Raw genomic sequence first — 57671 nt, forward strand, 5'->3', positions numbered from 1 at the left:
TACAGCACCCGGATGCGCTGGGGCGCGCGCCTCGGGGACGCCGCGTTCCATGACCGGCTCGATCGCGGCCGAGTGAACTCGCAACCCGTCAGCCGCTACGGGGTCATGGCGGGCGGCGCCGCGGAGACGGCCGAGAACCTCGCCCGCGACTACGGGATCACGCGCGCCGAAAGCGATCGCTATGCGGCGCGCAGCCATCAGCTCGCCAGCGAGGCATGGAAGAGTGGCCGCTTCGCTGCCGAGGTCGTGCCCGTTCCGGTGCCGCAACGCAAGGGCGAAACGACGCTGTTCGCTCGCGACGAAGGCATCCGCGAGGACGCGAGCCTCGACGCGATGGCGAAGCTGCCCGCGCTGCTGCGCGACGGCACGGTGACGGCTGGCAACGCGTGCCAGCAGAACGACGCGGCGTCGGGTTGCCTCGTCGTGTCCGAGAAGTGGCTCGCGAGGCATGGCGCAGAGCCGATGGGACGCTTCGTCGGCTGGGCCGCTGCCGGCTGCGATCCGCTGCGCATGGGCATCGGTCCGGTGCCCGCCGTCGCGCGTCTGCTGCCGCGCATCGGCCTGTCGCTCGCGGACATGGACCTGATCGAAATCAACGAAGCGTTCGCCGTGCAGGTGCTGAGCGCGCTGCGCGAATGGCGCATCGAAGGCGATCCGCGCGTCAACGTCAATGGCTCGGGCATTTCGCTGGGGCATCCGATCGGCGCGACGGGCGTGCGCATCCTGACCACGATGCTGCACGAACTGGCGCGGCGCGACGCGCGCTATGGCCTCGAAACGATGTGCATCGGCGGCGGCCAGGGCCTCGCTGCCGTGTTCGAGCGGATCTGATCAAACTGGAATCGAAAGCAATTCAACAAGGAACAGGGATGAAACCTCTCGTCGATGATGCCCGCTCGAACGCGGGTAGCCGCCCGTGGCGTGTCGAGGACGGCCGCGTCGTGTTGCTGGCGTACCGGCATCGCAACCGCGATGCGCTTTATTTCCCGCCATTGCCGGCCACGTCGCCACAACTCGGCAATACGGAGACGGTCGGCCTGTCCGGCACGCCGACGCTTTACAGCTACACGGTCATGGTGCCGAGCCCGAAAACGGGCAAGCCACCGATGCCGCTCGGCTTCGCGGACTTTCCCGAAGGCGTGCGCGTGTTCGGGCGGCTGCTGTATCCGGAAGGCCGCCGTCCCGCGATCGGCGATGCGCTGCAGACACGTCTGATCGAAACCGATGACGGCGAGATCTACGCATTCGAGTTGCTCGACAGCGAGCGAGGCAACCCGCAGGGAAATGAGCAACGAAATGAGCCGGATAAGGAATGCGTGCGATGAAAACACCGATCTACTTTGCCGGCGTCGCGATGACGCCGTTCGGCCGCTATGACGGCTCGATGCAGGATCTCGCGCAACGCGCGGTCGAAGAAGCGGTCGCGGATGCCGACGTCGCGCTCGACGAAGTTCAGGCGTACTACGCGGCGAACGTGTTTGGCGGCATGGTGCTGGGCCAGGTGCTGTTGCGCGACATCGGCGTGACGGGTCCGCCGGTCTACAACGTCGAGAACGCCTGCGCAAGCGGTGCGACGGGCGTGCATCTGGCCTGCCATGCGCTTGAAGCGGGCCGCTACGAGACCGTCGTCGTGTTCGGTGTCGAGCAACTGACATCGCTCGGTGGCGGCGCCCTGCCCCTGCAGCGCAACGACTACATGACCGCGATGTATGCACACGCGGGGCTCACGCTGCCGTCGGTCTATGCGATGCGCGCGACGCGCTATCTACACGAGTTCGGCGTGAAGCCGGAAGCGCTCGCCGAGGTCGCGGTCAAGAATCGCCGCCATGGCGCACTGAATCCGTACGCGCAAACGCGCACGCCCGTTTCCGTCGACGACGTCATGAACTCACGCATGGTGTTCGATCCGCTGACGCTGCTGCAGTGCTGCCCGTCCGCGGTCGATGGCGCCGCCGCGCTGGTGCTGACGACACGCAAGCCGGCACAGCGCGGCAAGCCGGTTCGCGTGCTGGCTTCGGTGGTGCAGTCGGGCCGTCAGGAGACGGGCACAGAAGACATCCTCGCCGCCGAAATCACCGCGCGTGCGGCGCAACTCGCCTATCGCGAAGCGGACGTCACGCCCGCCGATATCGACATGGTCGAACTGCACGATGCGTTCACGATCGCCGAGCTGATCTACTACCAGGCGCTCGGTCTGTGCGAACGCGGCGAAGCGCACGACCTGCTGCGCTCGGGCGCGACGTCGCTCGGCGGACGCGTGCCCGTCAATCCGAGTGGCGGCCTGCTTGCGAAAGGCCACCCGCTGGGCGCAACGGGCGTCGCGCAGATGGTCGAAGCCGTGTGGCAACTCGAAGGACGTGCGGGCGAACGGCAGATTTCCGATGTCTCGCTCGCGCTCACCCAATGCACAGGCGGCGGTATCGCCGGTGTCGATCACGCGGCGTCGGCCGTTCACATCCTCGGACACTGAAGCGTCTTGAAGCGCACCGAAGGACACCGAAGCAAAGGAACAGAAACATGGACAAACAGATTGCCATCGTCACCGGCGGCGCGCAGGGCATTGGCCTCGGCATCACCGAGGCCTTGCTCGATGCGGGTCATGCGGTCGCGGTCTTCGACCTCAACCAGGCCGCGCTCGACACACTGGCATCCCGCGCGGGCGACGCCTCGGGCCGCCTGATGGCGATGCGCGTCGATGTGACGTCGGGCGACCAGGTGCGGGGAGCCGTCGCCGACATCACCGCGCGCTGGAAAACGCCGGACATCCTCGTCAACAACGCCGGCGTCACGCGTGACAAGCGCTTCGTCAAGATGAGCGAGGACGACTGGGACTTCGTGATCGACGTGAATCTGAAGTCGCAGTTCCTGTGCGCGAGCGCGGTGGTGCCCGGCATGATCGAGCAGCGCTACGGGCGCATCGTCAACATCTCGTCGCGCGCGTGGCTCGGCGGCTTCGGCCAGTCGAACTATTCGGCGGCAAAAGGCGGCGTCGTGAGTCTCACCCGTTCGCTCGCGATCGAGCTGGCACGCAGTGGCATCACGGTCAACGCGATTGCGCCGGGCATCGTCGATACGCCGCTGATGGCGTCCTACACCCACGAGCAACGCGACCGGCTGAAGGCCACCGTCCCCGTCGGACGGATCGGCCAGCCTGATGACATCGCGCATGCGGTCAAGCTATTCGCGAGCCGCGAGGCGTCCTACATCACGGGCCAGACGCTGTACGTGTGCGGCGGACGCTCGCTGTCGAGCCCGAGCGTATGAGGAGCGAGCCATGACGATTCACTACCGGCTCAGCGGCCACATCGCGGTACTGACGCTCGACGCGCCCGAATCGCTGAACGCGCTGAGCGTCGATGAACTGAACGACCTGCGCACGCGGCTCGCCGCCTGCCAGGACGACGACGCGGTACGCGCGATCGTCATCACCGGTGCGGGCGAGCGCGCGTTCTGCACCGGCGCGAATCTGAAGGCGACCTTGCCGCCCGCAACAGGCTTTGCCGCGGGCGCATTCAGGAGCCGGCACGCCGAAGCGCAGCAAGGCGGCTATACACGCCTGCTCGATTTCAGCGATCTGGAGATCTGGAAGCCGATGATCGCTGCCGTCAACGGCTATTGCCTCGGCGGCGGCCTGGAACTGGCGCTGCAATGCGACCTGCGCATCGCGGCGGAAACAGCGAGCTTCGGGCTGCCCGAAGTCAAGGTGGCGAGTGTGCCCGCGTGCGGCGGCGTGCAATACCTGATGCGGGCGATTCCCGCCGCGCATGCGCTGAAGCTGGCTCTGACCGGAGAACGCATCGATGCGGCCGAGGCGCTGCGCGTGGGTCTCGTCAGCGATGTCGTGCCGGCCGCCTCGCTGCTGGATCTCGCGATGACACTCGCGAGCCGCATCGCCGCCAATGGACCGCTCGCCGTGCAGGCCGTCAAGCAGCTCGCGGTGCAGACCTCACATCTCGAGCCGCGCGATTTCGTCGCACAGGCCAACCGGCAGTGGGGACTGTTGCGCGACAGCGATGACCGTATCGAAGGGCGCAAGGCCTTCGCTGAAAAACGTGCACCCGTCTATCGGGGCACATAAACAACCCTGATTCGAACGGAGCGCCTGGCGATGAACTTTACGCTGACAGAAGAACAGGAACTGATGGTCTCGGCCGCGAAGCGGATGGTCGAGACGCGCATCGAACCTGTATTGCTCGGCCACCCAGCCGACCAACCTTTGCCGAAGGCGGCGATGCTGGACATCTTCAGCGCCTTCGCCGAGCTCGGCATTACCGCGCCGCGTCTGCCCGTCGAAGCGGGCGGCGGTGGTCTGAAGATGCTCGACTATGGGCTCATTCTCGAACAGTTGCCGCCCGTCGTCGCGCTTTCGCTTGCCTCGCATGAAGGCACGATCCTACGCATTCATCTCGGTTGCCCCGATCACATCCGCGAGCGCTATCTGCCCGACCTGATCGCCGGCCGCAAGATCGCGTGCACGGCGAACACCGAAGCCGATGCGGGCTCGGACTCGGGCGCGATCCGCACGAAGCTCGAAATCGACGGCGACAGCGCGTATCTGACGGGCCGCAAGATGTGGATCACGAATGCGTCGATTTGCGACGTGGTCAATGTGTCGTGCACGAGCGGTCTTACCGACAACGGCAGGCCCGTCACGCGCCGCGCGCTAGTGGACCGTGGCGAAGTCGCGTTCGAGATTCGGGAGACGGCGATCACCGGGCTGCGCCAGGGGCATCTGAGCGAACTGGTATTCGAACGCACGCGCGTGCCGGCAAGCCACATCATGGGCGACGCGGGCGATGCCGCGAAGACGCTGACGATGGCATGGAACGGCAATCGTCCGCTGCTCGGCCTGATGACCGTGCACCTCGCGCAGAAGGCGTTCGACCTGGCGCGCGACTACGCGCTGTCGCGCCAGCAGTTCGGCAAGCCGCTCGCGAGCCATCAACTGGTCCAGAAGGACCTCGCCGACATCGAAACGGCGATCGTGTCATCGCGCCTGATGTGCTACTACGCGCTCGACTGCATCGACCGCGGTCTGCGCGCGAATGGCACGTCGGCGATGGCCAAGCGCTTTGCGACGCAGGCTTGCGAGCGGGCCATTCATCTCGCGATGCAGGTGCATGGCGCCATGGGCATCAGCGAAGAACTCGGCATCGAGCAGTTGTGGCGCGACGCGCGTGTGTTCCAGGTGCCCGATGGCATGAACGGCATTCTCGAACTGATTCAGGGCCGCGAAATCACCGGTACGGCGGCGTTCCGCTAGCGCATGCCGGCGCATCGACAACCCAATGACTGAACATTGACGAAGGAGACAAGGACATGAGCGAAAAGATGATGGAAGGCAAAGTCGTGGTCGTGACGGGCGCGGGACGCGGCATCGGTCGCGAGATCGCGTTGCAGATGGCGCAGCACGGCGCAAAAGTCGTCGTCAACGACGTCGGCGTGAGCGTGAACGGCGCGGCCAGCCAGGAGGACCCGGCCCAGGAAGCGGTGGAACTGATCCGTGCGGCGGGCGGCGAAGCGATCGTCAACCGCGACAGCGTGGCCGATACCGACGGCGCGAACCGCATCGTCGAAACCGCCGTCGAACAGTTCGGCCGGATCGACAGCGTCGTGAACAACGCGGGCATTCTGCGCGACCGCATCTTCCACCAGATGACGCCCGAGGAATTCGATGCGGTGCTGCGCGTGCATCTGTATGGCGCATTCAACGTGAGCCGCGCGGCCGCCGCGCATTTTCGCGCGCAGAAGAGCGGCAGCTTCGTGCACATGACGTCGACGTCGGGTCTGATCGGCAATGTCGGCCAGGCCAACTACGCGGCGGCGAAGCTCGGCATCGCCGGCCTCTCGAAGTCGCTCGCGCTCGACATGGCGCGCTACAACGTGCGCTCGAACTGCATTTCGCCGTTCGCGTGGAGCCGCATGGCCGGCTCGATTCCCGACACGCCCGACCAGGCGGAACGTCTCGCCAAGGCGCGCTCGATGTCGCCCGTCGACATCGCACCGCTCGCCGTGTTCCTCGCGAGCGATGCGGCCGCGGACGTCAATGCGCAGATCTTCACCGTGCGCCGCAACGAGATCTTCCTGATGAGCCAGCCGCGCCCGATTCGCGCGATGCAGCGCGCCGAAGGCTGGACGCCCGCGACGCTCGCCTCGCATCTGCGTCCGGCCATGGCGCCATCGTTCGTTCCGCTGGATGTGTCGAGCGATGTCTTCAGCTGGGACCCGGTCTGAGCCGGAGCGTCACGACACGGGCAGTGCCGCGCAGCGGCATTGCCCGGATTGCACATCGAAGAAGCAAGCGACGAAGGCGGGTCATCCGCCGCAGCAAAGGGTGTTATGGAAACGAATTTCGACTATATCGTCGTCGGCGCCGGATCGGCCGGCTGCGCGGTCGCTGGACGCCTCGCCGAGGCAGGCAACTACAGCGTCGCGATACTGGAAGCCGGGCCGCACGATCACAGCGCGTGGGTCACCACACCGCTCGGCCTCGCGTTGACGGCCGGCAAAGAAGGACCGCGCAATTACGGCTATCGCACGCAGCGCCAGCCGCTCCTCGCCGAGCGGCGCGGCAGACAGCCGCGCGGGCGCGGACTGGGCGGCAGTTCGTCGATCAACGGCATGGTGTATATCCGCGGCGTGCCGCGCGACTACGATCGCTGGGCCGAGGCCGGCTGCGACGGTTGGGGATGGCGCGAGGTGCTGCCCTACTTCAAGCGCGCGCAGTGCAACGAACGCGTGGGCGGACGCGATGACGAATTGCATGGCGGCACGGGCCCGCTGTTCGTCACGGATCAGCGCACACCGAGCCCGTTCTCGCGCCACTTCGTCGAAGCCGCGCAAGCGGCGGGCTATCGCTACAACCACGACTTCAACGGCATCACCCAGGAAGGCGTCGGCTACTACCAGGTGACGCAGCGCGACGGCGAACGCTGGAACGCGGCGCGCGCGTATCTGCATCGCGGCGACAGCGGCCGCTTGAGCCGCTGGCCGAACCTGCACGTGCTCACCGACACGCAGGCGGTGCGGATCGTCTTCCACGGCAAGCAGGCGGTCGGCGTCGAGGTGCGGCGCGGCAACGAAACGACGACGCTCAGGGCGCGGCGCGAAGTGATCGTCAGCAGCGGCGCGTTCGGCTCGCCGCAACTGCTGATGGCCTCGGGCATCGGTCCGGCCGACCATCTGCGCGAACTCGGCGTGCCGGTCGTCGCGGCATCGTCGGACGTCGGGCGCAACCTGCAGGAGCACGTCGACGTGCTGCTGTATCAGCTCAAGGTGCCGACGACGGATCTGCTCGGCGTGTCGATCGGTGGCGCATGGCGCCTGCTGCGGGAATGGCGTCGCTATCGACGCGAGCGCACGGGCATGCTGACCGGCAATATCGCCGAGGCAGGCGGTTTCTTCAGGAGCCGGCCCGAACTCGACGATCCCGACTTACAGGCGCATTTCATGACCGCGGCCGTCACGCGGCCGATGCGCTACGGACATGGCTACTCGTGCCACATGTGTGTGCTGCGGCCACATAGCCGCGGGCAGTTGCGGCTTGCGTCGGCGGATACGCGCGAGGCGCCGCTGATCGAACTGAACATGCTGTCGGACTCGCGCGACATGGAGACGCTGGTTGCCGGCGTGCGCATTCTGAAGCGCATCTTCGAGCAGCCCGCGCTCGCGCGTTTCGGCGGAGCATTCGGCGATCCGCACTTGCGCGCGGACGGCAGCGATGACGACGCGATCCGCGAGATCATCGCGCAGCGCGCCGACACGGCGTTCCATCCGGTCGGCACCTGCCGCATGGGCAGCGACGAATTCTCGGTCGTCGACCCGCAACTGCGCGTGCGTGGAGTGAACGGCTTGCGCGTGGTGGACGCCTCGATCATGCCGACGATCGTCGGCGGCAATACGAATGCGCCTGCCATCATGATCGGGGAAAAGGCCGCCGATCTGATCCTCGGACGGCAGGCCGCGACGTCATCGGCTGTGGCCGAAACTGCCTGAAGCAAAGGCGCGGCGGGAATACCATTCTCAGCCGCGCGCTCCGACTCGTGTATCGCACGCCGTCACCGGATCGGTGCGGGCGTGCCTCCCCTCTTCTCCTTCCTCTTGCGCCGACCCGCCGCGAGCCTCTCCCACCAGAGGCCCGCGGTGCTTCATCAAGGCTCGACGACGTTGAACATCGGGTCGAACTCATCGAGCATGCCGAGCAAGCGGATCACGCTCGCCGTGTCGCCTTCCGTCTTGATCTCGCCCTCTTCGACGAGGCGTGCAAAAACATCGGCAAGGCTGCCATCGCCCATCTGCAACGCCACGAGCCCGGCGCGCGTCAGCATCACCCTCGCCGTCGGCGTCTCACGTGCGGCACCCGGCAGATAGGTCATCGTCGCATTTTCCAGACGCATCGTCAGGCACTCGCCCGTCTCGGGATTCGACCATTCGATTTGCATCTGTTCGCCTTCGGCCTTGCCGCCATCGAGGCGCACGGCGAAGTAATCGAGCAGCAGCTCGAGCGGCAACGACGCGACGAGATCGCGGCTCACATGACGCCGGCGCAGCTTCGGCGCCCCCTTGCGCAACTCCTGCGCGCCGAGCAGATATGCATTGCGCCACGTCGACGATTCCGCCGCGAAACCGAGCTGTTCGAGCGCATCCGCGCACAGGGCGCGTGCCGCCTGGTTGGCGGGATCGGCGAACACGAGATGATTCGTGACCTCCGCGACCCAGCGATACTCGCCGCGCGCGAAATCCTCGCGCGCCCTCGCGAGCAGGCCATCCGCCCCGCCCATATAGGCCACATAGCGCGGTCCCGCCTGCTCGGGCGGCAGCGTATGCAGATGAGACGGATTGCCGTCGTACCAGCCCAGATAGCGCTGCACGATCGCTTTTACGTTGTGCGACAGCGTGCCGTAGAAACCACGATTGGCCCACGTCGAGGCAAGCGATTCAGGCAGCTTCAATACCTCGGCAACCTCGATGGCCGTCAGTCCGTGATTCATCAGGCGCACGGTCTGGTCGTGCAGATACTTGTACAGGTCGCGCTGCTGGCGCAGGTACGTGCGGATGCGTTCGTTGCCCCACGTCGGCCAGTTGTGCTGTGCGAACACGACGTCGGCGCTCGGGGCATAGTGCTCGAGCGCCTCATCGAGATAGCGCGACCACTGGCGTGCATCACGCACTTCGGCACCGCGCAGCGGGCAAAGATTGTGCATCGTCTGCACGCCGATCTCGGCGGTGTTCAGCGCACGCAGTTCGGGGAAGTGCATGAACATTTCCGACGGCGCTTCGCTTTCCAGCGCCAGATGGAAGATGATCTTCACGCCGTCGATGACGTGCGTCTCCACTTCGTGCTCGATGGTCATCGTGGGCGGGATCAACGTGCCCGTGCCCATCGGAATCGCCTTGCCGATACCGCAGTCGACCTGGCCGCACACATGCTTCGGCAAGCTGAGGCCCGACTGGAACATGCCACGGCGCATCATCGCGTTGCCCGCGATCACGTTCTCCGAGACCGTGTGCCACATGAAGCCGCGCGGCGCGATGATCGGCACGTGGCGCGCGATCGCATCGGCCTCGTCGAGCGCGCCGCGCGCGCCGCCGTAGTGGTCGGCATGGCTGTGCGTGTAGATCATCGCCGTCACGGGGCGATCGCCGCGATGCTTGCGGTAGAGCGCGATCGCAGCCTGCGCGGTTTCGGCCACGGTCAGCGGATCGATCACGATGACGCCCGTGTCGCCTTCGATAAAGCTCACGTTCGCGACGTCGAAACCGCGCACCTGATAGATGCGGTCGGTCACCTTGAACAGGCCGTGATGCGTGTTCAGACGCGCCTGGCGCCACAGGTGTGGATTGACGCTCGGCGCGGGCTCGGGGTCGTCGAGGAACGCGTAATCGCGCAGGCTCCAGACGGGGCGGCCTTTGCCGTCGAGTATCTCGGCATCGGGAATGGTGCCGATAAAGCCACGCCGGGCGTTTTCGAAATCGATGTCGTCGTCCAGCGCGGGCAGAACGGTCTCCAGGCTATTCATGTGGGGTCCTCAAGAGTAACGGGTGACGTCAGAGCGTCCAATGGTTCGATCGGCGAACCCCGTCAGGGTCCGTGTACCGACTTTCGCAGCCATACAACGGTATGCGCGCAGCCACAACGGAACCCCACCGTCGTTGGGGGGTGCCATTGGCACGACCATCGGGTTATCCCACCCCCACTATTCCGGTAGGTATTGCGCACGAAAAACTCAGCAAACTCGCCTGACAGTCTGCCGATAAAGAAAGCCATGGCAGGCCCCGCTTTTTGGTCATCCGCATCGATTGAATGCGGCAAACATAAGCAGAGGAGACTTGCATGAGGTTTGTCAGTCGCAGTATTTGCGGCGCCGCGATGTTATGCGCCGCGGGCGGTGCAGCAGCACAGTCGAGCGTGACGCTGTATGGCGTCGTCGACGTGTTCGGGCAATACCTGAACAACGGCGGAACATCGTCCTTTTCGATGCGAAGCGGCGGCAACACGGGATCGATGTTCGGCCTGAAAGGCGCAGAGGACCTGGGCGATGGACTGAAGACGGTGTTCACCCTCGAGAACGGCTTCAACGTCAACAACGGCTCGTTCTTCGCGGATACCACGGCGATGTTCTATCGCCAGTCGTGGGTGGGCCTCACGCACGACAAGTACGGCTCGCTGACATTCGGACGCCAGTATCAGCCGAGCTTCTGGATCGTCTACCCGGCCGATCCGTTCCGTGCCGTCGAGTCGCTTGCGCTGGCCGCATCGGCGGTGCTCACGCCCGACCGGAATACGCTCTCGACGCAGAACATGACCGGCCGGACCAGCAACTCGATCTTCTATCAGTCGCCGGTGCTCGGCGGATTCAAGCTGTACGCGATGTACGCCTTGTCCGCAACGGTGACCCAACCGGTGCCGCAAACGACCGGCAACCTGCTCGACGTCGCGTTGTCGTACACGGGCTATGGTTTCTATGCGGGCGTGGGCTATCAGAACATGCGCCCCGGGACGGCGAACATCGCGACGCTTCCGGCCGCGCTGAATCTCGTCGCCACCGAGCACTTCACGGGCGCGCTCGCGTACCGCATCGGCATCGTGAACCTGCAGGCGCTGTATCTGTACAACAAGCCGCAGGACCCTTCGGCCGGATCGCTCGCCGCGCGTCTGGGCACCGCGCACCCCTACAGCCTGGCCTCGATCGGCGCGACGATCCAGGCCACCCCGGCCGATACGTTCGAAATCGCGCTGCAGGAGCGCAACGCGCGCGGCGTGCACGACAACACGCCCGCGATCCAGGTGGGTTATGACCACAGCCTGTCAAAGCGGACCACGGTCTATGCGCGCGCGGGCTACATGAAGAACCACGGCAGCGCGACGATGAGCTGGTCGGGCGTCCAGGTGACGCAGCCCGGCACGTCGCAGACGCTGGGCGTGATCGGCATGACGCATCGCTTCTGATCGGGCATCGAACCACACGACTTCGTGCATTTGAAAACAAGGGAGCAACACAATGAATCGTAATCTCAGGGGCCGGCTGGCCGCCGGGGCGCTCGTCGCGCTCGCGTCGCTCGGTGCGCAGGCCCAGAGCTCGGGACCGGCGGCTGCCGCCTCGTCCACGGCCAGTTCGACGATGAGCGCCAAAGAGGCGAAAGCCGCCAACCGCAAACTCCAGAAGGACGTCATTCGCGTGCTGGCGCGTACCAAAGGGCTCAGCGTGACGCACATCACCGTGCGCGCGAACAACGGCGCCGTGACGCTGGAAGGCGCCGTGCCGGAGCAGGCGCAGATCGATCTGGCGACGAGTGCGGCGAAAGGCGTGCCGGGCGTGTTGTCGGTGAGAAATACGCTGACCCTGTCGACGTTCTAGACACCGCGAGGCGATCAACCACGTTGATCGCCTCCGGTTCAACGTACCGGATCGCCGAATGCAAACGGGAGGCAGTTGCCTGATGGCATCTGCCTCCCGTTTCGTGCTGGAGCGGCTGTATTCAGGGGCGTACGCCGACCGCCCCGCTGACTCAGAACATCAGATCGCCATCGAGCAACCTGCGCGCGATGGTGCGCCGCTGGATCTCGGAGGTGCCGTCCGGAATGCGCACCGTGCGCGCATAACGATAGGCGGCCTCGAGACGCAGCTCGTTGGTCAGCCCCATCGCGCCATGAACCTGAATTGCGCGGTCGAGCACGCGACCCACCATCTCCGTCGCCGAGGCCTTGACGATCGACACTTCCTTCGTCGCGCGCCGCCCTTCGTCGATGAGCCACGCACAGTGACGCAGCATCGACTTGCACGCGTAGATGTCCATCGCGCAGTCCGCGAGCATGAACTGGACCGCCTGATGATCGGCGATCGGTTGACCGAACGTCTTGCGTACCTTCGCATACTCGACGGCCTGCGCGAGCGCCCATTGCGCGAGTCCGAGGCAGCTTGCCGCCATGCTCAGGCGTCCCGCGTTCACGCCGTCGAGCGCCACCGATAGACCCTCGTCGACCGGCCCGAGGCGGTGGCTGTCCGGCACGCGCACATTGTCGAGCGAGACGATGCCGATTTCGGAGCCGTGATGTCCCATCACGGGAATGACGCTCGGCACCGAGAAGCCGGGCGTGCTGGTCGGCAGGAAGAATCCCGTCACACCGCCGCGATGCGCGCGCGCTTTCTCTTCGTCCGTGATCGCGAAGATCATCGCGTAGTCGGCATAGGGCGCGTTGGTGATCCACTGCTTGGTGCCGTTGATGATCCAGTGATCGCCATCGCGGACCGCGCGGGTGCGCATGCCGAATACGTCGGAACCGGCGTCCGGTTCCGAGAGGCCGAAGCACATCGTCTTGTCGCCGCTCGCGAGCGCCGTGTGACAGGTGTCGAGCACGGCGGGATCGAGATGACGCAACACCGGCGACAGCCCGTTCGTAAACGGCGACGGCAACACGACCGTATGCACCAGATGCCGCGACGGTCCGCAGTGCGCATTGAGGCGCTCCTGGATATAGACGGCCGCCTGCGCGCCGAGTCCGCCACCGCCGAGCGATTCGTCGCTCAACGCCGTATAGAAACCCAGTTCGGCCGAACGCATGCGGACCTGGCGACGCAATGCCAGCACCTCGGGCCGATAGCGGCCATCCTCAGTGTAGGCACGCTGTTCGCTCGCGAGCAGCGCGCGATGCTCGTGTTCGAGCGGCGCGACTTCACGATCGATGAAACGGATGAGGGCATCGCCGAAGTCCACCCATTCGGCTGGGATGTCGAAGTTCATTGCAGTTTTCCTGTGTTGCCGATGATCGTCGCCAGGCACGCGCGTTCAACGCATGACCGACTTGTATTCGAGGTATTCGCCGAAGCCTTCCTCGCCGTATTCGCGTCCATTGCCCGAGGTCTTGTAGCCTCCGAACGGCAGCGAGAAATCGGGCGCCGCACCGTTGATGCGGACCATGCCGGCGCGCAGCCTGTCGGCGACCCGGCGCAGCCGCTCGGGGTCGCTTCCGTAGACGTACGCGGCGAGGCCGTACGGCGTATCGTTCGCGATATCGATGGCGTCCGCTTCGTCGTCGTACGCGATGATCGACAGCACCGGCCCGAAGATTTCCTCGCGGGCAATCGTCATGTCGTTGGTGACGTCGGCGAAGATCGTCGGTCGCACATAAAAGCCTCGGTCGTGACCTTGCGGCCGGCCGGGTCCGCCCGCCACGACGCGCGCGCCCTCTTCGATGCCGATGCCGATCAGGCGCTGCACCTTCTCGTATTGCGCACGGTTCGATACCGGGCCCATCCGCGTCGCCGGATCAGCGGGATCGCCGAGCGTGAGCCGGTTGGCGGTGGCCGCCGCGGCGGCCGCCGCTTCGTCGCAGCGCTCGCGCGGCACCAGCACGCGCGTCGGCGCGACGCAGGTCTGCCCCGAGTTGGTCATGCACTGGATCACCGCACCCGCCACCGCGGCGGGCAGATCGGCATCGTCGAGGATCACGAGCGGCGACTTGCCGCCCAGCTCCTGCGTCACGCGCTTGACCGTCGGCGCCGCACTTAGCGCCACTTCGACACCAGCACGCGTCGAACCCGTGATCGACACCATGTCCACATGCGGATGCGCGCTGAGCGCCGCGCCGACGACGCGCCCTTCACCGAAGAGCATGTTGAAGACACCGGGCGGCGTACCCGCCTCGTCCATGATTTCGGCGAACAGCATCGCGTCGAGCGGCGCGATCTCAGATGGCTTCAGCACGACGGTGCAGCCCGCCGCGAGTGCCGGCGCGACTTTGGCCGCGATCTGGTTGAGCGGCCAGTTCCACGGCGTGATCAGCGCCGCGACGCCGATCGGTTCGCGGCGCACGTAGTGGCGTCCGCGAGCGGATTCGAATTCGAACGCACGCAGCGTCTCCAGCGCCGCTTCCAGTTGTGTGAGGCCGACTGGGGCATGCAGTCCCTTGCACAGCGAGATCGGCGCGCCGATCTCGACTCGCACCGCATCAGCGATGTCGTCGAGCCGTGCACGGTAGCACTCGATGATGCGCGCGAGCAGCGTGGCACGCTCTTCGCGCGAGGTGGCCGACCACGCTGGAAAGGCAGCACGCGCGGCGGCGACGGCGCGGTCGACATCTTGCGCCGTGCCCATCGCGAGCGTGCCGGTCAGCGATTCATCGGCGGGATTGACGATCTCGGCGATCGCGCCGCCGCTGCTCGGCGCAACCCATTGTCCGTTGATGTAGAAACGGTTCAGCGTCTTCATGATGTGGTCCTCTGGTGGTTTCGATGCATCCGGCGCAACGCTTCACGGACCGTGCCGGTGCGGTCCGCGTCGTGCGCCAGTCGCAGGCGCTTGCGATCAGATTGCGCTCGATTGGGGGTGAGGCGCCGGTGCATCGAGCACGTGGCGCGAGCGTTCGGGGTGTAGCCAGCGCAGCGCCAGCAGCGCAGCGAGGACGGCAAGGATCGCGTTGGTTGCGAAGCCCATCTCGCAGGCGCTGGCCACTTGCGCGCCACGGGCCTGCACGATCGCGCCCATCAGCACCGGCGCGATCGCCGCGCCCAGGCTCGCGATCGCGGTATGGATCGCGAGGATCGCGCCGCGCTGAGACTCGGGCACGACTTCGGCAAGCAACGCGGGGCCGACCGCGAAGCAGACGGTCGGCAGCGCCGCGCCGACCGCGAGGATCAGCACCTTGTGCGAACCGGACAGGTCCAGCGCGAGCGGCGCGACATAGACACAGGCGCTCGCGATCAGCGCGATGCCGATCAGCTTGACGCGCGCCACACGGGACGACACGCCGCGTTCGAGCATGAATTGCGACAGCCAGCACAGGCAGACATTGACAGGCGTCCCCGTGACGATTACGACCGCGAACCAGCGGCCCGCTTCGACGTTCGAATAGCCGAGCCCTTTCTCCAGATACGTCGGCAGCCACGTGAAGATCTGACTCAGTGACCAGTACGCGGCGAAGCCGAGGAAGAACACACACAGCACGGATGGATCGACGAGTGTCTTGCGTAGCGAGCGTTGCGCCCTTCCGGATTTCCCGAGCGGCAGGTTCAAGCTGCCGTTGCCATGTGCATGCCCTCCTGCCACAGTCGTGTCGAGGTTGCCCTCGCGCCCGAGGCAAAGCCAGAGCACGCTCCACAACGCGCCGATGACACCGAGCAGCACGAAATTCATGCGCCAGCCCCAGCGGGCCGTGATATGGGGGATCAGCAGACCGGCCAGCAACATGCCGAGCCCAGCGCCCTGGCTGACGATCGCCACGGGCAGATTGCGTTTGCGGTCCGGAAACCACTTGTAGAGCGCATGCACGGTGGTCGGCATGAAGGGGCCTTCGGCCATGCCCAGCAACACGCGGCACACGAGAATCCACAGCGCGCTCGTGCCGAGCGCTTGGGGCACCTGAAGCATGGCCCAAAGCACGCCCATCGCGAGCAGCAACCAGCGCGTCTGCACGCGATTGGAGAGCAGGCCGACCGCGATCGTCGAGAGCGAAAACAGCCAGAAGAAGCCGCCGGCAATCAGGCCGAATTGCGCCGGGCTCAGATGCAGTTCGTTCGTCATCGGCACGGCGACCACGCCGATCACGACCTTGTCGAGGAAGTTGATAAGAGCAAGCCCCGTCAGCAGGACGGTCATTGCCCATGCGGAACGGGGCTGGAAATCAGACGAGGCAGTCATGGCAATTCTCGTTGGCCCGCTTCGCGGGGTCGCGCGCCGTGTTGCCGGCCGACACCTGATGCGGTAGGCCGGCCGGCTGACGGATGGAGTTGAGGTTGCCCGCGAGGCTTGCGATGCTTGCGAAGCGCCGGGCCCGTCTTACTGCGGCGAGCCCGCTACGGCGACGATCTGGCCGGTGATGTAATTCGACTCGGGCAAGCAGAACAGATACACGGCACCCGCGGCTTCCTCGGGCGTGCCGCCACGGCCGAGCGGGCAACGTTGCGCGTGCGTCTTCAGCAATTCCGGATTGATCCCCACGCGGATATCCCGCCCTTCGATCTTGACCGTCGCGCCTTCCTTCGCGTCCGCATCTGTCATCCGCGTATGGATCAGGCCGAATGCCACCGCGTTGACATTGACCTTCATGCGCCCCCACTCTCGGCTCAACGCGCGCGTCATGCCGATCACACCCGCCTTCGCGGACGAGTAGTTCATTTGTCCGGCGTTGCCGTTCAATGCCGAGGTGGACGAGACATTCACGACCTTGCGGAACACTTCCCTGCCCTCGGCCGCCTCAGCCTGGTATTGCGCCTTGATATGCGGATAGGCTGCGCGCAGGATGCGAAAAGGCGCCGTGAGATGGCAGTCGAGGATCGCGTACCACTGTTCGTCGGTCATGCGCTGGATCACGTCGTCCCACGTGTAGCCGGCGTTGTTGACGATGATGTCGATGCCGCCGAACGCATTGATCGCCGTGCCTACATAGCGGTCCGCGAAATCGGGCGCCGCGACGCTGCCGACGCAGGCAACCGCCTCAGCCCCCGCCTCGCGAAGCAGTTCCACCGTCTGTTGCGCCGGGTCCGCGTCGAGATCGTTGACGACGATGCGCGCGCCTTCGCTCGCCAGCTTCAATGCGATGGCCTGGCCGATGCCGCGCCCCGAGCCCGTCACGAGTGCGACTTTTCCGTCTAGTTTTCCCATGTCTGTTCCTTTGATTCCGTTGTGCTCAGTGATGCTCAAATTGCGACGACCGCAACGCCTACGACCTTCGCTTCGCCATACTGATTTGCCGTCTGAATCTCGACGCGCACGCGCTGCTCGCCCGCGCTTTCGAATTTGTCGACGACCTTGCCCGTGCAGGTGATCTGGTGGCCGAGATGCGTGATCCCGACGAAGCGCACGCCGAACTCGCGCAACTGGCGCTGATCGACCCACTGCGTCAGCAGCCGGCCGAGCCAGGCCATCGAGAGCATGCCGTGCGCGAACACGTCGGGCATACCGGCCTTGCGTGCATAGTCGAGGTCGATGTGGATCGCGTTGTGATCGTTCGACGCGCCCGCGAACAGCGCGAGCGTCGTGCGGTCGACGGGCGGCAGCGTGAGCGGCGGCAGCGTGTCGCCGACGGCCAGCGTATTGAAGTTCGTGGAAGTCATGGCCTGGTCCCGGTTAGCCGTTGCGGTGTACGAGCACGCTGCGCAGATCGGCAACGTGTTCGCCACGCGTGTTGGTGACGCGCGTTTCGCGCACGAGGAAGCTCAACGCGCCGCCTTTCTTGTCGTAGATGTCCGCGATGCGGCTCTCGAACAGCAGCCTGTCGCCCGCGTACGCCGTGCGGTGATAGGTGAACGATTCCTCGCCGTGCAGGATCCGCGCGGGTTGGATGCCGATTTCTTCGCGCCAGCCGCCGCTCGGCTGCGTGAGCTCGAGCGAGAACAGGAACGTGGGCGGCAGCGGCAGGCCGGAATGGCCGGCGTCGCGGGCGGCGGCTTCGTCGAGATAGACCGGGTTGGTCTCGCCGACCGCCTTCGCGAACAGGCGCAGCTGGCCCGCTTCAGCGGTGGCGTAAAAGGACGGCAAGGACTTGCCGATATGGGCTTTGTCGAGCATGTGAGTGATCCGCTAGATGAGGAAATGGCGCACGCGTGCCTCAGGCCGCCTTCTTGTACGCCGTGACGACGCACGCGCCGCCGAGCCCTAGGTTGTGCTGCAGCGCGACCTTCGCGCCCTGCACCTGACGCTCGCCCGCCGTGCCGCGCAGTTGATGGACGAGTTCGTAGCACTGCGCGAGTCCCGTTGCGCCGAGCGGATGCCCCTTCGACAGCAGGCCCCCCGACGGATTGACGACCCAGCGTCCGCCGTACGTGTTGTCCCCATCTTCGACCAGCTTTGCTCCTTCACCCTGCTTGCACAGGCCAAGCCCTTCATAGGTCAGCAGCTCGTTTTGCGCGAAGCAGTCGTGCAGTTCGATCACGTCGATATCGTCGGGGCCAATGCCGGCCTGTTCGTAGACGCGTTGCGACGCTGATTGCGTCATGCCGAAGCCGACGAGGTCGATCATCGTCGGCTTGTCGAACAGGCCCGGACCGTCGGTGGTCAACGCCTGACCGGCGATCAGCACATCGGTGCGCAGACCATGCCTGCGCGCGAAGGCTTCCGAAACGACGATCGCGGCAGCGGCACCGCAGGTCGGCGGGCAGGCCATCAGCCGGGTCAGCACGCCTTCCCACACGACGGGTGCGGCAAGCACGTCTTCTGGCGTCACGACCTTGCGGAAAATCGCCAGCGGATTGCGCGCGGCATGCTGGCTCGCCTTGGCGCGAATCTTCGCGAACGTTTCGAGCGTCGTACCGTACATCTTCATGTGCGCCTGACCCGCGCCCGCGAACATGCGGATCGCGCCGGGCTGGCCGGCATCGGGGATCAGGTCATCGGCGATCGCAATGAATTTCTCCATCGCGCGCGGCCGGTCGTCCCAGTTGCTCTTCAGCGCGCCGGGCTGCATTTCCTCGAAGCCGAACGCAAGCGCGCAATCGACCATGCCGCTCTTCACCGCCTGATGCGCGAGAAAGAGCGCCGACGAACCGGTCGCGCAATTGTTGTTCACGTTGACGACGGGAATGCCCGTCATGCCGACGCGGTAGAGCGCCGTCTGGCCGCAGGTCGAATCGCCGTAGACGTAGCCGGCATACGCCTGCTGCACGTCGCCGAAGGCGACGCCGGCATCTTCGAGCGCCGCGCTGATGGCCTTTGCACCCATCTCGTCGTAGTGGGCGCTCGCGCCAGGCTTGGCGAACGGAATCATGCCGACGCCGGCGACATAGACGTTTTGTGTCATGCGTATCTCCTCCTGTGAATGAATGGGTTCAGAGCGAACGCGAAATGAGTTCGCGCATGACCTCGCTGGTACCGCCGTAGATGCGATTCACGCGCGAATCGACGAAGGCGCGGGCCACCGGGTACTCCAGCATGTAGCCGTAGCCGCCATGCAGCTGCACCATTTCGTCGAGCGCCTTGCCGAGGGTTTCAGTCGCGAAGAGCTTCGCTACGGCCGATTCCTCGAGCGTCAGGCGGCGCCGCATGTGTTCGCCGAGGTAGTGGTCGATCATCAGACGTACGGCGACGGCTTGCGCCTGGATGTCGGCGAGCTTGAAGCGCGTGTTCTGGAAGTCCCACACGGTCTGGCCGAACGCCTTGCGGTCCTTCACGTACGCGACCGTATGGGCGAGCGTCGTTTCGAGGCGCGCGGCGGCGGCGAGCGCAATCGAGAAACGTTCCTGCGGCAATTCGGCCATCAGGTACTGAAAGCCCTTGCCGGCTTCGCCGAGCAGATTGCCGACGGGCACGCGCACGTTGTCGAAGAAGAGTTCGGCCGTGTCCTGCGCATGCAGCCCGACCTTGTCGAGCTTGCGGCCGCGCCGGAAGCCCTCGCGGTCCGCTTCGACGACGATCAGGCTGATACCCTTCGCCCCCGCAGTCGGATCGGTCTTGCACACCACCACGAACAGGTCGCCCGTGATGCCGTTGCTGATGAAGGTCTTGCTGCCGTTGATGACGTATTCGTCACCGTCGCGGACCGCCGTCGTTCGCACGGCCTTCAGGTCGCTGCCGGTGCCCGGTTCCGTCATTGCGATACCGAGGATGATCTCGCCCGAGCAGGCGCCCGGCAGCCACTTCGCTTTCTGCTCGTCGTTGCCGATGCGAGCGATATACGGCGCGATGATGTCCGAATGCATGTTGAACGTGACGCCGGAGAGCCCGCAGCGCGCCACTTCCTCCGCCATCACCGCGCTATGGCCGTAATCGCCGCCGCCCCCGCCGTACTCGGTCGGCAGCGTGACGCACAGCAGGCCTTCGCGGCCCGCCTTACGCCACGCCTCGCGTTCGACCATGCCGGTCTCGCTCCAGGCAGCCTGGCGCGGCAGGCATTCGCGCTCGAAGAACCGGCGCACCGTGGTGCGGAACATTTCATGGTCTTCGCGAAAGACGTTTCGTTGGATCTGCATATCGGATTCCTTTTTCCGGCGCACTCGATGATGTGAGGCGTTCCGGCTGACAGCGCAACGGCGCCGGATCGTGTAAAGCCGATGGTCGGCCGACATCGATTGCCGGAGCCCACCGCGATTGGGGGGGCTGGGCCGCGCCGGTCAAGACCGGTGAAAACCCGCAGCGCGGAGCGCCCCCCCACAAGCGGTGGTTTTCGCCGCACGTGCCGCACGTACGCTCGATGGCGATGGAAATACGGCGGCCCGCCCGGAACGGAGCGCGAGGCCGCGACTCGCATCGCAATTTGCCCGTTGGGGAGACATAGATGGACTTGCGCTTTACCGCAGCGGAAGAGCGTTTTCGGGAAGAGGTTCGAGCGTTCGTGCGAGACCATCTTCCGGACGACATCCGCGAAAAAGTCGAGCATCACCGGCGCCTCGGCAAGGACGACTTTGTGCGCTGGCATCGCATCCTGCATGCGCGCGGCTGGGGCGCACCCTCCTGGCCCAGGCAGTTCGGCGGCACCGGATGGACCATGCTGGAAAAGCTCATCTTCGAGATCGAGACGATCGGCGCAGGCGCGCCGCGGCTGATTCCATTCGGACTGTCGATGATCGCCCCCGTGCTGATGAAATACGCGAGCCCGCAGATGCAGGCGCGCTTTCTTCCGCGCATTCCTTCGATGGAAGACTTCTGGTGTCAGGGTTATTCGGAGCCCGGCGCGGGCTCGGACCTGGCATCGCTGAAAACACGCGCGGTTAGACAAGGCGACCGCTATATCGTCAACGGACAGAAGACCTGGACGTCGTATGCGCAGTACGCCGACTGGATCTTCTGTCTGGTGCGAACCGATCCGGACGCCAAACCGCAGGACGGTATCTCGATGCTGCTCATCGACATGAAAAGCAAAGGCGTGACCGTGCGGCCGATCACGACGCTCGACGGCGGCCGGGACATCAACGAAACGTGGTTCGAGGATGTCGAGGTGCCCGTCGAGAATCTCGTCGGGGACGAGAATCGCGGCTGGACCTACGCGAAATATCTGCTCGGCCACGAGCGCACCGGGATAGCCGGGATCGGCCAATGCCACCGTGAAATCCGCCTGCTCAAGCGCTATGCGCGCGAAGCCGCCGACGGCAAAGGCGGCGCCCTGATCGACGACGTGCGCATGCGCGACAAGATCGCGCGCATCGAGATGGACCTGATGGCGCTCGAAATGCTGTTGCTGCGCGTGGCCACCCAGGCCCATGGGCAACCGGGACCCGAGGCGTCGATCATCAAGATTCGCGGTTCGGAAATCCAGCAGGACATCGCGATGCTGCAGATGGAAGTGGCCGGTCCGCACGGATGGCCATTCGCGCCGGAGTGGCTCGAACCCGGCGCGCTGCAACCTGCCAGCGGGCCCCAATGGGCATCCGCCGCTGCCGCCGGCTACTTCGACATGCGCAAGACGTCGATTTACGGCGGCGCAAACGAAGTGCAGAAAGGCATCATCGCCAAACTGATTCTGAACGCCTGAACCGGGTAGAGCCGATATGGACTTTGAATACAGTGAAGAACAGCAGATGCTGGCCGACAGCCTGCGTCGCTTCGTCAAGCTGGACTATTCGTTTGCAAAGCGCCGCAACATCGCGCGCAGCGGGAACGCCTTCGATCACAGCGTCTGGTCGCATCTCGCGGACATGGGCGTGCCTGGCCTCACGATTCCGTCCGAATACGGCGGGTTCGGCGAAGGGCCGTCGAGTCAGCTCGTCGTGCAACGCGAACTGGGCCGTGGCCTCGTGCTCGAGCCCGTGATTCCCTGCGCGATCGCCGCTGCAGTACTGGCACGTTACGGCACCGCCGCACAACGGGCGACATGGCTGCCCGCGCTTGCAGCTGGCCAGCGCACCCTGGCCATCGCCTGGCTCGAAACGGCGTCGCGCTATCGTCCGGAATCGGTGCAGTGCGCGGCCGTGCGTGACGGCAATGTCTACGTGCTTGATGGCTCAAAGTGTCTGGTATCGCATGGGCACTGTGCCGACGGATGGCTCGTGAGCGCGCGTCTGGATGGATGCGTCGCGCTCTTTCTGGTGCCGCACGAAACGGCGGGCGTCACGGTAACGCCCTACCAGGCAACGGACGGCCTGCATGGCGCGGACCTTCGCTTCGTGCAGGCGAAGGTTCCAGTGACGGCACTGATCGGCGATGCGGCCTGCGGGATTGTCGCGCTCGAACATGGCCTCGATCATGGCATTGCGGCGCAATGCGCGGCCGCTGCGGGCGCGATGGAACGGCTGATCGAACTCACGCGCGACTATCTGAACACGAGGCGGCAGTTCGGCCAGCCGTTGGCCGCTTTCCAGGCGCTGCAACACCGGATCGCGGACATGCTGGTCCAGAAGGAATGCGCGCTGTCGATGGCTTACGTTGCGGTCCGTGCGCTCGAAGAACCTGATTTGTCGGCGCGGCGGCGCATGCTGTCCGGGGCGAAGGTGGTGGTCGCGAAGGCGGCGCGTTTTGTCGGGCAGCAGGCCGTGCAGCTGCACGGCGGCATGGGTATGACCGACGAACTTGAAGTCGGCGACTATTTCAAGCATCTCGCGATGGTGGACGTGCTGCTGGGCGACACGGACTATCATCAGGAGCGCTACTGCGCTGCGATGGACGCATGAAGACGATCGCCGGCCACGCACGCGGCGCGGCCGGCATCGATGAAAAATTATCTGCAACAAGGTTGCATGGGAGACGAAGTTGAATCTTACGAACACCCTTCATCGCTGCCTGCAGCAGACACCGGACAAGATCGTCACGATATTTCGCGGCCGTCGGCGCCGCTATGACGAATTCTGCAATCGCGTTGCCCGGCTCGCAGGTGCGTTGCAGGCCAGTGGCATGAAGACGGACGAACGCGTCGGCGTGCTCGCGCTCAATTCGGACCGCTACCTCGAAACCTGCATGGCCGTCTGGTGGGGAGGCGGCGTGCTGAACCCCGTGAACATCCGCTGGAGCGTCGCGGAAGTCGTGTATTCGCTCGACGATTGCGATACCGGCATCCTGTTCATCGACGATCAGTTCCTGCACATGGCGGCCGGCATTGCGAAGACGGCCCGGCGCCCCCCCGTGTTCATCTACACGGGCGAGCGCGAAGCGCCGGACGGCATGCTGTCGTACGAGACGCTGATTGCAGGACACGCGCCCGTCGAGGATGCGCGGCGCGGCTACGAGGACCTCGCGATGATCATGTACACGGGCGGCACCACCGGCTTCCCGAAGGGTGTGATACAGAGCCATCGCAACATCTGGGCGGGATGCATCCAGCGTATCGCCGAAACACCGCCGATCAAAGGCGGGAAGACGCTGCATGCCGCGCCGCTGTTTCACATGGCCGCCCTGTCGAGAGCGATCAACCAGTTCATTGCGGGTGAAACGCACGTCATCATTCCTGCCTTCAATGCGCGGGAAGTGCTCGATACCATCGAACGCGAAGGCATCACCGAACTGGGGCTTGTGCCGACGATGATTCAGGCGCTGATCGATCATCCCGATTTCGGCACGCGCGATCTGAGCAGCGTGAAGCGTCTGGTGTATGGCGCTTCACCGATCATCGCATCGGTGCTCGAACGCACGATGGATCTCTTCCCTGGCGTCGAGTTCTACCAGTCGTATGGGCTGACGGAAGCGATGGTCGTGACGACGAATCCGCCTGAAAGTCATGCCGAGGCGGGACGCAGAAGCGGTCGGTCATTGTCGGTAGGACGAGGGTTGTACGGCACCGAATTGAAGATCGTCGATGAAAAAAATGATGAAGTCCCGCGCGGAATAGTCGGGGAAATCGTCATATGCGGCCCCAGCGTCACGCGCGGCTACTGGAACAAGCCGAAAGAGAGCGCAGACGCATTGCGCAACGGCTGGCTGCATACCGGCGACGGCGCCTATATGGACAAGGACGGTTATATCTTCATCGTCGACCGGATGAAGGACATGATCGTCACCGGTGGAGAAAACGTCTATTCGGCGGAAGTGGAAAACGCCATTGGACGGCACCCGGCCGTGATGATGTGTGCCGTGATCGGAATTCCGAGCGATGCATGGGGCGAGGCGGTTCATGCGATCGTCGTGACGAAGGGGGATGCGCAGGTGACGGAAGAGGAAATCCGCCAGCATTGTCATCAGTTGATTGCCGGATACAAGTGCCCGAAGAGTGTCGAGTTCCGCCCCGAGATGCCGCTCTCAGGGGCAGGCAAGATACTCAAGCGCGATCTGCGTGCGCCTTATTGGGAAGGACAAGCGAAGAAAGTGAACTGATACGCCTGGCAAGCATGCAGGGTTTGAACACGCCAGGCATATCGACAAGACGAGGGGCGCTTTTAGCGCCCCGTTTTTTTTGCGGCCGTTTCCCGTCGCCAAGCCGATTAGTCGACCACCGCGGTCGGACCCACCAATCGCGGGTGGGGTCTTGGTCGTCTCGGGTTTCTAGTATCTACATATAGGTCGGTGGCTGGGTTTGAAATTCCCCTGGCCATAGCGCCAGAAACTATCGGATAAGGACGTTCCGATCGGCCAGTGCGGACATGGTTCGGCGTCTTGCCGCTCAAGAGGAACGATGGACGTCCGTTCGACACCATGTTTGAACTGCGTTGGAGTCCGACTCATTTTGGTATTGATGGCGCAGGTTACGTCGTCTGGGAATCTGGGGAGAAGTGGATGGGCAATCGGGACAGATCTTTGCGGGCTTTAGTCGACAAGTGGCTCGGTACAGGGGCTGTCAGACATACCCGCGTGAAGCGCTTCGGCAAATCGTTGCATCACCCGTGGCGTTGCGTATGTATCGAAGCGGCGCTCGCGTCCGGCAGTTTTTCAATCCTGTTCTTCCGCCACGACGACGGTTCCTGGTGCGTGTTTCCACCGCGGGTGACGCGTCCGGCGATGAACCTCGCGTAGCGTGCGGGTTCTTCGATGCCGCGACGGGTTCCTACATTCACGCTTTCTGGCTGTCCATGTAGTAGATTCGCCGTCTTTGACACCCCTCACTTCTCATGCAGTCTTCGGTGCAATGCATCGACCAGTTGAAACCGAGGTAGAGCCTACGTCGGGCCCACGCCAGTCGAGCGGTCGGAGAGCCGACAGCGTTGACTGGCCGCCTTGCCCGGATGACGACAGGCGGCGCGAGCGTCCCGCGTGCACGGATTGGGCGCGGACAACGCTCCGCAACGCGCTCTACCGGTGGCAGCCGTGCCGGAGATGGCGACGTTAGGCGTCACGTTTGCGCCACCACACCCGTTGAGGCCGAAGCAGGCGTTTGCGCCGCACGCGGCGAGCGTTGGGCTCGTCGGCTTGCCGGTAGGCGAAGATCGCCCCGAAGAAGCCGTTCAAAGAGTCACGTTGCCGCGTTCCCGCTTGCCGGCATGGTGCTTGACGGTCTGCCGGTGCGCACCGGACGTCGTCGACCCTGTCCGGTACGATGCGAACTCCACCTTGGCGCGATGCGAACGCGCGAGCATCGAATGGTGATGACGCAGCCGGGCGCTTGCGTAATAGGGCGGCTCGACGACCGGCGTTTCGTCGCCGTTCAGCCATCGATGTATCGTGACGAGATCGGCGGAGCGCCCCCACGATGTTTTCGAGCCGAGCAGCGCAATCATCACCTGGCCATTCGGCATGTTCGCATCGACCACGATGCAGCGTCCCGCCTCGCGGATATAGCCGGTCTTTGCGACCAGAACGTCCCAATCGCCTGCTCGGACTACCGGATCGGTGTTGTGATAGAACCGCGTCCTCGTGCCGATCGCCTCTTCGTAACGCGGCAGTGTGGTGTATTCGCTGATCACCGGATAGTGCGCCGCGGCTTGCGCCATCTTCACGACGTCGCGTGCCGTCGAGAGATTGTCCGGCGAGAGCCCGGTTGGATCGTCGAAGTGCGTATTGGCCAAATGCAGCGCGCGCGCCTTTTCGTTCATCTTCCGGATGAATGCAGGCTGGCCGCCCGGGAACGCCCGCGATAGTGCGGACGCCGCGCGATTTTCGGACGACATGAGCGCCAGGCGCAGCATCTCTCCCCGTTCGAGTGACGCACCGATCGGGATGCGGGAACCTGAGTGCTTGCGCCGATCTATGTCGTCATCGTTGACGGTCACCGTGTCTCTCAACGACTGGGCGCTGTCCAGCACGACCATCGCCGTCATCAGTTTGGTGAGCGACGCGATCGGCTGGACGTCGTCGGCGTTTTTTTGCAGCAGGACTTCGCCGCGCCCGGCGTCGTACACGATTGCGCTACGTGAATAGAGGAATGGCGTTTCGGCCCAGGCGACGAACGGCGCAGAGGCGAGCACTAGCGCGCTGAGGAAGTTCTTCATGGCGTTCACACCTTGGGACAGCAATCAGGCAACGGCGGGTCCAACGTGCAGGACTGTCCCCACCACTAAACTGTAGTTGCTCATCGCAGGAATGAGTATGTGAAAGTGATCATTCGGATCACCGTCGAAGGGCCCGACTCGACGACAGGTCCACGGACCGGACGTGGGCACGGGTTGCTGCCCGACAAGCCGATCTTGCGACGGCGGGCTGCAGGCAACCGGCATCGGCCTCTCAGGCTGTCTGGACATCAATCGCTGCTTCCAGGACGACCTCCAGGACGACCATCTGTCTATCAGGTACCTCTGCCAGGGCGGCCTGGATTGAGGTAATCCCGGAGGTCCACGAGGCTTGCACCGACATAACTTCAGGTCATGGACAGTCCAACAATTCCGGCATTGCTGCCGCGAAATTGACTCAATATATTCACTTCAAACACGCGCCTTTCCCATTTGCGCAGTAGCGGGAAGCGCGCCACCTGCAAGACGTCCACCGCTTCACCCCTGTCGAGGAAATGCCGTGATGAAGATTGCAAGGTTCCGCTGCTCGAGTTTTCCGCTGCGCCCGCTGGCCATGACATTGCTGTTCACCATCGCGGGCGCCGCGCCCGCCTTCGCAGCGGGCAAGATCACCTTCGTATCGCAGGGGGGCGCCTATCAGGAAGCCCAGACCAAAGCGATTCTCGACCCCGCCGCGAAGCAGCTCGGCATCACCATCAACCAGGACAGCATTCCCGATGCGTGGCCACAGATCAAGGCACAGGGCGAAACCGCCAAGCCGGTCTGGGACGTAGTCGATACCCCAACCGCCAACTGTCTGCGCGGCGGCCGCGCGGGCCTGCTGGAAAAGCTCGACTTCTCGAAGCTTCCCAACGCGGCAAGCGTGCCCGAAAAGTACCGCACGCCCTATTCCGTCGCGTACGAGTTCTATTCGACGGTCATCGGCTACAACACGAAAACGCTGAAGAAAGTGCCGCAAAGCTGGAAGGACTTCTGGGACGTGAAGAACTTCCCCGGCACGCGCGCGCTGCGCAATGATCCCGTGACCGTGCTCGAAGCCGCCCTGCTCGCGGACGGTGTGCCGCGCGATAAGCTGTATCCGCTGGACGTTGATCGCGCGTTCAGGAAGCTCGAGCAGATCAAGCCGGACATTACCGTGTGGTGGACCTCGGGCGGCCAGTCCGCGCAATTGCTGCATGACGGCGAAGTCGACATGGCGATGATCTGGAACGGGCGCGCGAGCGCCGTGATGAAGGACGATCCGGACATCGGCTTCACGTATAACGACGGCATTCTGCAAAACACGCAATTGTGCGTGCTCAAGAACGCGCCGAATCTGAACGATGCCATGCGCTTCATCAATGCGGCGCTGTCGCCCGATTTGCAGGCCAATCTGCCGCTGTTTATCGATTACGGTCCAGGCAATCCGGCTGCGTTCAAGACCGGCAAGATCTCCGAGAAGCGCGCGGCCGAACTGCCGAGCTCGCCGGCCAACGCGGCAAAGCAGGCACTGATGGCGGAAGAATGGTGGGCATCGGAGCCGGGCATTCAGGCGAAGGCGCGCTGGCTCAAGTTCATGCAGTAACCCCGGGCTCTTTTCACATCGTTCCTGACGAGCCGCGCATCGTGTGACATGTGCGGCCCATTCAATCCAGACGTGTTCGACTATCTGATTCTGGGCGGCGGCTCAGCGGGCTGCGTGCTGGCCGCGCGTTTGTCCGAAGATGCGGGCGTGAAGGTTTGCCTCGTGGAAGCAGGCCGTGATATCTCCGCGCATACGATGCCCGACGCGATCCGCAGCCGCTATCCGGGACGCGCGTATCTGGATACGCGCAACATCTGGCGGCAGTTGAAGGCGCGCATGAGCGCGAGCGCCGCCATGCGCCGTTATGAGCAGGCGCGTCTGCTGGGCGGCGGCTCCGCCGTCAACGCGCTGATGGCCAATCGCGGCGCGCCGGCCGATTACGACGAATGGGAGGCGCTCGGTGCGTCGGGCTGGAACTGGGAGTCGTGTCTGCCCTACTTTCGCAAGCTCGAAACCGACTGCGATTTCCGCGGCCCGCGTCACGGCGGCGACGGGCCTGTACGCATCCAGCGTACGAAGTGGCCGCGTATCTCGCCATTCGTGCGCGCTGTCCTGGAGACGCTCGCCAAGAACGGCTACGCGCTTCATGACGACCAGAACGGCCCGTGGGAAGACGGTACGTTCATCGGGTCGATCGCGGTAAGCGCGCAAGGCGAGCGCATTCCGACTTCCGTTTGCTATCTCGACGATGCCACGCGTGCCCGCCCCAATCTTTCGATACGCACCGGCGAAGTCGTCGAACGCATCCTGTTCGACGGCCGCATAGCGATCGGCGCGCGCATCGTGCGTGCTGACGGTACACGTGAGGACGTGAAGGCGCGGCGCGTGATCGTGTCGTCCGGCGCGATTCATAGCCCCGCGTTGCTGATGCGCAGCGGCATTGGTCCGGCCGTTGAACTCGCGGCCCATGACATCGACGTCATCGCGGATTGCGAGGGTGTGGGGCGCAATCTGATGGAGCATCCATCGATCGCGGTGTCCGCGTTTCTGCCGCGCGGCGCACGCACGCCGTTTCCCGACGAGCATCATGAGCAGGCGATCGTGCGTTTCTCGTCGGCGCTCCAGGGCACCGTGCCCGGCGACATGCACGGCGCGATTCTGTCGCGCTCGGGATGGCACTCGGTGGGCCGTCGGCTCGGGACCCTCTTCTTCTGGGTCAACAAGTCGTATTCGCGCGGCCGCGTGACGCTTGCTTCGTCCAGCGTATTCGACGAACCGAAAGTCGATTTCGCCATGCTGTCCGATGTGCGCGACCTCGAACGGCTCAAGCTCGCGCTGCGCTTTGGCGCGGCGACGCTGGCCTCGCCTGCGATGGCGGGGCGTCGCGATGTGATCTTCCCGTCGAGCTATTCGCCGCGGGTGGCGGCGGTGGCCGTGCCTGGCATGTGGAACGCGGTGCAGCGCGGCTTGCTGAGCGGCTTGCTCGATGTTGCCGGGCCTTTGCGGGGCCGGTTGATCAAAGGTGTCGTGACGCAAGGTGTGACGCTCGCCGCGCTGCTGGACGATGATCGTGCGATGACGGATTTCGTCAGACGTTCGGTCGGCGGGACATGGCATCCGTCGGGAACGTGCCGCATGGGTTCGGCCAGTGATCCGTTCGCGGTGACGGATTCAGATGGCGCGGTTCATGGCGTGGAAGGCCTGTATGTGTGCGATGCCTCGCTGATGCCGTCCATTCCGTGCGCGAACACGAATGTACCGACGATCATGATGGCGGAACGGGTAGCGGATCTACTGCGTCGCCACGCATGAAGCCGTGGCGCTCCCCGCGCGTCACTCGCCGTAACCGACGATCCCCTTGACCTCCAGAAACGCCTCCAGGCCCCACTCGCCGTATTCGCGTCCGTTGCCGGACTGCTTATATCCGCCAAATGGCGATGCCGGGTCCCACGCCGGGTAGTTCACATACACGCTTCCCGCGCGCATCTGCAGGGCCACGCGCCGCGCCCGCTCCTGATCCTTCGATTGCACGTAGGCAGCCAGCCCGAACGGCGTATCGTTCGCGATCGCCACGGCTTGCGCTTCGTCGCGATACGGCATGATCGCCAGCACCGGCCCGAAGATTTCCTCTCGCGCGATGGTCATCGAAGGACTCACGTTGGAGAACACGGTTGGCCTGACGAAGTAGCCGCACTCGAGTCCATCGGGCCTTCCAGGGCCGCCCGCGACCAGCGTAGCGCCCTCCTCGATACCAATTCCGATCAGCCGCTGCACGCGCCCGAACTGTAGCTCGCTGACGACGGGGCCCATCGTCGTGTCGGCGCCGTCACAAGGTCCCACGCGCTGGGAACGGGCAACCCGCGCGGCAATCTGCGCCGCTTCATCGTGACGCGAGGCCGGCACCAGCATGCGCGTTGGCGCATTGCACGACTGGCCGCTGTTGCTGAAGCACGAAAGCACGCCCGATGTGACCGCCGCTTCGAGATCGACATCGTCGAGCAGGATGTTGGCCGACTTGCCGCCGAGCTCCTGATGCACGCGCTTGATCGTCGGCGCCGCGAGCCTGGCAATCTCGATACCCGCACGCGTGGAACCCGTAAAGGACACCATATCGACATCGGGATGCGCCGCGAGCGCCGCGCCGACCGTCGGGCCATCGCCGTTCACGAGATTGAAGACGCCTTTGGGCACGCCGGCTGCATCGATGATTTCGGCGAACAGCACCGCGTTCATCGGCGACACTTCGCTCGGCTTGAGCACCATCGTGCAGCCCGCCGCGAGCGCGGGCGCAACCTTGCAGACGATCTGGTTGATCGGCCAGTTCCAGGGCGTGATGAGCGCGGCTACGCCCACCGGTTCATGATTGACGAGCGTCGTACCCTTGAGACGTTGCCAGCGAAACTGCGCGCAGGCACGCAGGGTTTCCTCGAGATGGCGCTTGCCTAGCGCCGCCTGCCACGCGCGCGACAACTGCGCCGGCGCGCCGATTTCGCGCGAGATGATCGCAGCCATCTCGTCATAACGTTGCAGATAGATCGAGAGGATCCGTTCGAGCAACGCAACGCGCTCCTGCACGCCCGTTTGCGAGAACCCGATGAATGCGCGCCGCGCCGCCGCGACTGCGCGATCGACGTCGCGCGCGTCGCCAAGCGCGACCTCGCCCAGCGATTCCTCCGTGCAGGGATCGATCACGGCCAGCCGCCCGGTGCCCGACGGCTCGACCCACTCGCCATCTATATAGAACTGCTGCAGATGTTGCATAAATGCTCGCTCCAGGAGGGTCAGGCGCGTGCCGCCGAAGAAGAGCGCCGGCTCACGACGACGATCAGCACGAGGCACAGCGTAATGGCCGTGAGCATCGTGCTGATCGCGGCGATGGTCGGGTCGATCTCGTCGCGCAAGGTGACGAACATGCGCCGCGTGAGCGTCTGATTGCTGCCGCCCGAGACGAACAGCGCGACGACGGTTTCATCGAGCGCCTGAATGAAAACAAAGACCATGGCCGCGATGACGCTCGCCTTGATCTGCGGCAGCGTCACCGTCATGAAGGCCCGCAAGCGGTTCATGCCGAGGCTGCGCGCGACCATTTCCTGCGTGCGGTCGAAGGTGCGTAGATCGGCGCCAACGGAAATCAGCACGTAAGGCAGGCCGAGCATCGTGTCCGCGACGATCAGGCCGCTGAGCGTGTTCACATAGCCCGCCTGCGTGTAGACGAAGAACACGCCCACCGCGACGATGATGATCGGCACCATCAGCGGCAGCATCAGCAGCGTGCGCAGGTAGCGCATCGACCAATGCGAGCCGTTCTGGATGCCGTAAGCCGCCATGATGCCGAGCGGCGTTGCGAGCAGCGCGGCACACGTCGACGCGACGAAGGTCGTCCTGGCGGCGTCGATCCACTCGGGGTTGTCGAAGAACGCGTGATACCAGCGCAACGAATAGCCCGGCGGCGGGAACGTCAGAAAGCGCGCATCGGAGAACGACAGCGGCACGACGATGATGACCGGCACCATCAGAAACGCGAGGATCAGCATCACCGACGCGCCCAGCGTCACGCGTCCGAACGAAAGTTGGTTACTCGTCTGCATCAATTCGCCCCCAGCGTCTTTTCGAGCGGAATCACACGGCTCACCGCATAGAAGATCGCGAACACGCAGATCAGCAACGCTACGCTCACCGCGCTCGCTGCGCCCCAGCTGTTGTAGATCTCGACGTTGCGGCTGACGATCATCGACACCATCATCGACTTGCCGCCGCCCATGAGCTCAGGCGTGATGTAGAAGCCGAGGCACAGCACGAACACGAGCGTCACGCCTGCGAGCACACCGCTCATCGACAACGGCAGGAACACGCGCAGGAACACATGCAAGGGCGAGCCGCCGAGGCTCGCGCCGGCTTGCGACAGGTTCGCCGGGATCTTCTGCATTGCGGAATAGAGCGGCAGCACCATGAAGGGCAACAGGATATGCACCATCGCGATGACCGTGCCGAACTGGTTGTACGAAAGCTGCAACGGCCGGTCGATCAAACCCAGCCCGAGCAGGGCCTTGTTGATGAGACCGGTGCGCTGCAAGAGCACGAGCCAGGCATATGTGCGCACGAGCACGCTGGTCCAGAACGGCAGGATCACCATGCCGAGCACGAGTGCGCTCCAGCGCGGCGAGATGGACGCAGCAAAATACGCCACCGGATAGCCGAGCAGCAAGGTCACGACCGTCACGATGAAGCTGAGCTTGAACGTCAGCAGGAACGTGTCGAGATAAGCGCCCGTGAAGACGCGCCGATAATTGACCAGCGTGAAGGCGCCGTCGTGATAGATGGACTGCCACGAGAGCCATGCGAGCGGCACCACCAGCAGCACCACGATCGTCAGTAGCGCAGGCACCATCAGCAGCAGCATCGTGCGATCTTCGCGCCGCTGATGGCGCACTGCAGGATCGATGGTGGCTGCGTGCAGCATGGTCGGGTCTTGAAGCATCCGTTTGGCTGTCGTCATTCATGCACCCACGGCGTCGAGAAACTGATACCACGCAGCGACGAGCCTGACGCCCGGCGCACGCAGCGCGTGAAATGGCACGGGCCGCAGCCCGTCCTGCGCGAGCATCGCGAGTTCGGGCTTTTCGCCCAGCGCAAGCGCCGCCGCGTGCTGGCCGACGAGGCTCGCCATCGCCACGCCCGCGCCGTTGTAGCCGAGACAGAAAGTCGTCCTGTCGTCGCTGCGGCCAACGTGCGGCAGCGCGTTGAAAGTCATGCCGACATAGCCCGACCAGCGGTATTGCACCGGCACGTGCTTCAGGTCGGGAAACAGCGCGACCATCGCGCGTTGCAGCGCATCGAAGCCCGTCGGCTCCCCTTCCTTGCCGAACGCGTCGCGGCCGCCGAACAGCATGCGGCCATCGACCTTGCGGAACCACTTCATCATGCGGCGCGTTTCGGTGTAGCTGCGCCGATTGACCATCAGACGCGCATCGAGTTCGGGCGGCAGCGGCGCGGTCGCAATCATCGCGCTTCTGAACGGCACGAGTTCGCGGTGATACGGCGACGTCGCATCGGTCAGGTTCGAGTACGCATTGGTCGCGACGATCACCTGGTTCGCGCGCACCGTCCCGCCCGGCGCGTGCAGCAGCACGCGAGCGTCGTCCGCGCGCTTCATGTCGATGACCGGCGTCGCCTCGTAGACCGGCACGCCTCGCGCCGTCACGCCCGCCGCGATGCCGCGCACGTATTCGAGCGGCAGGATGGTGCCCGAATCGGCGCTCAGCACACCGCCGACGAAACCCTTCGATCCTGTTTCGTGCTCGACCTGCGCACGCGTCAGCACGCTCATCGACGTGTCCTTGAGCGTGTTGCGCACCCAGTCCGCTTCCGCGCAGATCGATGCCAGCGCGCGCCCCGTATGTGCGCAACGCAGGCTGCCCGTGGGTTCGAACCGCGCGCGTTCGAGCCGGAACTCGTCGATCAGGGACTCGACCGCGCGCACACCGTCATGCGCGAGCCGGTGCATCTGTATGGCGACGTCCAGCCCATGCGAGCTCGCGATCGACGGGAACGAGAGGCGGAACTTGGACGACACCACGCCGCCATTGCGTCCGCTCGCGCCCCAGCCGACCGGATTCGCGTCGAGCACCGCGCAGTCCACGCCGCGCTGTTGCAGCGCATGAGCGGCGCTCAGCCCCGAATAGCCCGCGCCGATGATCGCCACTTCCACGTCGAGATCGCGGGCGAGCGGCGCGCCGGTACTGACCGGCGCGTCCGGCGTCGGCAAGCGCGCGGCCATCGCTCGCCACAGCGATTCGGCATGCGGGCCCGGTGAGTTCGTCGGCGCGCGCATCGTCAGGCCGCGACGCGCAGCTCGTCGTCCACAGCGTTCGCGAGGCCAGCGAGCGTCGCGAACTTCCAGGTCGGCGTCGTGACGTTTTCAGGCGTGGGCGTGGCGCCGTAGCCCTTCATACCCTGACGGCGCTCGATCCAGCACGTCGCGTAGCCGAGTTTCGTCGCGATGCCAATGTCGTGATACTGGCTCTGCGCCGTGTGCAGAATCTCGCTGAACTTGTAGCCGAAGGCCGCCTGGCGTCCGCGGTTATACGCGAAGAATTGCGGGTCCGGTTTGGCAACGCCGGTTTCATCGCAGCACACGGTGTCATCGAACGGATCGCCGAGCGTGTGCGCGTAGGCCGAGAGCGCGACGCGGTCCGCGTTGGTCATCGCGACCAGGCGGAAGTGCTTGCGCAGACGCTTCAATGCGGCGACGGAATCCTCGAACGCAGGCCAGTCGAGCACGTCTCGCTGGAACGCGGCGGCGGAACCGGCATTGTCGGGCAGGCCGAGCTTCTTCGCGAGATGCAGGTAGACGTTCGCCATTTCATGGCTGGAGCGACCATAGAACTTCGCGCGGCCTTCCATGTACGGTCCGAAGATCTGGTCGTCGGTCAGGTCTTGCGCCTTCGGACCGCCAAGACGGCGCACGGAATCGAGCACGCCCGCCTCGAAGTTGATCAGCGTGCCGACGACATCGAACGTCAGGACCTTGAAATCGGTGAGCTTCATTGCTTCATCCTCTACGGTTGCGTATTTGCGTTTGCGTCGAAATCGCCCGTGCACAGGCGGGGAATGAACTTATGCGGGTACGACGATGGTGTCCTGCGGATCGAGCGCGACCGTCATCGGTGCGCCCGGCGCGGGAATGCGAAGCCGCGCGTCGTGGCCGCCCGGCTGTCTGAGGCTGATTGCGGTGCCGTCGGCAAGCGCAGCGAACACGCGCAGGCTCTCACCCTGATACAGCACGTCGGTCACCCGGCACGACAGGCGGTTGGCATCGGCGTGACGGTACTCGCCGTCGATGACGAGCTTCTCGGTTTGTACGGCGAGCAGGAGTTTGTCGCCGCGCGGCAACGGGTGCGCGGTGCGCAGCAGCGTGTTGCCGAGACGCACGGCATTCTCGCCAGCCCGGCTCACGTCGAGCAGCGTCGCCTCACCGATGAAGCTGGCAACGAAGGCGTCGCACGGGCGATCGTAGAGGCGCTCGGGCGTGTCTATCTGAACGAGCTTGCCATCCCTTAGTACCGCGACACGATCGCTCATGGTGAGCGCTTCGCGCTGATCGTGCGTCACGTTGACGATGGTCGCGCCCAGTTGCCGATGCAGCCTGCGCAGCTCGATCTGCATGGTCTCACGCAGCTGCTTGTCGAGCGCGGAGAGCGGTTCGTCCATCAGAATGAGCTGCGGCTGGAACACGATGGCGCGCGCCAGCGCGACGCGCTGCTTCTGGCCGCCCGAAAGCTGGTGCACGCTGCGGCTTTCATAACCTTTGAGCTCGACCATCGCGAGCGCTTCGGCAACACGTTTTGCCCATGTCGACTTCGGCTCACGCCGCGCGCGCAGCGAGAACGCAACGTTTTCACCCACCGTCATGTGCGGAAACAGCGCGTAGTTCTGAAACACGATGCCGATGTTGCGCTTGTGCGGCGGCGCAAATGTAATGTCTCGCTCGCCGACCCATACGCTGCCCGAACTCGGCTGAACGAAGCCACCCAGGATGCCGAGCAGCGTCGTCTTGCCCGATCCAGATGGGCCCAGCAGCGAGACGAATTCCCCCGGTGCGATATCGAGTGAGACATCGTCGAGTGCTGTCACAGGGCCATAGCGCCTGGTAGCGCCCCTGATTGACACGCCGGTTTTTGCACTCGCATCCATGGTGTGGCTCTCGCAGTCAAAGCATCGGTTGAAAAAAATATAAGGCGCGATTTTTTTGTCGGCAATTCCAAAATTGTTGGATCAGGCATAACATCAGGTCATGCCAAACCTTCGCAGGAAATTGCCGAGTGCCAACGCGCTGTTCGTGTTCGAAGCGGCCGCACGATGCGGAAACTTCACGCGGGCGGCGCAGGAGCTCTATGTGAGTCAGCCTGCCGTGAGCCGCATGCTGGCGCGCATGGAAGATCACATTGGTGTGAAGTTATTCGACCGTGTGCGGGGCGGCATTGAGCTGACCGAAAACGGCAAGATTCTCTACTCCAAGATCTCCGAAGGTTTCAGCGGCATCGAGAGTGCGATACGTGAGATCGAAGCGCGTGCGACCGGCGTGGAGACCGTCACGCTGTCGGTATCGACCGGCTTCACCACGCACTGGCTGATGCCGCGCATGAGCCGGCTGCATCAGGCGTTTCCTTCGATCGACCTGCGGTTTCAATTGATACCGGGACGCATTGGCGGCCCGCTCGTCGATGTCGATCTCGGCATGCGCTTCGTGCATGACGAAGAGATCGACGAGAACGCCGTGCTGCTGATGCCGGAGACGCTTCTGCCGGTATGCAATGCGCGTTATCACGAGCAAGCGCTAAGCGACGCGGGCCGCGAGCACGGCGACACGGTCATCATCATGGACGATGAGGAGCGTGGCTGGCACGAACGCTTTCAGGCCTTTGCCTCGAAGCGGCGGCACGCGCAGAGCATGTTGAGCTTCAACGATTACGCGATCGTGGTGCAGGCCGCGCTGCTGGGCCAGGGCATCGCGCTCGGCTGGCTCACTGTGACATCGCACTGGCTCGCGCAAGGCGCACTGGTGCCGGCCGAACAGGAACTGATCGTGACGAGCCGGCGCTGCTGCCTGCTCACGCCGCCCAACCGGCCGCTCAGGCCCATCGTCGCCCATGTGCGCGACTGGCTCATCGAGGAAACGCGCAGTGACATGCGCGTCGTCGAGAGCAAGTATCCAGGGCTCGGCTTGCGCGATGCGCTCAGGCAGACCGGTATCGTGCTCGATTAGGCCTGCGCCGGAGCGCAGCCCTCTTCACAAGACCTTTCCTGGATTGAGCAACCCATCCGGATCGAGCGCGCGCCTGATCCTGTGCGTCAACTCGATCCCGGCTTCGCTGCGCGTGATGCCACCGGCGCCGCTTCCGCACGTGAAGCGGTCGCGATGAGCCAGGAAAGCGATTGCGCCCAGAGCGACTCCTTGAAGCGATCCCGGAAGAAACCAAAGTGCCCAACCTTCGACACATCGAAGGTCTGCGGGTGCATGTGGCAGCGCTCCCAATTCACGCCCGGATAGGCAACGCACAGCCTATCGCAGGCTTTCTCTGGCGCCAGGATGTCGTCCGCAAAGCTGTACGATCGCCCCGGAATATTGTGTGGCGCAAAAGGCACGTCATCCAGGTAGGTCGCATCCCGGGCCCATCTCGCCCATCCAAGCGCGATGGCCTTCGGAATATCATCGCCCAGCCTCATGGAGTGAGCGGGAAAGTATCCGACGAGATGCGAAAGCGCAGGCATCGCAAAATAGCAGAGTCCGGCAAAGAAAAGACCATGGCGCAGGGGCCAGTGTCCCCAATGGCCATGCTGCGCACACACACAAAGTAAGCCCGATATCTGATCCGAGTTCTGCGCGAAGCCCAGTATCTGGCCACCCACGCTGTGCGCCACCACCAAAAGCGGAAGAATCGGATAACTTGAGCGCAGCATGGCGACGGCGCCGACGAGGTCGAGCGCTCCCCAATCCCTGATATCGCCACGAAAGTCGCGCAGCGTACCCGGGAGCGAGTCACCGATGCCACGATAGTCGAAGCTCATTACCACCAACCCGTTCTCCGCGAGAAAGGTCGCGAAGCCATCATAGAAATGACGCTTTACTCCCGTTGCGCTTGTTACAAGAATGGTTGCCCGGGCATCGCCCAGGCATTCCGGTTCGAAGATCGAGGCGGCGAGACGGAGGCCATCCCGCGCATCGAACATGAGTTGTCTTTTGCAAATGCTCACGGTAGACCGACTAGATGAACTTTCGACCCTTGTGATCCGGCGGAACAACCAGCCCCATCCCTTCGAGGATGGATCGGGCGGCGCATGCAAAATCGTTTCGTGTCTGTTCGTTAGTGCGCTGGCGAACACCCCATTCGACCGCCGTGAATGAACGTTTTGAATCTGAGCGTCCAAACATGTCAAGGACCTCAGGCCACATGAACTCGAGTGCACGCTGAACCGCGGCGCGGCCGTCCTCTTGCTCGCAGAGTTCCGCCGTGTTCCGCCGTCCATGTTCCCGATGCCGTGTCTCGTCTGCGATAATCTCCGGCATGATCACTGCCCACGGCTTGTAGCTGCTTCTCGCCATGTCCTCGATAATTTCAAGCGCGCCCCACTCAGCCAGATATGAAGTGATCGAACGCTCGGCCCATGTCTCCTTTCCAGCGAGCCAGGCCTGAGGATAGGCCGCGCGCGCTGAATCCTGCTCCAGCATGTACCGGGTGTCCACGCCGATAGCATGAAGAACCTCGGCGCTGATAATGTAGTGCCGCATTTCGTCCCTGGCGCCCTCATAGCAATACATTTTCTCGAGGGCCGTCGGTGCGATGTGAGAGATCCGGAGATACTCCCCTACCCCCATCAGCTCGCCTTCGGTATGCGCCAGCATCTGATGCAGGAGCACCTCGCGGTAGTCTTGAGGCATCTCTGCCAGTTGCTGCGGAGTTTCGACGATGGTAGTCATGCTCTTTTCTCCTGTGTTACAGGGCACTGCAATACAACGCGGTACAGGTGGAGCGCACCGGTCTCAAAACCGGCGGCCGACATCTTGAGGAAGCGTTGGTACTGGTCCACCTTTTCTTCCCCTGCCGCGTCGACTGCGGCGTCACGGTTCTCTGTGAGCCGGTTCAGCCATTGCCGACAGGTCTTTGCGTAGTCGAGCCGATCGTTTCTGCAGTGCACGACTTCCATCACGCGATCTGCCGCCTGAAAGATCTCCCATGGGTACGGCAGGTTCGATTCGGGAAAGATTGAGTTCGTGATAAACGGATGCACCTGCTCCGCACGTAGCGCTCCCCAGGTGATCGTCTGCAATGACATCTTTCCGCCGGGCTTCAAATTTGCCCGACAGAACTTGAAGAAGTCGCGATACGCCCGAATCTTCTCGGTAGCTGACAACTCAAATCTGACAAAGTGTTCGAACGCGCCGATGCAAACTATCGCGTCGTATGGCGTTGGTGATGAATGGTCGCGCCAGCTTTCGAGCCGGACTTCCACGTTTGGGAAAGAGTGCCCTTCAATGTACGTTAGCTGCGCGCGACTCAAAGTCAACCCGACTGCATGCCGGACGTCCCAGTCAACGCTGCGTTTGAGCAGGGAGCCCCAGCCGCAGCCAACATCGAGGATCCGCGCTGCCCCCGACGCGCCAGCGCTCTCCAGGTGATAGTCGAGCTTGCGGATCTGTGCTTGCTCGAGACCCACTCCACCCGAATCGAACATGGCCGCCGAGTAGGTCATCGTGGAGTCGAGCCACGCCGCATAGAAGTCGTTCGATACGTCGTAGTGGAACTGTATCGCATCCGGTGACGCACCCGGGCTTGTCTGAGCGAACTGAGTCATTGCGCCTCCTTAGTCTGGATTTTCCTGCGTGCCAACTGACGAGTATCGGGAACACGCACATCGCTTGCGGCGCCCATCAACTCGAGACTCCGAATTACCCACCAGCTGACATCGATCTGCCAGGTCCTGAAGCCGTGGCGCGCGCTCCCCGGAAACGCATGATGGTTGTTATGCCACCCTTCTCCGAACGTCAACAAAGCGACGAGGAAGTTATTCGTGCTCCCGTCGTTCGAACGATAGGGCCGAGAGCCAACGGTGTGACAAACTGAATTGACCAGCCATGTCGAATGGTGAACGCAGAAAATTCGAACCAGCCCTCCCCAGATCAGAGCAGAGAACGCCCCCCGCGCCGTGCCGGTGCATGCGAAGCCAATTAAAGTCGGGACGGCCAGCGTGAGGAACATCCAGACGAGGTAAAGACGATCGATTCTGCGAATCATCGGGTCGTCAAGTAGGTCCTTTGCGAAGTAACTCGCCCGGGCCATGTCATGAGCGAAGAACCAGCCGACATGGGCGTGAACGAGATCCATCGCACCGGCTACGCCAAGGCGAGGCGAATGAGGGTCTCCAGCGCGATCGGAATACTGATGATGTCGGCGGTGGTCAGCAACCCATCGGATCATCGGTCCCTCCACGGCGAGAGATCCGGCGATTGCTATCACTCCTCTAATCCATCGGGGGCAATTGAAACTCCGATGAGTGAAGAGTCGGTGAAATCCGACACTGATCCCGAGTCCGGTGAACACATATAGAGATACGAGCAGTGCAGCGTCGAGAGCCGAGATGCCGTTCGTCCATAGCAGTCGAGTGCCAACCAGAACCCCGAGGAACGGGAACCCCAGAAGACCGATGAGAATGATCCTCTCTGCCCGTAACTCGCGAGAAGTCTTCTGGCGTACAGACGAAACATATTGTTCCGCTGCGCTCACTCCAAGCTCGCCTTCCGTGCCTGAACGTTTCGAGTTTCCGTCCATGTGCATACCCCCTTACTCCAATCGCACTGCCCGCCGCACAACCCTGTCAGCAAGATCACCTACGCAATCCTTCTGTTTATAAAGACGAACTGAACTACCCGTGCTTCAAGAATGCATCGTTCTAATCTGACGAACTTCTTGTCGGCTATTGTCGTCGACTCCCTTTTGGAAAGTGCGTACATGTGTCCCTCCACTTCACTATTACGTCACCGGCCTATCGGTATTCCTGCCGCAATCCTGCGCTTAAAGCCTATAAATCGCGTCAGCAAGAGCGACTCTGAATGCTTTCTTCTGGAAAAGGATGCTGCTCACATGACCTCCTGATAGCCACCGGATTTCAGTTCCCGACAGATGACGCAATATCATCTCGCTGGAATGCCGCGGGACGAATCTATCGTCGGTGGCAGCCACGGAAATGATTGAATCTGCAGGCTTGCCAGGAGGAAACGTGTCTACGCCAGTGAACTTGAGTAAGTCTCGAAATCTTTGTCTCGCGCAATCGATTCCACCGACACTTGATCCTAGTTTTGTCCAATCGCAACTCCGGCTGAACAAGCCCTCGGTAAATACAGGGACCCCACTATGCGGGGCAACACACGGAACGATCGCTAACGGGAATGATGTTAGTGCGCCCGTTACTGTCGCTAAATATCCGCCCAGGCTGACGCCGGTCACACCAACCCGGCTGTAGCCAGTGCTAAATAGCCAGACAAGCAGTGATCGCGCCTCTTCAATGGCGACGCCCCCGAGTAACAGCAGATCGGAAACGTAGTCGAGTCGTGCAGTCGTCTTTGTGCCCGGGCGTCGCTTTCCCAGGAAGGGATATTCGAGCATCAGCGCGCCGATTCCCTTCTTCAGTAGCGGAATCGCAATACGGTCTTCTCGAATCGTGTAGCCCTCTTCCCCTGTGGGCGCCATATGCAAGTAAATTGGGTAACACCGATCGGCTGTTGGCTGCATCAGGCGAAAGTGCGCGGTCTTACACCGGCTCGGAAGATACTCCTGAAAGAATGGTGTTTCAAACCTGCCATCCCGGAATGCATGATCGCCACGCCGCCTCCATGGGGTCTCCCAATGAATGGCTATGTCCGCTGGAGGCAGTCCCGACAGCAGCCGCTGCTTAACGGCCTCGATCGCGCCTGGATCTCCCCAGCCTTTCGAGAAGAACGGACACGTTCTGCTCCTCGATCGTGCATTCTTGAGGTAAGCGTACAGGTTATCGAGGAAGCCTTTGTGCATAGCGATCATGCGACCTGGCCACAGCGTCCGGATCAGGATCTCATTCGACGGATGGTTTTCCACGGAATTTCCTTTCCAACCTGCATTGCTAATGGAGCGCAGCAGTTACGTATGTGTTACCTCGTTCGCACTTCGAATCTGGTATGTGGTTCGTCCGGCAGGTCGATAGCCTTCCTCCATACGCATTGCCCCACCGCAGCTTCCTGCAGGATTGCCTATCCGGGAGATGGAAGCTTTTTCCCAGAGTCTTTTGTCTATGCGACTGGCCCCACACAATCCACGTGATTTCAGTACTGTTCCTCTTGCACAGGCAGTGTCCTAAACCAGAGCGCGGGATTTCTCGAACATTTTCCCTGTCTTTAATTTGGTCGATCAAACAGCAGCCGTTTTTTAATCTGAACGGTGAGCCACGTTCGCTAGCGCACATTCCTAGAGTTGACAGCCGACACGCTTCTTATTTTCCTGATTTTCAATTCCACGCGCGGTAGATCGTATTTCTAACGAGACCGCGAATAGCCAACAGCAGTGCGTTCCGGGACTTCAGACGTTAGCGCGTGTTGAGATGGCGCGAGATTCGACGGCCGGAGTGCCACGCAGGAGAGCGCGCGAAGCGCGAAACATCGCACCACATAAATAGAGGGGGCGTGTTAACGGCCAATGCCGTGACCTGGTTAGAGGCTTACGCCGAGAAATCCATCCAGTGATGCAATCATCCGTATCTTCCGGGTTGAGCGTTGGTGTCTTTTTCGGCGTTTGCTTTTTGAGAGCACAGAAGCGAACGCGATCCTGGAGGCGGTGATGGCTGAGAATCGAGCTCCGGCAGCGCTTGCCCTGTCTTCCACCGCACCCGCCGAACGAAGGACCTCTCGAAAGAAACGCTGGATCATCGTTACGATCCTTGTCTGCGCGTCGCTCGTCGCGGGGCGCATGTGGTGGCACAGCCGCTATTACGAAGAGACGGAAAACGCTTATCTCGACGGCGATGTCACGCTCGTTTCTCCGCGCGTCGCCGGCACGGTGCGCAAGGTGTTCGTCCGCGACAACCAACGGGTGAAAGGCGGCGATTTGTTGCTGGAACTCGATGGGGCAGATTACGAGATCAAGGTCCAGCACGTGCTGGCGGAACTCGGTGAGATCGACGCTCACGTCAAGCAGGTCGAGGCGCAAGTGCGGCAGTCGGCTGCCGAATCCGCGTCGGCCGAGGCCCAGGTGTCACGAGCCGAGGTGCAGGCGCGTCACTCGCGCGCGGACGCATTGCGCTATGCGTCGGTGTATACCGAGGACATGAAGGCGGTTTCGAAACAGGAATTGGACAACGCGGTCGCCGCGAGCGAGATGGCGGCTTCGGAACTGCAGGCGCAGAAGGACCAGGCGTCCGCCGCTCAGGCCAGGCAAGCCTCACTCGCCGCTTCGAGGTCGACCTTGCTCGCGCACAGGGACGTGTTGCTCGCCGATTTGCAGGAGGCCCGGCAGAATCGGGACTACAACAAGATCTATGCGCCTGTGAGCGGCCGAATCGGGAAAAAGAACGTGGAGGTCGGATCGCGAATTCAGCCCGGCGAGCAGGTGCTCGCCATCGTGCAGGACAGCGTGTGGGTCAATGCGAACTTCAAGGAAACCCAACTCGCCGGCCTGGCTCCCGGGCAGTTAGTTCAAGTCCGCATCGATGCCGTTCCCGGGCACACGTTCGTCGGCCGCATCGACAGTTTCTCCCCGGCCTCAGGCGCTCATTTCGCATTGCTTCCGCCGGACAACGCCACCGGCAATTTCACCAGGATCGTCCAGCGCGTGCCGGTCAAGATCGTCCTTGAGCCGGGTTCCGTCGGAGCCTTCAAGGACCGCCTGATGCCGGGCATGTCTGCATTGGTGGAGATCGACCTGCGGCAGGTGCAGGGAGGCTCTGACGTCAAGACTGTGGAGTCTGCGGCAGAGCGACAGGCGCGGCGAGCCAAATCGCGGGGCAACGAGCTTACGCAGTCCGCCGCGCTGCCGGTCGCAGCCGCGAGCGCGCCGCTCACGGCGTTGAGCGCAGAGACCGCGGACGAGATGGAAAAGCGGATAGTCGAAACGGGATGGGACCAGCCGCCCAGCGCAAGCGCCGTCCGCGTGGCTGCACCGGTTCGTCATGCCGCGCAGCCGCAGATCCAGCGGCACGACTATCTCCGTGTCGATGCCCCGGTAGTCGAGCACCCTCTGCGCCGGGGTGGTCCATGAAGAATGACTCCAGCGGCAGCCCGGCGCTAACAACGAGCGACAGGTCCGCCATCCGGTCCCAGCAGACTGCGGACGCCGCGCTTCGGCGGACCTGGATCGCGGTCGCGGCCGCTACTCTCGGCGTCTTCATGTCCATCCTGGACATCCAGATCACGAACGCCTCCTTGAAGGAAATCTTCGGATCCCTGTCGGCAACGCAGGATGAGGGCTCGTGGATGTCCACTGCCTATCTGGCGGCCGAAGTGACGGTCATCCCGTTGACCACTTTTTTTATGACCGTATTCGGCCTGCGCAACTACATGCTGGCCAATTCGATCCTCTTCGTGGTCTTCTCGACCCTGTGCGGTTATGCATGGAACCTTCCGAGCATGATCGTGTTCCGGATGCTCCAGGGCCTGGCGGGCGGAGGCCTGATCCCGATGGCCATGACGTTGCTGTTGACGCGACTGCCGGCGGCCAAGCGCACGACGGGCCTCGCCTGGATGATGCTCTCAACCACACTCGCGCCGACGTTTGGCCCGACGATTGGCGGCATCCTGACGGGACTTTACGGATGGCCCTCCATCTTCTTCATCAATTGGGCGCCGGGCATCCTGATGGTGGCAGGTCTCGCATATGGGCTGGACCGGGACGTGCGCAAACCGGAAATCCTCCGGCAGGCGGATTGGCTGGCCATCGCGACCATGGCCACGGGACTCGTATCGCTGATCATTTTCCTCGAGGAGGGCAATACTCGGGATTGGTTCGATTCACGCTTCGTTCAATTCTTCTTTTTATCGGCTTTGGTGAACCTGAGCATCTGGATCTTCCTCATGCTGTCCCGGAAAAATCCCTTCGTGAACCTCGGTTTGCTCGGGCGCCGCAATTTCGGGGTCTCTTCCATCGTTGGCACCGCAACCGGCATGGCCCTCTACGGCTCCACGTTCCTGTTGCCGCTGTTCCTGGCACAGATCGCCGGCTACAACTCTCTGCAGATCGGCATGGTGATCATGTGGATGGGGCCGCCCCAGATGGTGATGATGCCCATCGTCGCCAGGTTCTCCAAGGTCTACGACAACCGGCTCATCTGCTCGCTGGGTCTGCTGCTCTTCGCGATGTCATCGTTCTTGAACACCACCATGACAGCGGACACGGCGCGCGACCAGCTGATCGCCTCACAGATTTTAAGGGGCCTCGGCCAGCCGATGATCGTGTTGACCTTGTCCAATTTCGCCACTGTACGAATGGAGCTGGAGAACATGTCCTCCGCCTCCAGTCTGTTCAATATGTCGAGAATCCTGGGGGGCGCGGTTGGTACGGCAATCCTGGCGACCTTGCTCACGGTGCGCGAAAAATACCATTCGGTCCAATTGGGCGAATCGGTGTCTGCATTCTCCGACGGCGTCCTGTCACGGATCGATCTGTTGTCCTCCGTTTTTTCGCGCGACACCGCGGACATTGCCGGCACAGGCAGCCAGGCGTTCGCGGCGATATCGAACATCGTCAGACGCGAATCGTTCGTCATGGCTTATAACGATTGTTTCTTCGTGTTGAGCGTGGTTCTGGCGGCGTCCGTCGCGATCATATGGTTGTCGGACAGGGTCGTTGCGGGAGGGGCCAAATGACGGCAACCAGGAAAAGGGGCTGGCTTCTTCTCTGCTTCGTCCTGCTGTTGCAGGCCGGATGCAGTACGGGTCCGCTGACGCCAATCGAGGGACCCGTCGACACGCCGGCACGATTCAAAGGCGGCGACCCGGCCGCCACTCCCATACAAGGGGAATGGTGGAAGGTCTACCACGACGACGTCTTGACTGGACTGGTCGAGACAACGCTACGAAACAACCCCAACCTCAATGTCGCATTCGCCAGGTTGCGGGCGGCGCGTGAGGAGGTCAAGGCAACGTCGGCCGGCTTCCTGCCGCGCATCGACGCCAACGCGGAATTCAGCTACTTGCACACGTCACCGTATACCCCGTTCGGCGAAGCCCTGGGTCAGCAGTCCATCGAGGGCAGACAGTATTCGGTCGGGGCTTCCGTGGCCTGGGAGCCGGACATCTGGGGGCGCGTGGCCAACGCCGTCGAAGTGGCCGACGCGAGGGTCGTGCTCGCCAGGATAGAGATCGACTCGTACATGCTCATCCTGTGCGCCGAGGTGGTCCAGTCCTATTGGCAAATGCGCTCGGCTGAATTGGACTCGGCGATTCTGCAGGCCTTCCAGCAGTCGCGCGCAGAAACCGAGCAGGTGCTGTCGTCGCAGTACAAGGGCGGTCTGATCGGAGAACTGGAACTGGCCCGGGCACGCGCCGACGTGGCGACCGCCGCGGCCGAACTGGAGGATGCCGGCAAGCGGCGCGATCTGAACGAGCACAGCCTGGCGACCTTGACCGGGCGGCCGATCGCGGATTTCTCGGTGCCGCCTGCCTTTACGAATCTACGACAGGATTTCCTGCTACCAGCGCCACCGAGGATCGCACCCGGTCTGCCGGCGGACATTCTCGCGCGTCGCCCCGACCTGGCTGCGAGTGCCCAGAACATCCGGGCTGCCATCGCCGATCGGAATATCGCCGAAACGGCGTTCTACCCTTCCATCAAGCTGACGGGCAATTTCGGCTTTGCATCAATGGAGCTCCGCACGCTGCTGGAGGGCCAGCAATTTTCACTCGGGCCCGTTGCCATTTCGCTGCCAATCTTCGATGGTGGCAGGAACAAGGCGAACCTGGCTGCGGCGGACGCGCGCTACCAGGAGGCCGTGGCGTCGCACAAAAGCAAGCTGCTCCTGGCGCTTAAGGAAGTCGACGATGCATTGACGGAAATCGCCGCGAGCGAAGCGGCGCTCGAGCAGCGGCAAAAGGCCCTCGACGCGGCCCGTCGTGCCGAGGCAGTCGCCAGGTTCCGCTTCAACAAGGGCGTGGCCAACTACTTCGACGTGATGGACTCGCAACGCACGATGCTCTCCATCGAAAGGGCCATGCTGCAGAACCGCACGCAGGCGCTCGTTGCGAGCGTTCAATTGGTGCGGGCCCTCGGAGGCGGCTGGAAAGCGGGCGAAGAACCACGCTTTCCGGCAGACTGAGCGGCAGATTGGGTTCGCGGCTACCCGCCCTATTATCTTTTGCACTGGAATATCGTTGAATTCAAGGGCTATTTCTGAGGCCCGCCGACCTGATATCGTCACCGCAGGCGCGCTGAAATAATCGCCCTCGCCTCCCGCCCATCGGAGTTTTTCCTGTCATCAAGACCCACTGCGGACGTTGACGGAAGCAGGGCCGAGGGTCCGCTATCCGTCCCGAAGGGGTCTCCGACTAGCGGGTGGCTTACCATGCGTAGCGCACGCCAAGGTCGTCTGACGACGGATGCCGGCTTATCAACAATCCGCGGGATCGAAGAACCGGGGTTACACACCCTGCTCCGGTTTTCTGATCGCGGATGACCCTGCCTGAGCGTCGGCTGGGTCGATGGCCGACACGGCCGTCGCGCTCGGCACGAGGTGCAATTCACGGGTGCGCAACGGTAGAGAAAATTGCGCGTCGGTCAGTGTTTGACGCACCTGGCGTGCAAGTTCCCAGCGCATGGTCCAGAACATGTCCGTGTTCGACCAGACGCGGATATTCAGCACCGCCGTGCTGTCGTCGAAGCGGATGACCATCACCTGCGGCGCGGGATCGCGGAGCGCACGCGGGTCGGCCGCGGCGAGGCCGCGTAGCGCCTCGAGCGCGCGATCCACATCGTCACCGATCGAGATCTCCACTTCGAGATCGAGCCGGCGCATCGGATTACGGCTGTAGTTGCGGATCGAATTGCTCCACAACGCACTGTTCGGCACGTATTCGCAGATACCATCGGGTTTGGTGAGGCGAGTCGTGAACAGATTGACTTCGACGACCGTGCCCGCGACACTGCCGGCTCCACCCTCAATATATTCGCCGACCTTGAATGGCCGCAACACCAGCAGCATGATGCCGGCCGCGATGTTCTGCATCGTGCCTTGCAGCGCGAGACCGATCGCAAGACCGGCGGCGCCAAGCACGGCAATGATGCTGGCCGTCTGGATGCCTAACTGTGACAGCGCACCGACGATCGCGATCACGCGAATGCTCCACAGGCCGATGTCGCAGAGGATAGGTCGCAGCGTGGCGTCCATGCGTGACTGACGCGCGAGGAGTCGGCTCAAGGACACCGAGGCGCGGCGCGCGAGCCACCATCCGACCACCAGTATCGCCGCAGCGGCGCACAGACGAACCGAAAACGCGGTGAGCGTGTCCAGCAGGAAGCCCCATCTGTCTGGACTGAATTCGACGAGAAGATTCTCCATGTGTCTTGACGATCCCTCTATTGGACAGCGGGTAGATTGCCGCGCGCGAGTATCGACGATATATGTGGCCGAACCGGATTGGCTTCCGGGAATTTAACCAGATAACTGCCAGTTTGGGTATTTTCAGCGGTTAAAGCCGTCATTAAGTCGGATACCCAGTCCTTCGACGACCTGCATCCCAACGGTGCCGTCGACTAGGCCTCCCTGCTCGACGCAGGAGGAGTCCCCGTGCGTGGTTGTCGGATCTGAACCAACGCAATGCTAGTAAAAACAAGTGCGATAGCTACGAGCTCCAGCAGTCCGAATCTCTCGCCGAGCGCCCAACCTATCAACAGGGCTACGGCGGGAGCGAGGTAGTTTGCACTCGACGATGCGACGGCACCCAGTTCGTCGAGCAGGTAATAGTAGATTAGGAAAGCCACGCCAGTTCCCAGAAATCCAAGACCTACGACTACACCGGCAGTCGCTCGCCAATCCAGGAGCAATCGGTCCATTCCCCTATAGTCCGTGCAGAACGACAGAATAAGCAGGGCCAACCCCATTTGCCATGTGGTCAAGGCGAGGGGCGGCAAGTTCGCGGGAGACAAGAAAATGCGAACGTAGATGTATGAAAGACCCAGGACACATGCGCTCGCCAGCAACCACAGAACTCCTATAGCGCTAATCGCGCCGCTTCCGTTCTCCCACGGGCGCGCGATCAGGACGATACCCAGGAAGCCAAGCATTACAGCGGCGGCCATAACTAAAGTTAGCTTTTCGGTTCGCAGGAAGAGCAGAGAAAAAATCGCCGTAAACAGTGCAATTGAGCCGCCAAGAACGCCTGCAATGCCCACCGGAACCATAGCGGTTCCTCTAACGATAGCGACAAAGTAGAAGGCCGTTGCGCCAGCCGCCATGATCAGAAAATGAGGTAGCAGGCGCAGTTGGTCGCGCGTTATCGAGCGTTGATGCCAGGCTGCAAGCGCCATGGGCAGGAAGCCAAACAATACCCGCAAGAAGGCGACCTGAACCGGACTGATGAGTTCAGTGGCCCATTTCATGTAGACGAAGTTCATGCCCCCGAGGAGGCCAAGGAGAACGAAGGCAACCGTTGAAAGTTTCATAGTTCTTCTATTCGTCAGCAGACAATGAAGGACGGGCAACGCCCGTCCTTCATACGTGAAGCACATGTTTTCGTACAAGGATCAGCCTCTGTGCGCAGGCTCATGCCGACCCGACGAACACATGAAGTGTCCGCTTGTTCAAGCGTGCCTGGCGAGGAGTCAAAGTCCGTGCGCTTTCAGACGTCCTGTATACCAATCGACGAACTGGTCGACGTAGGTTTCGGTCGACGGCGAGTAAGGCCCAGGGATGTAGCCTGGGTCCTGCGCTCCACGATGATTGATGGCGACGAGGCTTGCGTCCTGAGCGTTCGTGGCGACCCAGACCTCAGTCAGTTTCTTCAAGTCGTAGTCCACGCCTTCCACGGCGTCGGCGTGGACCAGCCACTTCGTGCGGCAAAGTGTCTTCTCCGGTGTTAAGGGGATGATGTAGGAAATCATCGCGTGGTCACTCATCACATGCGTCCACGAGTTGTGGGTCCACATATGCGTGTCGCCAAGATCGCGACGTGTGAGATTTCCAAGCAGCTTCTGGCACGCGACCGTGGTATCCATCGTCTGCGACTCGCCGATACCGGCAATGAGAAGCCGCTCGGTGCGGAAATGTGTAGCAACGTCTCCGTCGAGTTCCTCAACCGCCGCGCATAGCCACCCCTCGCTTTCCCAATTCTTCTGCGTGTCAGCGTTGAGCTTGACATATGCGTTGAACGCCTCTGCCGACTCCGCATCCATGCCGTCCGAACTGGAACTGGTGGACTCCGGCACAAACGACATCGTCAGCTCCGGATGCCCCGCTGCGCAGTGGTAGCACTCCCGGTTGTTTTCCATCACGAGCTTCCAGTTGCCGTCTTCGATAATCTCCGATTCGAACGCAATCTTCGTGTTCTGCAGCTCGTACGGCGCGAAGCGCGGCGTCATCGTTTCTTCGAGCTTCGCAATGTCAGCGGGCGGCTCATCCGCCAAACACACGAACACATGTGTGCCGACAACCTTGAGATGCACGGGCCGCAGACTGCGACAGGTCGGATCGAAGTCCTTCCCCATGTGCTTGGTGTGACGCAAACTGCCGTCGAGGTCGTATGTCCACTGATGATACGGGCATACAAGCATGCCGACCGTCGATTTACCAGCTTCTTTCAGACGAGCGCCGCGGTGGCGGCACACATTTCGAAATGCGCGGATGTTCTCGTCGTCATCGCGCACGATGATGACCGACGCCTTACCGATATCGACGACGCAGACGTCACCCGGCTCTGGAACATCGGCCGTCACACCGACCATAATCCAATGCTGGTGGAAAAAGATGTCGACGTCGGTGTCGAAAACATCCTGCCGGCTAAACACCTCGCCGGGCAATCCGCACCCGGGTTCGCGGCTTCGAATGAGTTCTCCAAGCGGCTTCAACACAAACTCTGACATCGTCTTTCTCCAACGTTGAGGGGTATCGGGACTTCGAATGTTCCCGCGTTGGAGCCAGTATTGGATTAGCCGAAATCGACGTCAATGCGCTTTATTTTCTGGAATGTATTACTTTAGATTATGGCCTGCTGGCGCTTGTGCTCCAGTCGCATTCGCACGGGAATCGCCGTTGCCGCCAAGGGAAAACGCTGACTCGTTCAACGCGGATTCCGTTGATTTCCACTGCCAGGCAGATCCTCCCATGGCTTGTGGACGGTCGCGATGCTTCAGCCAACCCCAGCATCCTGACGTAACAACTCAATCAGTGTTTTGATGGTTGGCCTGATTGTTTTGCCGTGGGGTACCACGAGGTAGTAGGCATCGCTCATCGGCAAAGTCGCGCCCGTCACGCGGACCAGTCGGCCCGAAGCCAGATGGTCGTGAAGCAAGCGGTTCCATCCCATGGCGATTCCCTGGCCGTCGAGCGCTGCCTGCACGGCATCGGAGTAAAGAGAAGTTAGCAAGCCATAGTTCAACCTGCCGGGGCGTTCGCCTAGTGCTCGGAACCACTGCTCCCAGGTCAACCAACCCTCCGAGGTGGGGTCGTCCGCAATCAACGGACAGGCCATCAGTTCCGCCAGCGTTTCAGGCGTGCCGTTCGTCTTCAGCCAGCCCGGCGAGCACACCGCGGACACCTGTTCCTCGAACAGCAGGTAAGACGTCCCATCGCTCCAGTTGCCGTTGCCATACCGTACGACCGCGTCGGCTTCGTTGTGTCGAAGATCCGCGGTGAACATCGTCGTGATGAGCCGAATCCTCAGATTCGGATTGAGTCGCTTGAGTGTCCCGATGCTGGACATCAGCCGGAAGTGCGAGAACGCGGCCGTCGCCCCCACGACGAGTTCTTCGTCTTCGATGCCGGTCGACAGTCGGTCGAAGACCCCAGCAATTCTGCCCATTGCCTCCGACACAACCGCAAAAAGCGCCTCACCTTCTTTCGTCATGGTGAGGTTGCGGTGCGTTCGGTCAAACAGACGGACGCCCAGCAGGTCCTCCAGAAGCCGCACCTGCCGACTTACGGCTGCCTGGGTTACGCCCAACTCGGTTGCCGCATTAGTAAAGCTGCGCAATCTTGCGACAGCCTCGAACTCGACCAGCGCGGTGAGAGAGGGAATGAGTCGTCGATAGCCCTTCGCACCATCCAGGACTGCTTTCATCGTGAGCTTATTGGAGGAAAGTTGTCGCCGTGAGCACACCCCAGGCAGCAGCGACAGACGCACCACAAGGAGTCCCGCCGCTACCTTACCGGTAGCAGCGGGTGAAAGCCACTGCAATTCGCGTTACAGCGATGCCTTGATTTTTTCCGCTGCGACCGGCGTCACCCACTTCGTCCAGACGTCCGGCTTTTCTTTGAGGAAATGCTTCGCCGCGTCCTCACCGGTTGCCTGATTGTCGGTCATCCACGCCATCACCTGTTGTACGTCATTGGTGGTAAACGTACGCGTGCCAAGATATTTCATCACGTCGGGGCTGGCCTTGTCGGCAAATGGCTTGGCGACCAACGTCAGCAAACGACTTCCGGGCCACCCGGTCGGCTTCGGATCGGGACAGCTTGCGACAGTGGTGCAGCGCTTCCACTCGGCCATGTCGACGGGCACACCCTCCTCGAGCCTGACCATCTTGTACTTGCCGAGCAGCGAAGTAGGCGCCCAATACACGCCGAGCCAGCCCTGCTTGTGCTCATAGGCTTTGGTCAGCGACCCGTCCAGGCCCGCGGCGGAACCCGTATCCACCAGACGGAACCCCGCCTGCTCGGCTTTGAAAGCCTTGTATAACTGGGCCGTATTGACGGTCACGCCCCAGCCTTGGGGGCCGTTGTAGATTGCCCCCTTTTTCGGATTCTCCGGGTCCGGAAAGAGCTCCGGATGCTTCAGCGCATCGGGGATGGTTTTGATTTCGGGATGCGCGTCCGCTACATATTTCGGAATGTACCAGCCATAGACTGCGCCTTCCTTGATGACATTCGCGGCGGTGACAATCTTCTTCGATTCGAGGCCTTGTTTGGCGACCGCCGGCAAAAGATCGATGGCGCCTTCGGACACGATGTCCGGCTGCCCCTTCTCGACCATCGAAGTAATCGTCGGGACGGTGTCTCCAATCACGGAATTCACGGAGCAACCATAACCTTCGCTGAGGATGTACTTATCAACCGCGGCTTCCAGTTCCGCGCTCTGCCAGTTCATGCTTGCGATCGTGACATTCCCGCAACCGGCGGCGTTAGCTTCAGTACTTGCGCAAAGCGCGCCCGCCAAAAAAGCGACCCCTACAAGTTTGAGTCTCATTGCAGCTCCCTTAAAGTTACCGGACCTTCCCCGGCTTGCATTGGTTCCACGAGTTCGCAAGGCCCCAAGCTGCAAGGAATGTTTTGACATATCCCGATGCTTACTTGCGGCTTCTGTGATCAACCACAACAACCTTCGGATACCTCAGCGGAGTATCCGAAGCGCTCTATCAACCATGCAGTGAGCGCGACTATCAGCGCGATACTGCAATTGCCCCTTCAACGCGTTTGCGTTCGTCAGCACCAGCGTGCACGACAGCGGACTCTTCGTCCGGTGTAATCAGCGCGCATGCCAACTGCCGTAAGTTCACGGTCCCCTGCGGATGGTTGCTCCCGTCGACCACGATCAGATGCTCGTTGTCGGGCTCACGCGTCAGTATGGAAATCGCGTCCTCGACGGTCGTGTCGGCCGCGACGTGCCTGCCGAGCACGGCCACCCCGGAGCGAAGCGGCGACATCACGCCGTCCACCGAGACGACCCGGCCGCGGTTGACCTGTTTCACGAAGTTCGTCACGTACTCGTCGGCCGGACGCAAAACGATGTCCTGTTTCGTCCCTTGCTGCACCATGCAGCCATCCCGCAGAATCGCAATCTGGTCGCCGAGGCGAAGCGCCTCGTCCAGGTCGTGCGTAATGAAGACGATCGTCTTGCGGATTTCCTTCTGAAGATCCAGTAGCACGGTCTGCATATCCATACGGATCAGCGGATCGAGCGCCGAGTACGCTTCGTCCATTAGCAGAACGGGGGCGTCCATCGCCAATGCGCGGGCCAGACCGACGCGTTGCTGCATGCCGCCGGACAGCTGATTCGGATAGCGCTGCTCGAAACCCTTGAGGCCGACGCGCTCGATCCATCGCATCGCCGTGTCCACCGATTCCTTGCGCGAGACGCCGCACACTTCCAGGCCGTACACGACGTTGTCCAGCACATTGCGGTGCGGAAGCAATGCGAACTTCTGGAACACCATCGCCGTTTGACGACGACGAAACTCACGCAAGTCGCGGAACTTCATCTTGCAGACGTCGACGCCACCAATCAGCACTTCGCCAGCGGTGGGATCGATGAGTCGGTTGATGTGGCGAATCAGCGTGGATTTGCCGGAGCCGGAGAGTCCCATGATCACCTGGATTGAACCTGCCGGGATGTCGAGATTGATGTCTCGCAGTCCAAGTACGTGACCGCTCTGCTGCAGCAAGTCGGCCTTGGAGAGTCCGTCCCTGACCGCCGCAACATAGGATGCGGCCTTGGGTCCGAAAATCTTGTACAGGTTCCGGATTTTGATTCCGCCATCTTTGATGTCAGCCATGGACCACCTCCTGATGCTTTTGCAGCCGCTTGCCATAGGCCTGACTGACACGGTCGAAGATGACCGCGATGCCCACGATGGCAAGACCGTTGAAGATACCGAGCGTGAAATACTGATTGGCGATTGCCTTGAGAACGGGTTGGCCAAGCCCCTGAACGCCGATCATCGCGGCGACGACGACCATTGCGAGCGCCATCATGATGGTCTGGTTGACGCCGGCCATGATCGTCGGCAAAGCGAGCGGGAGTTGCACTTTAAGCAGCCTCTGCCACTGCGAAGAGCCGAAAGCATCGGCGGCCTCGAGGATGTCGCGGTCCACCAGCCGGATGCCGAGATTGGTCAGGCGGATCATCGGCGGAATCGCGTAGATAACGACTGCAATCAAACCGGGTACCCGACCAATACCCAGCAACATCACGACCGGAATCAGATAGACGAAGCTTGGCATCGTCTGCATCACGTCGAGCACCGGGTCCACGATCCGGCGAACCCGATCGGATTTCGCCATCAAGATCCCAATCGGCAAGCCAATGACGATGGACAGCACCGTGCAGACGAAAATCATCGAAACGGTTCGCATCGTGTCCTGCCACATGTCGAAATACCCGATCAGCGAGAGGGTCACGAAGCACCCGCCGACCACCTTCCAGTTTCGGCTTGCCCCCCACGCGATGGCAAGGATCAGCAACATGATGATTGGCCAGGGTGTCTGGGTCAGAAAGCGCTCCGCTGCCATCAGAAACTGCTGGAGCGGCTCGAAGAAACTGTCGACAGAATCGCCGTACGCCGCTGTGAAGGCGCGAAAACTGTCATCAATGGAACGCTTCAGGTGTAGAAGCGACTCGTCCTGCATATGTGGAAACTTACTTAACCAGTCCATATCTCCTCCGTCATTCCGCTATTCGCCGGAAAAAACCTGCTGTTACTCGCGAACGTCGATTTTTCGCTTCGTCACTCCAACCCGGCCGACCACTCCTTCATGCTCAAATTCGCGCTCGCCCCTATCGTCAGGAAAGGCTGAGGTGGCAGTCGCCGGGGTGCCGCAAAGCCTTTGAAGACCTGAACCAGCCATGAATCCATGCCGAGCGCGGCTTCCGCGGCGGCAATGCCCGACGCTGTCGCCTTGGTAGCCCCCACCCCATTGCAGGCAATCGCCGCGAACATGCCCGTTTCAATCTCTCCGAACGCGGGCACACCGTTCCAGGTCAGCGCCATCGCCCCGGCCCAGCGGTACTCCATTGGCACGCCTTTCAGCATTGGAAAGCGCGCGTCGAACTTCTTGTCGTGCACTCGGCCCGCGCGCGCAATCTCCCCTTCGCTCACCTGCATCCGCGGGTTGTACGTGTAGCGGGAGCGGATCAGAATCCGGTCGCCTTCGCGGCCTTGCACCCGGCGCACTGTCGTTCCCATCGGAAAGGCCGGTGTTGCGGCCCACGAGCGTTGACCTCCGAGCCGCTTCGGGTCGAACGCCGCCGTCATCGACGCGTAGGTGTAGACATGCAGCAGCTGCCCGCGGAACAGACCAAAGTTCTGTGCCTGGCCGTTATTGGCAAGAATGATTTTTCCCGCATTAACGGTTCCCTTCGGCGTCCTGACTTTCCACGATCCGCCTTGCCGCTCGAATGACAATGCAGGGGTGTTCTCGTAAAGATGCACGGATCCGCTGAAGGAATCAGCCAGCCCACGGATATAAGCGGCGGGCTGGATGATCACGGTCCCCGGTGTGAAGATCGCCGAGGTAAAAGAGGTCGTACCGGTTACCGCCGCGATTTCCTTCGCGTCGAGAAGCCGGTAAGGCTCGTTCACCTTGTCCAGTTGCTTCGCGTACGAAACCACATGCTGATCGCCTTGCTCACCTAGTGCGACGTTGTACTTGCCGCACGGGTCGAAGATGTCTTTGCCCCACTTTTTCTCGTTGGCCAGGTCCCGGGCCAACGCGATCGCCATGCGGTGGACCTTGATATCGTGCCGCCGCGCATCGTTGTCGGTGCCGCCGTAGTCCTCCGACGACACCTCATGCGGCAAGTCGATGATGAAGCCCGAGTTGCGCCCGGTCGCGCCCTCGGCCACCTCCCCGGCCTCGAGGATGACGACTTTGAGCTTCGGGTCGAGTTGGGACAGACGCCGTGCCGCGGAAAGACCGGCGAAGCCTCCGCCAATCACGACAATATCGGCGCTCACCGTGCCATTCAGAGGCGCGTTCGGCGTCCGGCCGGGCAGCATCGCCACCCAGCCGGACTGACCGAGATGTTGAGGAAGTTTGCTAGCTACATACATGATGATCGACCCGGCCCGTTAAATAGCGCCTTCGCGCTCGACAAGCTCGCCCAATGCGCTGCGCAATGTATCGATCTTGCTGGCGGCGAGGCGGGACAGCGGACGACGGGGATTGCCGGCGCCATAGCCCGTCATTTCCGCAGCCGCGTACACGGACTGGACGTAGTCGCCCTGCCAGATCAACGACATCGCGGGCTCCAGCAGCCGCCAGATCTCGCGCGCGTCGTCCCAGCGGTGCTCCTGCGCGGCGCTGACCAACTGGGTACAGGTCTTCGGCGCGAAGTTCGCACCGCCCCAGATCAGACCCTGGACGCCGGCATACATCGCGTACGGCACGAGTGGATCGGCACCGTTCATCATCGGCAGTCCGGTACGGATCAAGGCCGCCTGTCTGGCGAGGTCGCCGCTACTGTCCTTGACCGCGAGAAACTCAGGGAT

At 62.6% G+C, this 57671-nt stretch carries 52 protein-coding genes (2 of these 52 running past the window's edge); 20 read left to right on the forward strand and 32 right to left on the reverse strand.

Annotated elements, in window-relative coordinates; translation table 11 throughout:
* From L0U84_RS11420 to L0U84_RS11455, 8 genes are all read left to right on the forward strand, one after another.
* Positions 1-831, forward strand: the 3' portion of a protein-coding gene (locus L0U84_RS11420) for an acetyl-CoA C-acetyltransferase (protein WP_233849930.1). The gene continues 369 nt to the left of window position 1, outside the view; the window shows 831 of its 1200 coding nt (coding positions 370-1200); its start codon lies beyond the left edge, outside the window; its stop codon occupies positions 829-831.
* Positions 832-869: 38 nt separating this feature from the next.
* Positions 870-1325, forward strand: coding sequence for a Zn-ribbon domain-containing OB-fold protein (locus tag L0U84_RS11425; protein ID WP_233849933.1), 456 nt, complete (start codon positions 870-872; stop codon positions 1323-1325).
* Entirely contained in the window at positions 1322-2470 is a 1149-nt protein-coding gene (locus tag L0U84_RS11430; protein ID WP_233849935.1) for a thiolase family protein, read from the forward strand. Before L0U84_RS11425 ends, L0U84_RS11430 begins: the two co-directional genes overlap by 4 nt.
* A 47-nt stretch (positions 2471-2517) precedes the next feature.
* The gene (locus L0U84_RS11435; protein WP_233849937.1) at positions 2518-3264 is read left to right on the forward strand and encodes an SDR family oxidoreductase; all 747 of its coding nucleotides are present in this window, start codon (positions 2518-2520) and stop codon (positions 3262-3264) included.
* 10 nt (positions 3265-3274) lie between these two features.
* The gene (locus tag L0U84_RS11440; protein ID WP_233849939.1) at positions 3275-4078 is read left to right on the forward strand and encodes an enoyl-CoA hydratase/isomerase family protein; all 804 of its coding nucleotides are present in this window, start codon (positions 3275-3277) and stop codon (positions 4076-4078) included.
* A 30-nt stretch (positions 4079-4108) separates the two neighbouring features.
* Complete coding sequence (locus L0U84_RS11445) at positions 4109-5263, forward strand: acyl-CoA dehydrogenase family protein (protein ID WP_233849941.1); 1155 nt, start codon at positions 4109-4111, stop codon at positions 5261-5263.
* Between the two features lie 56 nt (positions 5264-5319).
* Positions 5320-6234 carry an SDR family oxidoreductase gene (locus L0U84_RS11450; protein WP_233849943.1) on the forward strand — a complete coding sequence of 305 codons (915 nt, stop codon included), beginning with the start codon at positions 5320-5322 and terminating at the stop codon, positions 6232-6234.
* A gap of 105 nt (positions 6235-6339) precedes the next feature.
* Entirely contained in the window at positions 6340-7995 is a 1656-nt protein-coding gene (locus tag L0U84_RS11455) for a GMC family oxidoreductase (protein ID WP_233849945.1), read from the forward strand.
* A gap of 155 nt (positions 7996-8150) precedes the next feature.
* Here L0U84_RS11455 and L0U84_RS11460 read toward each other — a convergent pair whose 3' ends face one another.
* Entirely contained in the window at positions 8151-10019 is a 1869-nt protein-coding gene (locus L0U84_RS11460) for an alkyl/aryl-sulfatase (protein WP_233849947.1), read from the reverse strand.
* Between the two features lie 314 nt (positions 10020-10333).
* On the opposite strand from L0U84_RS11460, the gene L0U84_RS11465 reads away from it, so the two are divergent.
* Positions 10334-11449 (forward strand): porin, encoded by a 1116-nt coding sequence (locus L0U84_RS11465; RefSeq protein WP_233849948.1) that lies wholly within the window; start codon positions 10334-10336, stop codon positions 11447-11449.
* A 52-nt stretch (positions 11450-11501) separates the two neighbouring features.
* Complete coding sequence (locus L0U84_RS11470; protein ID WP_233849949.1) at positions 11502-11858, forward strand: BON domain-containing protein; 357 nt, start codon at positions 11502-11504, stop codon at positions 11856-11858.
* A gap of 151 nt (positions 11859-12009) precedes the next feature.
* Here the strand turns inward: L0U84_RS11470 and L0U84_RS11475 are convergent, their stop codons facing one another.
* From L0U84_RS11475 to L0U84_RS11510, 8 genes are all read right to left on the reverse strand, one after another.
* Positions 12010-13242, reverse strand: coding sequence for an acyl-CoA dehydrogenase family protein (locus tag L0U84_RS11475; RefSeq protein WP_233849950.1), 1233 nt, complete (start codon positions 13240-13242; stop codon positions 12010-12012).
* Between the two features lie 45 nt (positions 13243-13287).
* The gene (locus tag L0U84_RS11480) at positions 13288-14709 is read right to left on the reverse strand and encodes an aldehyde dehydrogenase family protein (protein ID WP_233849951.1); all 1422 of its coding nucleotides are present in this window, start codon (positions 14707-14709) and stop codon (positions 13288-13290) included.
* Positions 14710-14805: 96 nt separating this feature from the next.
* Complete coding sequence (locus L0U84_RS11485; protein WP_233849952.1) at positions 14806-16137, reverse strand: MFS transporter; 1332 nt, start codon at positions 16135-16137, stop codon at positions 14806-14808.
* Between the two features lie 138 nt (positions 16138-16275).
* Positions 16276-17100 carry an SDR family NAD(P)-dependent oxidoreductase gene (locus L0U84_RS11490; protein ID WP_233849954.1) on the reverse strand — a complete coding sequence of 275 codons (825 nt, stop codon included), beginning with the start codon at positions 17098-17100 and terminating at the stop codon, positions 16276-16278.
* Positions 17101-17135: 35 nt separating this feature from the next.
* Complete coding sequence (locus L0U84_RS11495; RefSeq protein WP_233849956.1) at positions 17136-17552, reverse strand: MaoC family dehydratase; 417 nt, start codon at positions 17550-17552, stop codon at positions 17136-17138.
* A gap of 13 nt (positions 17553-17565) precedes the next feature.
* Positions 17566-18006 carry a MaoC family dehydratase N-terminal domain-containing protein gene (locus L0U84_RS11500; RefSeq protein ID WP_233849958.1) on the reverse strand — a complete coding sequence of 147 codons (441 nt, stop codon included), beginning with the start codon at positions 18004-18006 and terminating at the stop codon, positions 17566-17568.
* Between the two features lie 40 nt (positions 18007-18046).
* The gene (locus tag L0U84_RS11505; RefSeq protein ID WP_233849960.1) at positions 18047-19234 is read right to left on the reverse strand and encodes a lipid-transfer protein; all 1188 of its coding nucleotides are present in this window, start codon (positions 19232-19234) and stop codon (positions 18047-18049) included.
* 28 nt (positions 19235-19262) lie between these two features.
* Positions 19263-20402 (reverse strand): acyl-CoA dehydrogenase family protein, encoded by a 1140-nt coding sequence (locus L0U84_RS11510; protein WP_233849962.1) that lies wholly within the window; start codon positions 20400-20402, stop codon positions 19263-19265.
* 305 nt (positions 20403-20707) lie between these two features.
* Here L0U84_RS11510 and L0U84_RS11515 point away from each other — a divergent pair, with 305 nt between their 5' ends.
* The 4 genes from L0U84_RS11515 (at position 20708) to L0U84_RS11530 (ending at position 25305) form a co-directional block, all read left to right on the forward strand.
* Positions 20708-21901, forward strand: coding sequence for an acyl-CoA dehydrogenase family protein (locus L0U84_RS11515; protein ID WP_233849964.1), 1194 nt, complete (start codon positions 20708-20710; stop codon positions 21899-21901).
* A gap of 16 nt (positions 21902-21917) precedes the next feature.
* Complete coding sequence (locus tag L0U84_RS11520) at positions 21918-23036, forward strand: acyl-CoA dehydrogenase family protein (RefSeq protein ID WP_233849966.1); 1119 nt, start codon at positions 21918-21920, stop codon at positions 23034-23036.
* A 79-nt stretch (positions 23037-23115) separates the two neighbouring features.
* A complete protein-coding gene (locus tag L0U84_RS11525; RefSeq protein ID WP_233849968.1) occupies positions 23116-24669 on the forward strand; it encodes an acyl-CoA synthetase in 1554 nt (517 codons plus the stop codon).
* Positions 24670-24987: 318 nt separating this feature from the next.
* Positions 24988-25305: a hypothetical protein gene (locus L0U84_RS11530; RefSeq protein WP_326491171.1), complete on the forward strand. Its 318-nt coding sequence runs from the start codon at positions 24988-24990 to the stop codon at positions 25303-25305.
* Between the two features lie 428 nt (positions 25306-25733).
* Here L0U84_RS11530 and L0U84_RS11535 read toward each other — a convergent pair whose 3' ends face one another.
* Both L0U84_RS11535 and L0U84_RS11540 read right to left on the reverse strand, forming a co-directional pair.
* Positions 25734-26717 (reverse strand): D-alanyl-D-alanine carboxypeptidase family protein, encoded by a 984-nt coding sequence (locus tag L0U84_RS11535; protein WP_233849970.1) that lies wholly within the window; start codon positions 26715-26717, stop codon positions 25734-25736.
* Between the two features lie 365 nt (positions 26718-27082).
* Positions 27083-27250 carry a hypothetical protein gene (locus L0U84_RS11540; protein WP_233849972.1) on the reverse strand — a complete coding sequence of 56 codons (168 nt, stop codon included), beginning with the start codon at positions 27248-27250 and terminating at the stop codon, positions 27083-27085.
* On the opposite strand from L0U84_RS11540, the gene L0U84_RS11545 reads away from it, so the two are divergent.
* Both L0U84_RS11545 and L0U84_RS11550 read left to right on the forward strand, forming a co-directional pair.
* On the forward strand, positions 27238-28299 hold the full coding sequence (locus tag L0U84_RS11545) for an ABC transporter substrate-binding protein (protein WP_233849973.1): 1062 nt from the start codon (positions 27238-27240) through the stop codon (positions 28297-28299). The genes L0U84_RS11540 and L0U84_RS11545 overlap by 13 nt on opposite strands.
* 72 nt (positions 28300-28371) lie before the next feature.
* Positions 28372-30051: a GMC family oxidoreductase gene (locus L0U84_RS11550; protein WP_233852002.1), complete on the forward strand. Its 1680-nt coding sequence runs from the start codon at positions 28372-28374 to the stop codon at positions 30049-30051.
* A gap of 21 nt (positions 30052-30072) precedes the next feature.
* Here the strand turns inward: L0U84_RS11550 and L0U84_RS11555 are convergent, their stop codons facing one another.
* The 6 genes from L0U84_RS11555 to L0U84_RS11580 all read right to left on the reverse strand — a co-directional run bounded on the left by L0U84_RS11555 (position 30073) and on the right by L0U84_RS11580 (position 36432).
* Positions 30073-31500, reverse strand: a complete 1428-nt coding sequence (locus L0U84_RS11555; RefSeq protein WP_233849974.1) for an aldehyde dehydrogenase family protein — start codon at positions 31498-31500, stop codon at positions 30073-30075.
* Positions 31501-31520: 20 nt separating this feature from the next.
* A complete protein-coding gene (locus L0U84_RS11560) occupies positions 31521-32327 on the reverse strand; it encodes an ABC transporter permease (RefSeq protein WP_233849975.1) in 807 nt (268 codons plus the stop codon).
* Positions 32327-33235 carry an ABC transporter permease gene (locus L0U84_RS11565; protein WP_233849976.1) on the reverse strand — a complete coding sequence of 303 codons (909 nt, stop codon included), beginning with the start codon at positions 33233-33235 and terminating at the stop codon, positions 32327-32329. Before L0U84_RS11565 ends, L0U84_RS11560 begins: the two co-directional genes overlap by 1 nt.
* Positions 33236-34570 (reverse strand): NAD(P)/FAD-dependent oxidoreductase, encoded by a 1335-nt coding sequence (locus L0U84_RS11570; protein ID WP_233849977.1) that lies wholly within the window; start codon positions 34568-34570, stop codon positions 33236-33238.
* A gap of 2 nt (positions 34571-34572) precedes the next feature.
* Entirely contained in the window at positions 34573-35286 is a 714-nt protein-coding gene (locus L0U84_RS11575) for an HAD-IA family hydrolase (RefSeq protein ID WP_233849978.1), read from the reverse strand.
* 69 nt (positions 35287-35355) lie between these two features.
* Positions 35356-36432 carry an ABC transporter ATP-binding protein gene (locus L0U84_RS11580; protein ID WP_233849979.1) on the reverse strand — a complete coding sequence of 359 codons (1077 nt, stop codon included), beginning with the start codon at positions 36430-36432 and terminating at the stop codon, positions 35356-35358.
* A gap of 100 nt (positions 36433-36532) precedes the next feature.
* Here L0U84_RS11580 and L0U84_RS11585 point away from each other — a divergent pair, with 100 nt between their 5' ends.
* Positions 36533-37504, forward strand: coding sequence for a LysR family transcriptional regulator (locus L0U84_RS11585; protein WP_233849981.1), 972 nt, complete (start codon positions 36533-36535; stop codon positions 37502-37504).
* 24 nt (positions 37505-37528) lie between these two features.
* Here L0U84_RS11585 and L0U84_RS44225 read toward each other — a convergent pair whose 3' ends face one another.
* The 6 genes from L0U84_RS44225 to L0U84_RS11610 all read right to left on the reverse strand — a co-directional run bounded on the left by L0U84_RS44225 (position 37529) and on the right by L0U84_RS11610 (position 42368).
* A complete protein-coding gene (locus L0U84_RS44225; RefSeq protein ID WP_442794033.1) occupies positions 37529-37594 on the reverse strand; it encodes an FAD-linked oxidase C-terminal domain-containing protein in 66 nt (21 codons plus the stop codon).
* Entirely contained in the window at positions 37591-38469 is an 879-nt protein-coding gene (locus tag L0U84_RS11590; protein ID WP_233849982.1) for an alpha/beta hydrolase family protein, read from the reverse strand. The genes L0U84_RS44225 and L0U84_RS11590 overlap by 4 nt, the downstream gene beginning before the upstream one ends.
* Before the next feature lie 34 nt (positions 38470-38503).
* The gene (locus L0U84_RS11595; RefSeq protein WP_233849984.1) at positions 38504-39217 is read right to left on the reverse strand and encodes a Phenylacetic acid catabolic protein; all 714 of its coding nucleotides are present in this window, start codon (positions 39215-39217) and stop codon (positions 38504-38506) included.
* Positions 39214-40092, reverse strand: a complete 879-nt coding sequence (locus L0U84_RS11600; RefSeq protein WP_233849986.1) for an SAM-dependent methyltransferase — start codon at positions 40090-40092, stop codon at positions 39214-39216. Before L0U84_RS11600 ends, L0U84_RS11595 begins: the two co-directional genes overlap by 4 nt.
* Complete coding sequence (locus L0U84_RS11605; RefSeq protein ID WP_326491172.1) at positions 40089-41072, reverse strand: acyl-CoA desaturase; 984 nt, start codon at positions 41070-41072, stop codon at positions 40089-40091. Before L0U84_RS11605 ends, L0U84_RS11600 begins: the two co-directional genes overlap by 4 nt.
* Positions 41073-41309: 237 nt before the next feature.
* The gene (locus L0U84_RS11610; RefSeq protein WP_233849990.1) at positions 41310-42368 is read right to left on the reverse strand and encodes an alpha/beta hydrolase family protein; all 1059 of its coding nucleotides are present in this window, start codon (positions 42366-42368) and stop codon (positions 41310-41312) included.
* Between the two features lie 735 nt (positions 42369-43103).
* On the opposite strand from L0U84_RS11610, the gene L0U84_RS11615 reads away from it, so the two are divergent.
* The 3 genes from L0U84_RS11615 to L0U84_RS11625 are packed head-to-tail and all read left to right on the forward strand — an operon-like array spanning position 43104 to position 47571.
* A complete protein-coding gene (locus L0U84_RS11615; RefSeq protein WP_233849992.1) occupies positions 43104-44519 on the forward strand; it encodes an HlyD family secretion protein in 1416 nt (471 codons plus the stop codon).
* Positions 44516-46123, forward strand: coding sequence for a DHA2 family efflux MFS transporter permease subunit (locus L0U84_RS11620; protein ID WP_233849994.1), 1608 nt, complete (start codon positions 44516-44518; stop codon positions 46121-46123). Before L0U84_RS11615 ends, L0U84_RS11620 begins: the two co-directional genes overlap by 4 nt.
* Positions 46120-47571 carry an efflux transporter outer membrane subunit gene (locus tag L0U84_RS11625; protein ID WP_233849996.1) on the forward strand — a complete coding sequence of 484 codons (1452 nt, stop codon included), beginning with the start codon at positions 46120-46122 and terminating at the stop codon, positions 47569-47571. Before L0U84_RS11620 ends, L0U84_RS11625 begins: the two co-directional genes overlap by 4 nt.
* Positions 47572-47892: 321 nt before the next feature.
* Here L0U84_RS11625 and L0U84_RS11630 read toward each other — a convergent pair whose 3' ends face one another.
* The 9 genes from L0U84_RS11630 to L0U84_RS11670 form a co-directional block, all read right to left on the reverse strand.
* Entirely contained in the window at positions 47893-48810 is a 918-nt protein-coding gene (locus L0U84_RS11630; RefSeq protein WP_233849997.1) for a mechanosensitive ion channel family protein, read from the reverse strand.
* Between the two features lie 194 nt (positions 48811-49004).
* Positions 49005-49913 carry a DMT family transporter gene (locus L0U84_RS11635; RefSeq protein ID WP_233849998.1) on the reverse strand — a complete coding sequence of 303 codons (909 nt, stop codon included), beginning with the start codon at positions 49911-49913 and terminating at the stop codon, positions 49005-49007.
* A 159-nt stretch (positions 49914-50072) separates the two neighbouring features.
* A complete protein-coding gene (locus L0U84_RS11640; RefSeq protein ID WP_233849999.1) occupies positions 50073-51329 on the reverse strand; it encodes an aromatic ring-hydroxylating oxygenase subunit alpha in 1257 nt (418 codons plus the stop codon).
* A gap of 266 nt (positions 51330-51595) precedes the next feature.
* Positions 51596-52525, reverse strand: coding sequence for a LysR substrate-binding domain-containing protein (locus tag L0U84_RS11645; RefSeq protein ID WP_233850000.1), 930 nt, complete (start codon positions 52523-52525; stop codon positions 51596-51598).
* Between the two features lie 123 nt (positions 52526-52648).
* Positions 52649-53650 carry a glycine betaine ABC transporter substrate-binding protein gene (locus L0U84_RS11650; protein ID WP_233850001.1) on the reverse strand — a complete coding sequence of 334 codons (1002 nt, stop codon included), beginning with the start codon at positions 53648-53650 and terminating at the stop codon, positions 52649-52651.
* 193 nt (positions 53651-53843) lie between these two features.
* Positions 53844-54992: a quaternary amine ABC transporter ATP-binding protein gene (locus L0U84_RS11655; protein ID WP_233850002.1), complete on the reverse strand. Its 1149-nt coding sequence runs from the start codon at positions 54990-54992 to the stop codon at positions 53844-53846.
* Positions 54949-55836, reverse strand: a complete 888-nt coding sequence (locus tag L0U84_RS11660; RefSeq protein WP_233850003.1) for an ABC transporter permease — start codon at positions 55834-55836, stop codon at positions 54949-54951. The genes L0U84_RS11655 and L0U84_RS11660 overlap by 44 nt, the downstream gene beginning before the upstream one ends.
* A gap of 71 nt (positions 55837-55907) precedes the next feature.
* Positions 55908-57233 (reverse strand): NAD(P)/FAD-dependent oxidoreductase, encoded by a 1326-nt coding sequence (locus tag L0U84_RS11665; protein WP_233850005.1) that lies wholly within the window; start codon positions 57231-57233, stop codon positions 55908-55910.
* A gap of 18 nt (positions 57234-57251) precedes the next feature.
* Positions 57252-57671: the 3' end of a dihydrodipicolinate synthase family protein gene (locus tag L0U84_RS11670; protein ID WP_233850007.1), read on the reverse strand. 471 nt of this gene lie beyond the right edge of the window; only the last 420 of its 891 coding nucleotides appear in the window; the start codon falls outside the window, past its right edge; its stop codon occupies positions 57252-57254.

The sequence above is a fragment of the Paraburkholderia sp. HD33-4 genome (assembly GCF_021390635.1).
Taxonomy (GTDB): Bacteria; Pseudomonadota; Gammaproteobacteria; order Burkholderiales; family Burkholderiaceae; genus Paraburkholderia.

Coding starts and splice junctions, on each gene's coding strand:
- L0U84_RS11645 (WP_233850000.1), bottom strand. CDS start 52,525: ATGAAAGCAGTCCTGGATGGTGCGAAGGGCTATCGACGACTCATTCCC.
- L0U84_RS11570 (WP_233849977.1), bottom strand. CDS start 34,570: ATGCGCGCGCCGACGAACTCACCGGGCCCGCATGCCGAATCGCTGTGG.
- L0U84_RS11450 (WP_233849943.1), top strand. CDS start 5,320: ATGAGCGAAAAGATGATGGAAGGCAAAGTCGTGGTCGTGACGGGCGCG.
- L0U84_RS11580 (WP_233849979.1), bottom strand. CDS start 36,432: ATGGATGCGAGTGCAAAAACCGGCGTGTCAATCAGGGGCGCTACCAGG.
- L0U84_RS11490 (WP_233849954.1), bottom strand. CDS start 17,100: ATGGGAAAACTAGACGGAAAAGTCGCACTCGTGACGGGCTCGGGGCGC.
- L0U84_RS11545 (WP_233849973.1), top strand. CDS start 27,238: ATGAAGATTGCAAGGTTCCGCTGCTCGAGTTTTCCGCTGCGCCCGCTG.
- L0U84_RS11520 (WP_233849966.1), top strand. CDS start 21,918: ATGGACTTTGAATACAGTGAAGAACAGCAGATGCTGGCCGACAGCCTG.
- L0U84_RS11425 (WP_233849933.1), top strand. CDS start 870: ATGAAACCTCTCGTCGATGATGCCCGCTCGAACGCGGGTAGCCGCCCG.
- L0U84_RS11455 (WP_233849945.1), top strand. CDS start 6,340: ATGGAAACGAATTTCGACTATATCGTCGTCGGCGCCGGATCGGCCGGC.
- L0U84_RS11510 (WP_233849962.1), bottom strand. CDS start 20,402: ATGCAGATCCAACGAAACGTCTTTCGCGAAGACCATGAAATGTTCCGC.
- L0U84_RS11555 (WP_233849974.1), bottom strand. CDS start 31,500: ATGCAACATCTGCAGCAGTTCTATATAGATGGCGAGTGGGTCGAGCCG.
- L0U84_RS11505 (WP_233849960.1), bottom strand. CDS start 19,234: ATGACACAAAACGTCTATGTCGCCGGCGTCGGCATGATTCCGTTCGCC.
- L0U84_RS11530 (WP_326491171.1), top strand. CDS start 24,988: ATGTTTGAACTGCGTTGGAGTCCGACTCATTTTGGTATTGATGGCGCA.
- L0U84_RS11635 (WP_233849998.1), bottom strand. CDS start 49,913: ATGAAACTTTCAACGGTTGCCTTCGTTCTCCTTGGCCTCCTCGGGGGC.
- L0U84_RS11460 (WP_233849947.1), bottom strand. CDS start 10,019: ATGAATAGCCTGGAGACCGTTCTGCCCGCGCTGGACGACGACATCGAT.
- L0U84_RS11630 (WP_233849997.1), bottom strand. CDS start 48,810: ATGGAGAATCTTCTCGTCGAATTCAGTCCAGACAGATGGGGCTTCCTG.
- L0U84_RS11560 (WP_233849975.1), bottom strand. CDS start 32,327: ATGCAGACGAGTAACCAACTTTCGTTCGGACGCGTGACGCTGGGCGCG.
- L0U84_RS11655 (WP_233850002.1), bottom strand. CDS start 54,992: ATGGCAAGCGGCTGCAAAAGCATCAGGAGGTGGTCCATGGCTGACATC.
- L0U84_RS11665 (WP_233850005.1), bottom strand. CDS start 57,233: ATGTATGTAGCTAGCAAACTTCCTCAACATCTCGGTCAGTCCGGCTGG.
- L0U84_RS11640 (WP_233849999.1), bottom strand. CDS start 51,329: ATGTCAGAGTTTGTGTTGAAGCCGCTTGGAGAACTCATTCGAAGCCGC.
- L0U84_RS11515 (WP_233849964.1), top strand. CDS start 20,708: ATGGACTTGCGCTTTACCGCAGCGGAAGAGCGTTTTCGGGAAGAGGTT.
- L0U84_RS11440 (WP_233849939.1), top strand. CDS start 3,275: ATGACGATTCACTACCGGCTCAGCGGCCACATCGCGGTACTGACGCTC.
- L0U84_RS11445 (WP_233849941.1), top strand. CDS start 4,109: ATGAACTTTACGCTGACAGAAGAACAGGAACTGATGGTCTCGGCCGCG.
- L0U84_RS11535 (WP_233849970.1), bottom strand. CDS start 26,717: ATGAAGAACTTCCTCAGCGCGCTAGTGCTCGCCTCTGCGCCGTTCGTC.
- L0U84_RS11590 (WP_233849982.1), bottom strand. CDS start 38,469: ATGTTCGATGCGCGGGATGGCCTCCGTCTCGCCGCCTCGATCTTCGAA.
- L0U84_RS11465 (WP_233849948.1), top strand. CDS start 10,334: ATGAGGTTTGTCAGTCGCAGTATTTGCGGCGCCGCGATGTTATGCGCC.
- L0U84_RS11575 (WP_233849978.1), bottom strand. CDS start 35,286: ATGAAGCTCACCGATTTCAAGGTCCTGACGTTCGATGTCGTCGGCACG.
- L0U84_RS11475 (WP_233849950.1), bottom strand. CDS start 13,242: ATGAACTTCGACATCCCAGCCGAATGGGTGGACTTCGGCGATGCCCTC.
- L0U84_RS11615 (WP_233849992.1), top strand. CDS start 43,104: ATGGCTGAGAATCGAGCTCCGGCAGCGCTTGCCCTGTCTTCCACCGCA.
- L0U84_RS11585 (WP_233849981.1), top strand. CDS start 36,533: ATGCCAAACCTTCGCAGGAAATTGCCGAGTGCCAACGCGCTGTTCGTG.
- L0U84_RS11605 (WP_326491172.1), bottom strand. CDS start 41,072: ATGCACATGGACGGAAACTCGAAACGTTCAGGCACGGAAGGCGAGCTT.
- L0U84_RS11595 (WP_233849984.1), bottom strand. CDS start 39,217: ATGACTACCATCGTCGAAACTCCGCAGCAACTGGCAGAGATGCCTCAA.
- L0U84_RS11485 (WP_233849952.1), bottom strand. CDS start 16,137: ATGACTGCCTCGTCTGATTTCCAGCCCCGTTCCGCATGGGCAATGACC.
- L0U84_RS11600 (WP_233849986.1), bottom strand. CDS start 40,092: ATGACTCAGTTCGCTCAGACAAGCCCGGGTGCGTCACCGGATGCGATA.
- L0U84_RS11565 (WP_233849976.1), bottom strand. CDS start 33,235: ATGACGACAGCCAAACGGATGCTTCAAGACCCGACCATGCTGCACGCA.
- L0U84_RS11430 (WP_233849935.1), top strand. CDS start 1,322: ATGAAAACACCGATCTACTTTGCCGGCGTCGCGATGACGCCGTTCGGC.
- L0U84_RS11625 (WP_233849996.1), top strand. CDS start 46,120: ATGACGGCAACCAGGAAAAGGGGCTGGCTTCTTCTCTGCTTCGTCCTG.
- L0U84_RS11470 (WP_233849949.1), top strand. CDS start 11,502: ATGAATCGTAATCTCAGGGGCCGGCTGGCCGCCGGGGCGCTCGTCGCG.
- L0U84_RS11660 (WP_233850003.1), bottom strand. CDS start 55,836: ATGGACTGGTTAAGTAAGTTTCCACATATGCAGGACGAGTCGCTTCTA.
- L0U84_RS11650 (WP_233850001.1), bottom strand. CDS start 53,650: ATGAGACTCAAACTTGTAGGGGTCGCTTTTTTGGCGGGCGCGCTTTGC.
- L0U84_RS11480 (WP_233849951.1), bottom strand. CDS start 14,709: ATGAAGACGCTGAACCGTTTCTACATCAACGGACAATGGGTTGCGCCG.
- L0U84_RS11435 (WP_233849937.1), top strand. CDS start 2,518: ATGGACAAACAGATTGCCATCGTCACCGGCGGCGCGCAGGGCATTGGC.
- L0U84_RS11500 (WP_233849958.1), bottom strand. CDS start 18,006: ATGCTCGACAAAGCCCATATCGGCAAGTCCTTGCCGTCCTTTTACGCC.
- L0U84_RS11620 (WP_233849994.1), top strand. CDS start 44,516: ATGAAGAATGACTCCAGCGGCAGCCCGGCGCTAACAACGAGCGACAGG.
- L0U84_RS11495 (WP_233849956.1), bottom strand. CDS start 17,552: ATGACTTCCACGAACTTCAATACGCTGGCCGTCGGCGACACGCTGCCG.